We start from the raw sequence: 57,671 nt of genomic DNA, 5'->3' as shown, positions 1-57,671 counted from the left end.
TCCGAAAAAAGCACCTCGACTTGAACGTTTAGCTGTCGAAACGGGAGATCGACTCAAACTCTTATCTCCGCAAGATATTGATTACATCGTCGCTGAAAATGGGAAAACGAAAATCGTAACGGAACATGAAGCGTATCCTTCAAACGAGACCTTACTCGAACTTGAACGAAAGCTTCAAGATCATCGGTTTTTACGGGTTCATCGCTCGTATCTCGTGAACTTATCAGCGATTGACGCGATCGAACCTTGGTTTAACGGGGCTTACAACTTAAAGATTCACCAAATCGATGTGCCGGTCAGTCGGACGTATGTCAAACTATTGAAAAAAGCGCTCGGTATTTGAGCGCTTCTTTTTTGTGATTCAAGGTCCTTTTTCAACCTTTCATCGTACAAAATCGACAACTCATCTAAAAATTGAAGAAAGCGCTTCCACAACTTGTATACTAAATCCATCATAGTTCATTCAAGAGGAGGAATTTTAGATGAGCGCTACTCCCATCGTCATTGCTGTCATCTGTATCTTATTAATCGCGTATCGTCTCTACGGTACATTCATGGCCGCGAAAGTCTTAAAAATCAAAGATGATCGCGAAACGCCTGCTCATAAACTAGCGGACGGAAAAGATTACGTTCCAACGAACAAATGGGTCTCATTTGGACACCATTTCGCGGCAATCGCTGCTGCTGGTCCACTCGTCGGACCTGTCCTTGCTGCTCAGTTCGGCTATCTACCCGGCTTACTGTGGCTCTTGATCGGTGCCGTCATCGGGGGAGCGGTCCATGATATGGTCGTCCTGTTTGCCTCGATGCGCCAAGATGGTCAATCGTTGTCCGAAGTCGCTAAAAAAGAATTAGGTCCCGTCGCTGGTTTTTGTGCCGGTCTTGCGATGCTCTTCATCATCACGATTACGATGGCGGGACTATCGATGGTCGTCTTGCATGCGCTTGAACATAATCCATGGGGCACATTCGCTGTCTTCTCGACGATTCCGATCGCGATGCTCGTTGGGATTTACTTACGTAAAGGTGGTAACCTAGCCCTTGCTTCAACAGTCGGTTTTCTACTCATCTTAGCTGCGATTGGTTTTGGTCCTCAGTTGACGGAAACATTCATTGGCGATTGGTTCGACCTGTCCTCTCGTCAGCTCGCAATCGCTCTACCGATTTATGCATTCTTCGCTGCTGCACTGCCTGTATGGCTCTTGCTCGCACCACGCGACTATCTATCAAGTTTCATGAAGATCGGTGTTTTCCTTGCCTTGATCGTCGGTGTCTTCATCATCAACCCGGACATTCGATTCCCAGCATTCACGAAGTTCGTTGATGGCGGTGGTCCAATCATCGCTGGTCCAGTTTGGCCATTCATCTCGATCACGATTGCCTGTGGTGCAATCTCTGGTTTCCACGCTTTCGTTGGTTCTGGTACGACACCGAAGATGATCAATCGTTGGAGTGACATCAAACCGGTTGCTTTTGGTGCCATGCTTGTCGAATGTCTTGTTGCCGTCATGGCATTGATTGCTGCGACATCTCTTGAAGTCGGTGATTACTTTGCCATCAACTCAACACCAGAAGTATTCGCAACTCTAGGTATGAGCACGGTCTACTTGGATGATTTATCTCGTGAAATCGGACTCGACCTTGCAGGTCGAACAGGTGGTGCCGTTTCACTCGCCGTCGGTATGACGTTCATCTTCCGCGCCATCCCATGGTTCAAAGAAATTGCCGGTTTCTTCTTCCAATTCGTCATTCTGTTCGAAGCGGTCTTCATTTTAACTGCAATCGACGCAGGAACACGTGTCGCCCGTTACTTGATTCAAGATTTCTTCGGTGAATTCTATAAACCACTCAAACGCGTCGACTGGATTCCAGGTGCAATCTTTGCTTCAGCACTCGGGACGTTCTTCTGGGGCTATCTCCTGTTCTCAGGTGACATCGGTTCGATTTGGGCATTATTCGGGGTATCAAATCAGCTGATGGCTTCAATCGGCTTGATCATCGGAACGACGATCATCTTGAAAATCGCCGATAAAAAAGTCTATGCTCTGACGACGTTCATTCCACTCGTCTACCTCCTGATCACAGTAACGTTCGCGGATATCTGGATGGTCGCAAACGTTTATGCAAATCCAGATTCTCCAGGATTTAGCGTCTTGAATACTGTCTTATCCGTAACGATGGGACTGCTCGCGATCGTCATTACGATTTCAGCCGTTAAGAAATGGATTGAACTATTGAATTCACCACGTTGGGAAAATCAAAAACGTTCTGCGTAAGCGGATTAGTTATATGATAAAAGGCAGTGGACGCATCCACTGCCTTTTTCGTATCTCCTGCTTAGAACGGATTATAAAATCGATTGCCATCATGGAAAGTGACGACAAACGAGAAAATCGTCAATAGCACTATGCAACCGATCGCGACATAATCGATGCGTGTCATCGTCTGTTGGTTGTACCACGTCCGCTTTCGTCCCGCACCAAATCCACGGAGATCCATCGCATTGCTGACGGTTTCAATTCGTTCGAGACTCGTAAACAGTAACGGGAGTAAAATCTGGATGCTATGGCGCGCCCGTTGCCAAAGCGAACCATGCGAGACGGCAATTCCCCGCGCTTCCTGAGCGTTCGCAATCGTCCAGTACGGCACCGTCTGCAGTAACCGATAGGACGCTTCCCAAATGTGGAACGGTGGAATATCATGCGTTAAATCAAAAATCCGAATCTCCGGATTGATGCTATGGGCCACCCCATACATCGCGCTCACTGCCCCATCACTCACGCCAAAGTCTGATTGCAATACCAATGCTTCTGCCATCTCGTCATCCTCCTCCTGCGGGAACGTCTCCACAAAAAAAGACACCACGCCCTCATTTCTCAGGACGTGATGTCTAATCACGTGGTACCACCTTCGTTCATGACTCAACTCACGCTCAGCCACCTCTCGGAGTACGAGACTCCATGGAATGCTAACGGTATCCTTCCTACCGGTCGGTTCTACTGATGAACACGGTTCACGTTCTTCCGACTGCTCCGGGACCATCTTCAAGTATCGAAATCGTCTCATTTCCAGCAACAGAGACTCTCTATCGATTTCTGATCACTTTACTCTTCCCATCTACACATGCAAATTAAGTTGTCTGAAAATTTAAATTAATAGTACAACCGTTTTATTCCTGGCGCAAGGTTTTTTACTCAGAAATCTTTAAATTCGTCGTCCGGATCATTCCCCATGGTGACACATCCGCACGGACTTCCAGTGCTTTTGCTTTTTCGTATTGTTTTCCGCTTCCCTGTTCGACATAATACTGCGTCAACTGCGGAATCGATACATATTGATCGTAATAATCGCCGGCGACACTTCCGAAGAATCGTTCATTCGAAATCCGATCGATTTGAGCATAACCGGAAGCATCCGTTTTGAAGCTGACATAGACACGTCCATTTTGAATCCACGGACCAGGTTTTAAATCTGGGTACTGAAGCATCACGTATTCGCCGTAAACGGGATCAAACGGATCAAACGGTTCTGCCCGAAAACGGTACGATGTCCCGAACCAGGAGGTCGCAAAAAAGCTGACGATCAACAGACCGACGGCGCATGTCTGCAATATTGGTATCAGATAACGCTTCATGACGCCACACCTCCTTTACGGCGTAACCACCATAAGACACCGGACAATAGGAAGATGAGGAGCGCACCAATGAGGAAAAATAAGGACATGTTTAAACGATCCCATGCATATATGACATATATCGCAATTTGAACGAGAATGAAATAGAGAAAGGCTGGCCAGACGACTGCATGACGGCGTTCTCGATATAACAGATACAGTAGCGCGGATAATTCAAAGAGAATGGCAAGTAGAATTGCCTGTTCATCAATCCAGAGTACTCCGACGAATCCAAGCGGTACGATGAACAACAATCCACGACGTTTTTGATAGAGAAAGATTCCTAGACCGGTGGAGACGATAGCTAACAGTACCGCTTCTGTCACGGAGGGTAATACGACGTTTGATTCCGCACGAACGGATAAATAGATGATCGAACTGATAGCAGCGACGACCAGATAGACCATCTCGACGATACGGCGATTGGATTCCTCACGAACAAGCCAGAGAACTGGAACAAGCAAAAATAGCGTCCAAATCGGCCAAAGGAATCCGTCATATGATACGAGGAGAAACAAGGATAGACCGCTGAAAAAAAGAAACAGCCAGCTAAATAACAGCGACGGCAGACGTTGGCTGAAGTAAAACCAACTGAACGACAACACGACCATCAGACCGAACGATGTCCAGTCGAGATAACTCGCCTGCTCCTGACCAAAACCACCAAGGCTCGTAAAGATCGTCCATCCGGATAGGAAGGCGACGACACCATATGCTTCATGACGCCAAAGCATATAATGCACTAACGCGGCGACAAACATACACCAACTGAGCAGTGATCCTTCCATCGGCAAGTGAAAACTTTGAACAACTACGAGAATCGAGGCGCCAAACGCTAGGATTCCACCGATTCGAAAGACGACCGGATGAAGAATACGACGACGTTCCGAAAGATCCGCCATGATGTAACAAATCCACATGAGTGCTACGACGAGTCCGATTTTCCAGCCGATCGGCATCGCTTGCCAGTTGGCAGCTAAAAAGCTGAATACAGCCAAGACGACGAAGGTCCCTCCAACAATCAACAAGAGCGGAAGGCGTTGTTTCGTTGAACGTTGCTTTTCATAGTTCATGATTCGTTCAACGGTCGCTTCATCCAAAAGACCTGCATCTTGCCACTCTCTTATTTTACGAAACTGCTTCACCGTACCCACCTCCTTCGAAGTGTTAGATACTAATTAAATTCCCGATTTAACACTGTCTCAAGCCGAGATTCACAGGGATTATAAGCTATTTGTTCCGTTTGTCACCGAATGTTGACAGACAAAAAAACAAGGAAGACGGGCTTCCTTGCCTTTTTTGATTTGATCATTTAAACACGGAAACGGGCAACGAGTACCTGTAGTTCTTCCGCCATATCGGATAATGCTTTAGCGGATTGCGAAATTTCTTCCATCGCACTCAACTGCTCTTCCGTCGTCGCCGCCACTTGTTTCGACGCCGATGAATTCTCTTGCGCGATATGGGCGATTTCGGTTGCAGAGGCAGAAACCTCTTGGACGTTCGCTGCAATTTCTTCGACCGTCGCCGTCACGTCTTCGATCCGTGGCGTCATTTCCTGCGTTCGTTCGAGAATCTTTTGGAAACGCTCTGCTGATGCTTCTGTCGTCGACAAACCGGCTTTCGTCTGTCCTGAGACTTCCTTCATCATCGTGACCGACTGATCCGTCTCCTGTTTAATGTTTTGAATCAGCTGTGCAATCTGTTTCGTTGAATCCTGTGATTGCTCTGCTAGTTTACGCACTTCACTCGCAACGACAGCGAATCCTTTTCCATTTTCGCCTGCGCGTGCTGCTTCGATTGCTGCGTTCAGTGCTAACAAATTGGTTTGCTCAGCGATACCGTTGATGACATCGACGATTTTTCCGATTTCATTCGAACGATGGGCGAGTGAGCTGATGACACCACCGAAGTTTTGAACGGAGGCATCGATTTCTTTCATCTGCTCAACGTTCTTCAGCACAGCAACTGTTCCATTCTCGGCTTCTGTTGCCGTTGAACGTGACAATTCCGAGACATCGGTTGAGCTCTCAGCGATTCGCATGATGCCTGCTGTAATCGATTGGAGCGAAACAGCATTCGCATCGAGTTGACGTTTCGATTGATCCGCCCCTGCTGCGACCTGTTGAATCGATCCCGCGATTTGCTCAGAAGCGGAAGTCGTTTGGGCAGAGTTCGCCATCAATTCCTGAGAAGAGCCAGCTACTTGTGTAATCGACTGATCGAGATTAATGATGATCGAACGGAGTGAGTCAACCATGACGTTAAAGCTTTGGGCGACTTGACCGACCTCATCATTTGATTCAACGATGACGGGCTCCGTCAAATCACCAGATTGAATCCGTTCTGCTCCACGTGTTAAATGACCGAGCGGGCGAAGAATCGAGCGAAGAATGAAGTAGATGAAGATGGCTGCGACGAGCAACATCCCGCCGATGACAGCAAGCGTCGTCCAAAGAATACTAGATGTCGCACCCGTGATTTCATGATCGTACAGTGTTCCAGCAACCTTCCACTTCGTCAGGTCGCTCGTCATGAAGTCCATCTGTTTGCCTTTGTTTTCAAACTCATAGCCAAACTGCCCTGCTGGGTTAGCGTAAAGTGATGACACCCATTTGCCTGTCGCTTTCTCACCTGGTTTTAATGTCGGATGCGTAACGATTTTTTTCGTAGAATCAAGAATCATTACGTATCCTTCTTTTCCGATTTTGATCTTTTTCGCGATTTCCGCGATCCGGTCGACATCGACATCAATCGCCACGACACCTTTTCCGTTACCAGTTGTCTGCGAGAGCGTGACCATCATCTTGTTCGAGGCAGCATCGACGTACGGATCCGTGATGACGACCTTGCCACCTGCTTCTTCTGCCGATTGATACCACGAGCGTTCCCGTGGATCATAATCATCTGGCATGACCTGTTCCGGGAAAATATTCATATCCCCGTCCGTCGTCGCGAAATAGATGTTCGCCGCCTGCGGATGCATGTCGAGATATTCTGTCATTTTTTCCTGTAACGCAGCATTTTGTTTTCCTTTTTGATAAAGCGTTCCGTCAATTCGGTCCGCAAAAAAGGCGACATCGCGCCGCATCGGATCAATGATGTTTTGGATTTCATCATTCATCCGGTCGACTCCACTATGAGCAGATTGAAGAATCTGTTCCGTCATCTTTTGTTTCGCGAGGTCATATGCGACAAAGCCGATTACTAATGCAGGAATCATCAAAAGTAGAATCGATGTCACGATTAATTTTTGTTTGATGCTCATTGTTCGTTTGATCTTTTGTTCCATGTGTCACTCCATTCTCGAGTGCAAGGACTCGCTATTCTACCCTCCCTATCGGAACAATAACGAAAAATGTTCATAGAAAAATCGATAAACGTGTACTAGTTCACATGAAAAAAGACGACTCAGTTCGAGTCGTCTTCCTTAGTAACGCTTACCCTTATGCTTCTTGATCGCCCTTCCAGTTCATCATACCGCCTTCGACGTTGACGATGTCGTATCCATATTGCTCGAGGAAACGACCGACGTTTTCGCTCCGCGCACCCGCTTTACAGATCAAGTAGTAGGTTTCGCCTTCTTGCAATTCCGTATAGCGTTCGCCGATCTCAGACATCGGAAGGAGGCGGACGTTCGGAATATGTCCTGCATCGTATTCATCCTGCTCACGGACGTCGACGACATGCAACGCCTCACCTGCCTCTAATCGCTCTTGTAACTCGTCTACATGAATCGTTTTCATTTCGTATGACCTCCTGTATGGTTCTGCCGTAAGTGTAGCAAATTCATCATCAAAACAAAACGAAACCGTTTGATACGAAGTGATGAAAAAGCGGACCCGTTTGCAGATCCGCCCATCTCATTATTCTCCTGATGCTCGACGCGTCGATTGACGTGTCTCTTTATGCATTCCTCTTGCATAATAGACGGCAATCAAAATCACGTACCAGAGTGGTCCAACGACCAGCGCGATCCGTGTACTTGCGTCAAATGCCATCAAGACGATGACACCGGCAAGCGCCGCGAGCGCGAGGTAGTTGGCGACCGGGAAGAACGGAACACCAAATTCTGCTGAACCGTGTACTTTCCGCGCCCGCATCTGAGCGATCAAAATCATTGCCCATGTCCAAACGGCTCCGAACGTCGCGATACTCGTCACAATCGCAAAAACATCTTCCGGTAAGAAGTAGTTCAAAGCGACACCAATGAGTAAGGCAACACCTGACAAGATCGTTGCAAGTGCTGGAACACCGTTTTTTGAGATTTTTGAGAAACGACGTGGCGCTTCACTGTTCTCGGATAAGTTCATCATCATCCGGGCTGTCGAGAAGATACCGGAATTACATGATGATAGTGCCGCCGTTAAGACAACGAAGTTGATGATGCCGGCTGCTGATGGAATACCAAGTGAATCAAATAATAATACGAACGGACTGCTGTTGTTCGCACCGACTTGATCCCATGGATAAATCGATAAAATGACGAAGAGCGCCCCGATATAAAATACTAAGATTCGAAGGAAGACGTTGTTAACGGCTTTTCGAATCGTTTTCTTCGGGTTCTTCGCTTCCCCTGCTGTGACCCCAATCACTTCAATCCCTAAGAAGGCAAACATGACCATCTGCATGGCAAGAAGTACACCAGTGAAACCGTTTGGCAAGAATCCTCCATGTGACCACAGGTTCGAAATCCCAACCGGTGTGCCGCCGTTTCCAAGACCAATGACGATCGTCAAGGTCCCTAAGATGATCATGGCGACGATCGCGACGATTTTAATCAACGCAAACCAAAATTCGAATTCACCATAAAATTTAACAGCAATGAAGTTGATGCTCGTCATCAAAACAAGTGCTGCTAGTGCCCATACCCACCCCTGAGAATCCGGGAACCATACTTTCATGTAAATACCGACTGCTGTGATTTCCGCCATACACGTAAAAATCCAGAGTAACCAATAATTCCAACCCGTTAAAAAACCAGCTAATGGACTGACATACTTTCGGGCATATTCCGCAAAACTACCAGCGATCGGCTCCCGCACTGCAAGCTCCCCAAGTGCTCGCATGATGATGAAGATAATGATTCCACCAATGAGATAGCCTAGTAAAATTGCTGGACCTGCCAATTGGATCGCTTTCGCTGATCCGAGGAAGAGTCCAACACCGATTGCCGCCCCCAGCGACATGAGTGTAATGTGACGCTCTTCCAGTCCCCGATTCAACTCTGTCTGTTGTTTCATTTTTACGACGTCCTTCCAGTCTCTGTTTGTTTCTTAGCAGTTCCCCGTACCGCTACGTTGTCAGTATAAAGAAGATGTGTCGATTTTGTAAACGTTTTCAATGTATATTTTCATTAAATCCACATACTCGGAATATTCTGATTACGTTAGCAGTATAAAAAAGGAACTACCTGCTACTATGTAGTATACAGGATAGCTCCTTTCGGAAAGTTACAATTGTTATTCAACTTTAGCAAGTGGCACATCTGCTGTTTCGGACTTCCCGGTCAATCGGAAGATCCCGTTCAATAGCAATGCTGTTAGTGAACCAGCGACGATCGGGCTATCCGTCAAAACGCGAATTTTTGACGGGAGACCTGCTACGATTTCAGGATTCATGCTGATTCCTAGACCAATTCCGAGCGCGAGTGCCACCGTGATGACGTGCTCGTTCTTCGAAAAATCGACCCGTGATAAGATACGGATCCCGCTTGCCGCGACCGTTCCGAACATGATCAACATCGCTCCACCAAGAACAGGTTTTGGAATCAATGTCGTAAACGTCGCTACTTTTGGTAAGAAGCCGAGCAAGATCAAAAATCCACCCGCAAATAAAATGACTTTGCGTGTCTTTACGCCAGTCAACTGAACGAGACCGACGTTTTGGCTATAGGTCGTGTAAGGGAAACTATTGAAGATACCGCCAACGATCGTCGCGACACCCTCTGCTCGGTAGCCACGCGCTAGATCCTTATCCGTCAAACGACGGTCCGTGATTTCACCAAGTGTCAAGAACACACCTGTCGATTCAACCATCGAGACGAGACCAACGAGCGTCATTGTCAAGATGGCAGTTGCATTGAATGTCGGTACACCGAAGTAAAACGGTGTCACCATTTGGAACCATGACGCTTCTGCCACCGGACTGAAGTCGATCATTCCCATGCCAAATGCAACGAGTGTACTGATCATCACAGCAATTAAGACAGCTGCCGCTTTTGAGAAGATCGTGCCGTAGCGATTCAAGATTAAAATCAAGACGATCGTTAATCCGGCGAGTCCGAGGTAACGTAAGTCACCAAAGTCTTTCGCTCCCTGTCCGCCTCCGATATCGTTGATCGCAGCCGGAATTAAGGAAATCCCGATGATCGTCACGACGGAACCAAGGACGACCGGTGGGAACAGGACCGCGATCTTACTAAACCAGCCTGAAATGACAAGAATGATCAGCCCACTGGCAATCAAAGCACCGTAAATCGCTGTAATGCCTTGAAGACTTCCAATCGCGATCATTGGACCGACTGCTGTAAAGGTACAACCGAGTACGACGGGAAGACCAACACCTGTGTATTTCGTGACGAGTACTTGTAATAAGGTCGCAACGCCACACATGAAGAGATCAATCGCCACTAAATAAGCAAGTTCTTCTCCTGACAATCCGATCGCACTCCCGACGATCAGTGGAACAACAGCTGCTCCAGTGTACATCGCAAGCACATGCTGAAGTCCGAGACTGGCTGCTTTGAAGTTTGATAGTCTCATACGGTCACCGAGTCGACGAATGTCGCTTTTCCGTCCTTCAATGACTCAACTCGCGCGAGTGACTCGACACGGAATCCAGCTTCGATCAGTTTTTGACGTCCCGGTTGGAACGACTTTTCAATGACGATTCCAAATCCAGCGACTTCTGCCCCTGCCTGTTCAACGAGACGAGCGAGACCAAACGCCGCTTCTCCGTTTGCGAGGAAATCGTCGATGATCAAGACACGTTCACCCGGTTGCAGATATTTTTCTGCGACCGTGATCGTACTTGTCTGTTGTTTCGTAAACGAGAAGACTTCAGCTGAAATCGTTCCTTCGTTCAATGTGACCGATTTCGTCTTACGGGCATAGACCATCGGTACCCCTAAACGGAGCGCCGTCATCATTGCCGGGGCAATACCACCCGCTTCGATCGTCAAAATCCGCGTGATCCCGGCATCTTGGAAACGATCCATGAACTCATAAGCGATTTCCCACATCAAGGTTGGATCGACCTGATGGTTTAAAAAAGCATCCACTTTCAATACTTGCTCCGATAAGACGATTCCCTCTTGATTAATCATATCGTGTAGACGTTTCATACATGCATTCTCCTCTTTAAAAACGAAAAAACGTACAGCCGCTACCCGGGGGCAGCCACTGTACGCCAAAAAAGAGAGCAGTAACTCACCACCCGTAGTCGGACCGTTACGGCGATCCGGTAGAGACTCGTGGGCCAATTCCCACTATTATACGAGCGTTGCTATACGTTTACGTTTCGTGATTTTCGTGATGTGTACCATTGTACGGGGTTTCCCGAAAAAGTAAAGACTTTTTCACACCGTGCTTAGGCTTGGCGTTCTTCGACTGCTTGTGCTGCCGTGATGATCGCGAGCTTGTAGACATCTTCTTCGTTACAACCGCGTGAAAGATCGTTGACCGGTTTTTTCAAACCTTGAAGGATCGGACCGATTGCTTCGAATCCACCAAGACGTTGTGCGATTTTGTAGCCAATGTTTCCAGCTTCAAGACTTGGGAAGATGAAGACGTTCGCTTGACCTGCGACATCTGATTCTGGTGCTTTTGATTTCGCGACGCTTGGAACGAATGCTGCATCGAATTGGAGTTCGCCATCGATTGCAAGCTCTGGTGCACGTTCTTTCGCGATGCGCGTTGCTTCAACGACGCGCTCTGTCTCTGGTGATTTTGCTGAACCTTTTGTCGAGAAGCTGAGCAATGCCACTTTCGGGTCGATCCCGAATGTTTTCGCTGTTTTCGCAGATGCGATTGCGTTCTCTGCTAGATCGTTCGCATCTGGTGCGATGTTGATTGCGCAGTCTGCGAAGACGTATTGCTCATCGTCACGTACCATGATGAAGACGCCTGATGTTTTTTTATAGCCTTCTTGCATTTTAATGATTTGAAGTGCTGGACGCACTGTATCGCCTGTTGCGTGCATCGCACCCGATACAAGACCTTCTGCTTGCCCTGTGTGAACGAGCATCGTACCGAACGTGTTCACATCTTTTAAGATGACAGCACGTGCTTGCTCTTCTGTTGCTTTCCCTTTACGACGCTCAACGAACGATGCGACAAGCTCATCGATTCCAGCGTAAGAAGCAGGATCGATCGTATCAAGTCCCGTGACATCGATGCCGTTCGCTGCTGCTGTTTCTTCGATTTGTACACGTGGTCCGATGACGACCGGTGTGACGAGACCATCTTTTTTCAAACGGACAGCTGCGCCAAGAACACGCGCGTCAATTCCTTCTGGGAAGACGATTTTCGGTTGGTGCGCTTTAATCTTTTGTTCTAACATATCGAATAATTGCATGAGTTTCTCTCCTTTTTAAGTAAACACGACGTCGTCGATTTGATCGATTTTCTTTTCCATCGTTTATTATACACAGTTCTCAATCGTTGTTAAAACAATTTGCAAAAAAGTTATCTAACAAAAGCACTGAAGCCATATTCACAGACTATTACAGTCATTTTCAAGAATGGTACAGAGACTATTTTCAAACAAAGTAATCTCCACTTCCCCTTTTACCCTCTCTCTGCTTTTTTCATGTGTTACGATCTCATGGACAAAGACCTTTTCGGGCGAAGCGTTTCAATAGAATGTGATAAGATAGGATATGGAAAAAAACAATTTATTTCAGACTCAGGAGGTCATCCCATGCAACACCAAACATCTGAACCGACTGCTACGCAACAAGCCGCTGAAACACTCGACGGCTGGTATACATTACATGATTTCCGCCGGATCGATTGGTCACGCTTGAAACAAGTCGACGCGACAGACCGCGCGCGTATGATTGAAGAGTTCCAAGCCTTCCTCGCAGAGCTTTCTGGCGTCGAAGCGACAAAAGACGGCAGCCATGCACTTTACACGATCATCGGTCAAAAAGCGGATCTCGTCTTGATGGTTCTTCGTCCAACGATGGAACAAATCCAAGACGTCGAAGTCAAGATGCAGAAACTTGATCTATACGATTACCTCATTCCTACGTACTCTTACGTCTCTGTCGTTGAACTCGGTACGTATCGTGGTTCAGGAGAAGGAAACCCATACGAGAATCCTTACGTGCGTGATCGTCTCTATCCGATCTTGCCGCAAGCGAAGCACATCTGCTTCTATCCGATGAGCAAGTCACGTCGCGATGGCGATAACTGGTACACGCTTTCAATGGAAAAACGTAAAGAGCTCATGTACCGTCACGGGATGATCGGTCGGAGTTACGCTGGGAAGATTCAGCAAATCATCGGTGGATCAACTGGATTCGACGATTGGGAATGGGGCGTCACACTCTTCTCAGACGACATTCTCCAGTTCAAGAAAATCGTTTATGAAATGCGTTTTGACGAAGTTAGCGCGAAGTACGGTGAGTTTGGTGAGTTCTTCATCGGCAACCGTCTCGAAAGTGAACAATTAAATACTCATTTTGCACTTTAATGTGTTGAATGACGTTTGATTGAAATATCTCATGGGAATATACTCCTTGCGGCTATAAAACAGTAAGTTGAATGACGTAAGGAGGAATTACCATGGGGAATGCTATGAACCGATCGACACGATCGCGTGAATTGCAATTCGCTGTGCTTTCAAAAGAGCTGAAACCGGTTGCAGATCGTGTACTGGATCGCTATGAGCAAGCATTATCGAAGCTAAACAAAACACAAACGACAAAGCGGTGAATCCGTTTTAATACCTACGCCTACTCTATCGTGAGTAGGCGTTTTTCATATGAAAAAGACCGTGTTTCTCCATGAGTGAAGAAACACGGTCCGTTCTCATAATCCTTTATAGGCACCAATTGCGACAAAGATCCACGCCGCGATGAACAAGACGCCACCGATTGGTGTGATGGCACCCAGTTTCGTCACGTTCGTCAATGCCATGACGTACAGACTACCTGAGAAGAAGACGATTCCAGCGAGCATCAGCCATGCAGCCAATGACCATTGTGGGATCGATGCCTTTAATAAGAGTCCTCCGAGTGCTAGGATGCCGAGCGAGTGTACCATCTGGTAAAGTACGCCTGTCTGCCAGTTTGCAAGCATCCGCTCCGTCAACATATCTTTTAAGGCGTGTGCACCGAATGCACCTAGTGCGACCGATAGCATCATCGAGATCGCGCCAATCATAATGAATACTTTCATACTTATTCTCCCCCTAACCGTCGTGCTGGTAAATTCCATTCATAATAATACGATAGCATACGTAAAACCGTGATGAGTCCAAGCAATGTGAACAAATGTAGGGGATTCGTCAATTGGAAGCGATCAATCACGAGTGCAGCCATGACAGCCCACATCGCATAAATCTCTTTATGCAGGACGAGTGGTTTCCGACCTGCGAGCAAATCGCGAATCACACCACCACCAACACCGGTCAGCACAGCAGCCGAAATCGTCGCTGACAGTGGCAGTCCTTTTGCTGTTGCCATCAGGGCGCCTTGAATCGCAAACGCAGACAACCCGAGCGCATCCGCGAGGACACCCCAACGTGTCCAGTGCGGCAAGAACAACTGGGGTAACATGAAAATCAACAACGCAACGAGAATCGCGACTAAAAAGAGACCACCTTGCGACCAGAGAGCAGATACTGGTACACCAATCAATAGATTACGAATGGCACCACCACCAAATGCTGTGATCAAAGCAAGTAACCAAACGCCGAATAAATCATATTTTTCTTCCATCGCGACGATCGCACCACTCATCGCAAAAGCGACCGTGCCGATGATATTCAATAAGTCCCAGGACATGCGCACATTTCACCTTTCTACAAAGAAATTCCAATACTTACTATACTCTCTTTTTAGTTTCCGTAAAGCATTAATTTTCTGTCACCGTTTCGACCGTTTGCGAGTGACGTTTTTAGGTAAAGTAACCTATACTGAAACAAACTGTACAGGAAGCTAGGTGACCGTATGAAACGTTGGGCGCTTTATCGCATCGTCGTCATCGTGACGATGTTCGCACGTTACATCTTTACGATCTATCGATTCACCCGGAAAAACCGGCCAGGTACGAACAATGAAGAGTTTGAGCGCATCATGATCCGAATTGCGCGTGACTATAAGAAAAAAGCATTACGGTTGGAAGGATTACTGATCAAGCTCGGTCAATTCTTATCGATTCGAGCTGATTTGTTCCCCCCATCCGTCTTGATGGAACTGACCGAACTGGTCGATAAAGTGCCTTCAAGTAAACTTGGAGAGTCACGAAAGATCATCGAAGAGGATTGGGGTATGCCGATCGAAGAAATCATCTCGGATATCAGTTCCCGTCCTGTCGCTTCTGCCTCGATTGGTGAGGTGTACAGCGGAACCTTAAAATCAAATGGTAAAAAAGTCGCGATCAAAGTCCAGCGACCGAATATCGAACAAATCATCAAAACCGATTTCCGTGCCATGCGTATCGTCATTGCCATGTTGCGCCGGACGTCGTTAAACAAATCGACTGATTTGCAAAGCTTATATCGCCAAATGGTCTTCGTCATCGGGGATGAATTGAATTACCGGACCGAATTAAAAAACGGTCTCTACTTTAAAAAGATGTATGAAACGAACCCCGTCATCTATATCCCGAGTTATTATGAAGAACATTGCACGAATCGGGTGCTCGTCATGGAATGGATCGAAGGGACACGCATCACGGATCTCGATTATCTAGCGGAACATCAGATTGATCGTGACGAACTAGCACGTAATCTCTTCTTGAACGCTGGGGAACAATTACTGTTCGGCGGGAAATTCCACGCCGATCCGCACCCAGGCAATGTCCTCGTCCAGTCCGACGGCAAAATCGTCTTGCTTGATTTTGGGATGATCGGAGCGACGACGCCCGATGATATGCGCGCGATCCAGCGGATTCTTCAGTCCTTCGTCACATTGGATTACGATGCGATCGTCGATGGTTTAGAAGATCTACGATTCTTATTGCCAAATGCGAATAAGCAAAATATCCGACAAGCAATTGAAAAAGCAGTCACGTTCTATCTCGAAAGTGATATGGAAAACGTGGATACAAAACTGATCGAGAAGGTCTTATCCGATATCGAATTGCTCGTCCGAAATGAACCAATCCAGCTTCCTGCTGAGTTTGCTTTCTTTGGACGTGCCGCATCAACGATTCTTGGAATCCTTCAGATTCTTTCACCGCAAATCAACCTGCTGGAACTCGCTAAACCAATGGTTCGACGCTGGCTCGATGACGAAGGGAAAAATCAAAACCGTTACCTACAGATTGCTGGTTCTTACGGCGCGCGATTGCTCGCCTTCCCGCGTCTTGTTAACGATGCCTTAAGCGAACCGACACGTTGGCGGATCATGGAGCAACAAAAGTTCTCTCGTGTTGCGAACATCGAGTCACTCAAAATCCGACAGTGGACGAGTTCGCTCGTCGGGATCATCAGCCTGCCTTTTAGTTATCTCGGCTATTATTTTACGCAGTACGACGTCATGGGCATTTCCTTGACGATCGCTGTCATCGCTTTATGGAACGGTCGCCGGATTGGACGACAAATCGTCCGGATCGCCGATGAACCATTTCGCTAAATGAAACGACCGTACACGTCCACCTCGGTGGACGTTTTTTATTTCAGAATAATTCATCTTCACACCATAAGGTTTTTCCTAACGCCTTGTGGGGTACAACTTCAAGTAGAGAGATAATAGTAAGGAGAGGTGAAACACTTGATTGATATTCTAATTGCCATCGTTCCCGCATTGATGTGGGGATCGTTACCGCTTGTCGTTTCGAAAATCGGAGGTTCAACGGCGCAACAAATCATCGGTACGACTCTGGGTGCGTTGCTTTTCGCGATCGTCACCTTCTTTTTTGTCAGCCCAGAGCTGTCTACGACCGCTTGGGTTGCCGGATTCTTTTCTGGTGCCTTTTGGGCACTTGGTCAAAAAAATCAATTTGCCGCATTTCGTCAAATGGGTGTTTCAAAGACGATGCCTATCTCAACAGGGATGCAACTCGTCGGAACATCGTTGTTCGGTGTTCTTGCTTTTGGCGAGTGGTCAACGACAACTGCCTTGATTCTCGGAATCAGTGCGCTTGTATTGATCATTGCCGGAGCAGCTCTCACGTCTTATAAGGAAGATAAGAGTAAAGAAGATGAGAATATCGGCAAAGGATTGACGCTCCTCCTCATCTCGACTGTCGGATATGTCGGATACGTCGTCATCGCCCGCTGGTTTGATATTAATGGCTGGGAAGCCGTATTGCCACAAGCGATCGGGATGGTCGTCAGCGCCATTCTTCTTTCTTTACGAGAAGGAGACCTCTTCACGAAGAAAACAGCTGGCAATATAGTTGGTGGACTCATGTGGGCTGTCGGAAACGTCGCTTTACTGTTTGCTACGGCAAAAGTTGGAGTCGCAACAAGCTTCTCCCTTTCTCAAACAGGTGTCGTCATCTCAACGATTGGTGGCGTCCTCTTGCTGAAAGAAACGAAAACGAAGAAAGAGATGACCTTCGTCATTATCGGTTGTATTTTAGTCGTTGCTGGTGGAATCATGATTGGATTTACGAAACAATAAATGAAGGAGTGAAGCATCATGTATGAAAGTTTAAAAGGAAAAGTTGCCGTTGTAACAGGTGGATCAATGGGAATCGGTGAAGCTATCGTTCGTCGTTATGCAGAAGAAGGCATGCGTGTCGTCATCAACTATCGCAGCCACCCGGAAGAAGCGAAAAAAATCGCTGAATCGATTCAAGAAAAAGGTGGGGAAGCCTTTATCGTCCAAGGGGATGTCTCAAAGGAAGATGATATGATCAACCTTTTGAAAGAGACGGTGGCTCACTTTGGTCAGTTGGATGTTTTCGTCAATAACGCGGGAATCGAGATGCCGTCAGCATCCCACGAGATGTCGCTCGAAGATTGGCAAAAAGTCATCGATGTCAACTTAACAGGAGCTTTCCTCGGGGCACGAGAAGCACTGAAGTACTTCGTCGAACATGATGTCAAAGGTAGTATCATCAATATGTCGAGTGTGCATGAAATCATTCCGTGGCCGACATTCGTCCACTACGCTGCGAGTAAAGGTGGCGTCAAATTGATGACACAAACCCTTGCGATGGAGTATGCACCGAAAGGAATCCGGGTTAATGCGATTGGACCTGGTGCGATCAATACGCCGATCAACGCTGAAAAATTCGAAGATCCAGAACAACGCAAGGAAGTCGAGAGCATGATTCCAATGGGCAACATCGGGAAACCAGAAGAGATTTCTGCCGTTGCCGCATGGCTTGCGTCTGACGAAGCAAGTTATGTCACAGGGATCACACTCTTTGCCGACGGTGGCATGACACTTTATCCGTCTTTCCAAGCAGGACGTGGTTAACCTATTTTGAGTAGACAAGGAGAGAACCGCTCATGACCACTTTTTTCTCATTGATCCGTCGCGGAAATAAGTCAGCCCTTGCTGCCGCCATCGTCAATACGATCATTGCCGCGATCAAGTTCGTCGCCTATATCTTAACTGGGAATGTAGCGATGTTCGCTGAAATGATGCATACGATCGGTGACGCAGCGAACCAGTTCTTCGTCTACATCGGTTCTGCTCTCAGTAAAAAAGCACCCACGAAACGGTTTCCGAATGGTTTCGGTCGCCTTGTGAATCTCGTCTTACTTGCTGCGATCATCGTCGTTGCATTGCTTGCTTACGAGACGATTCGGGAAGGCATCTTGCATATCACACACGGTCCTGGCGAAAAGACGAGTGGTTTGTGGATTATCCTGACGGCACTTGGCATTGGTGTTGTCCTCGAAGTCGGAGTGTTCTATAAAGCGATGAAAGAAATCGCGCATGAGACGGGACTCAAATCGAGCGGACTGACACTTGTTGGTCAAAGCTTCGCCCACCTTGGACAAGCCAAACCGGCGACACGTCTCGTCTTCATGGAAGATCTTGTCGCAACTCTTGGTGGCGTCATCGCCATTATCGCTGTCCTGATTTCGCATTATACATCGTTTTATCAAGCAGAAGGCATTGCATCCATCTTGATTGGACTCATGATGTTTTATGTCGTCTATAATGTTTTTATTCAAAATGCTGCCGGTGCGCTCGGTGAGGTTGATGAAGTACTGACGGCTAAAATCGGTGAAATCTTGTTACGTGATGAAGCGGTTCGGGACATCGAAAAACTTGAAGTCATCAAGGAAGGAGATCACTTCCATGTCGAAACGGAGATTGAAGTTGATCCCAACTTGACTATTGCGCAAGCGGACGACATTAAAGATCGACTCGAATTGCAAATTCGCATCCTCAAAGGAATCACCGATGTCACGATTTCCTTTGATGAAGATGATAACGTACAGCAGTATCAACCACCGCCACCACCTGTATGATAGATAAAAGCCATCGCTAGCGATGGCTATTTTTGCGTTTATCAGCGTGTTGCCCGGACGAATCCGGCTTCTCGTGCTTCTTTCTCCGTACAAAACCGTTGCTCCGGCTTCACTTCATTGTAAGACTGACCACCCGGGACATGGTAAATTTTTTTACCTGACCGATTGATATTACCTTTGATATCGCAGGAGTTCGTTTCTGTAATCGCTTGAACATTGAATCCGCGATTCGTGACGTAGCCATCGTGCTTCCAGATTTTCTTCTTTGCCTGCTTGGCTTCCTGTTCGATCTGTTCAAACACATCAACATAACGTGTGTCTGGTTCATAGACGAACGCCACACGCGCAAGACCTTTTCGGAGTAACTCTTGATTCAACATTTTATCGCCATACCAGACATATGCGAGCAGTCGCCCGTATCGGTCAGCCCGGGAATGATCACGCTCCAACCGAATAGCTGTCCCGCTCGGTAATGTCTCTTTTGTAAACGCTGAAGCTTCCGTTCCATAAGGTTGAACCGGCGTATCCGGTTTAACAGTTTCCGGTGTATCGACGAGCAACAAACGAACATCCTCCGTTTTCCCGTCTGCTAGCCTCACTTTTAATGTATCCCCATCGATGACGCGTTGCACCGTCGCTTTCGTAATCTTTTCATCGTCTGGTTGCTTGATGCCAAGCAGATCGGTTTCTTCTGGTGCACAACCGATGAGAACGAATAAAAAAAGTAAACTTATGAATACAGATCGTCTCATTTCTATTTCTCTCCTTTCCATGAAAATACGGATTCGGTTAATGTCCGAACCCGCATACGCTCTCTTGTTCATAAGTTAGTCTGCTGATAGAACCGTCTCTACTTCGTTACGGTTTGTATAAAGTGTATAGAACGCTTCCGCTACGTTTTTCGGATCAAGTGCCGTTCCGCGCTTCACTTCTCCCGCAATCGTGACGGTTCCGACGTAGACACCGTCTTCCTTCAACGTATCATGGAGCATGTGCGTCACTTGACGAACGCCTGCCTTGCCAATCGAAAGCCCTGGTAACGATTTGATTGCTTGCATCGCAGCGCCACCTCCTGTAATCAGGATGGCGCCGTCTTTTCGTTCCTGCATCGAAGGAGCAACGAGTTGTGCGGCATGCAGTGCACCGAGAACATCGATCTCGAACTCTTTCGTAATCTGTTCTGCCGAGACTTCAAGGAGAGATGCTTGATGTAAAATAGAAGCATTATAGACTAAGACATCGATTTGTCCATACTGCTCCTCTGTCCATTCGATGAGTGATGCGATATCGGCTTTTCGAGAAGCATCACATTCTACCCCCACCGCCTCTACCCCTTCTTCTTTTAGTTCCGTGATGACGGCTGCAAGCGTTTCTTGTGTCCGCGCCGCACAAACGACTTGAAACCCTTCTTGCCCAAATCGTTTACTGATTTCATATCCGTTTCCTGGTCCTGCTCCAATGACGATGACTGTTTTCATGACGTATCTCCCTTTCTTATTTTAACTGTGATGGTTATTCCCTGAATTGCGTCATTTCATTCAAAAATCGAGCAATGAAGTGCCTTTTTCTTCTTTTTCCTGCGAAACACCCATGAAACGCGCTAACATCGGATCGACTGCTGGGGTTGCCTGAGGCGTTGACGTAGGAAGCGATATTGTCGAACTTGGCGTCGCCTCGGATTCAAGGAGTAATTCACAATAAGCCTTCATCGCTGCAATCTGTTCTTTTTGCGCAGCTCCTGTTGTTTGGTCAATACGTTGCATCGCTTGGCGCATCTTTTCGATGATGTGTTGCTCGGTAATCATCTTGTATTCCTCCTTATGGTAGATTGAGGGTATGAACTTGAAAAGGATGTGTTTTCTATGATTCGTACCGCATTAGTTGGTTTTGGTCTTGCCGGTGAACATTTGCATGCGCCTTATTTACACGCACCTGATTATCAGTTGGTCGCTGTTCAATCGAGTCGCCCGGAAGCGGTCTCTACGTACGATGCGACGCTCCCTGTCTATCCGACACTTGAAGCATTACTTGAAGCGGAACAAATCGATTTAGTCGTCATCGCGACGGCAAATGATCTGCATTATCCACTCGCGCGTCTCGCCTTGCTCTCGGGCTGTGATGTACTTGTCGAGAAACCGTTCACCGTCACGCTCGAAGAAGCCGAAACGTTGACAGAACTAGCACGGACACACGGTCGGTTATTGACAGTTTATCATAATCGGCGGTACACGAAGGACTTTCGGACGCTGATGACCTTATTGAAATCTGGACGACTCGGTACGCTCCAGACGTTCGAAGCGCATTATGACCGTTACCGTCCCGATGTGCAGGAGCGTTGGCGCGAACAGGACGTTCCTGGTGCCGGACTATTGTACGACCTTGGTTCACACTTGATCGATCAAGCACTCATCGCCTTCGATGAAATTCCAGACCGTGTCTTTTGTGATCAAACGATTCAACGACAAGATGGGATCGTTGATGACTATACACATCTAATTTTAGCCTTTGGCACGCGACGCGCTATTTTGCATATCGGTTCCATCGTTCCAGCTGTTGGTCCCTCCCTGATGGTGCACGGAACACAGGCGAGTTACTTCGTTGATGAAGTCGATACAAAACGGACGACCTATCAATTGGCTGAAGCAAATGGACCTCTGCAAGACTTCCCTTTTGTTTCCGGTCATTTTGGGGATTATTATACGGATCTCGCTCCAGCCATCCGTAAGCGAACCACACCACCTGTCTCTGCGAAACAGGCTGAACTCGTCATGAAAATCATTGATCGTGCTCAAAAGAGTGCAAAAGTGGGTACATGGATAGAAGTAGACTAACTATTCATTTCAGACGAACAGGGGGAAGACAAGATGTTTTCAAGTACGGAACGGACAGCATGGTTAGAAGAGATGGGACAAGAACTTCTAGACGTTCTCGTCATCGGGGGCGGTATCACGGGAGCTGGTATTCTGCTTGACGCACAAAGTCGCGGCATGCGGACAGGCTTGATCGAAATGCAGGACTTCGCCGAAGGGACATCGAGCCGATCGACGAAACTTGTCCATGGTGGATTGCGTTATCTGAAGCAATTCGAGATTAAACTCGTGGCCGAAGTCGGGAAAGAACGTGCCATCGTGTATGAGAACGCACCGCATGTGACGACACCGGAGTGGATGATGCTTCCACTTGTCGAAGGTGGTACATTCGGTAGCTTCTCGACCTCGATCGGCTTACGTGTCTATGACCAACTCGCTGGTGTCAAACGCCATGAACGTCGGACAATGCTTAGCAAAGAAGAAACATTACGTTACGAACCACTGCTCCGCTCGGAACATTTAGTCGGCGGTGGTCGGTATGTCGAATATAAAACGGATGACGCTCGACTAACGGTCGAAGTCTTAAAAGCAGCCATCGGTTACGGCGGACGTGCCGTCAATTATACGAAAGCGGAATCGCTTGTCTACCACAATGGAAAAGTCGTCGGTGTCGAAGTCCGTGACGTCTTGAGTGGTAAAACGTATACGATTCGGGCGAAGAAAATCATTAATGCGACGGGTCCTTGGGTCGATGAACTGCGCGAAAAAGACGGTTCGAAGTCTGGAAAGTCATTACACCTGACAAAAGGGATTCATCTCGTCATCGATCAAGTACATTTCCCGTTGCAACAAGCCGTTTACTTCGATGTTCCAGACGGTCGGATGATCTTTGCGATTCCACGTGAAGGGAAAACGTATGTCGGAACAACGGATACGAACTATAAAGGAGATATTCTTGAGCCTGGTGTCACCGTCGAGGATCAGGATTACATCCTAGAGGCGACGAATCAAATGTTCAACGTCGAGTTAAGACCTGAGCATGTCGAATCAACGTGGTCTGGACTACGTCCACTCATTCATGAAGATGGAAAAGATCCAAGTGAACTGTCCCGAAAAGACGAAATCTTCGTTTCGAAATCCGGTCTGATGTCAATCGCCGGTGGTAAGTTGACTGGGTACCGGAAAATGGCGGAACGAATCATCGATATGGTCGCGGAGCAATTCAAGACAGAAGAAAATCGGATTTATCTCGCTTCCCGTACGCACGATATCTTGCTTGGTGGTGGTCATCCACAAGGAAGTAAAGGATTCACGCGTTACATGAAGGAACAACAACCAAAAGGCGAAGCACTTGGGTTGTCACCGAATGAGACGACATGGCTCATCCAGCGCTACGGTACGAATGTCGAACGTGTCTTCGAATTGATACGGACACGCGGTGACGAAGCCGCTCGTTATCAATTACCGTTACACTGGTTCGGGGCCCTTCTGTATGGTCTAGAAGCAGAGCTCGTCATGCAACCCGGTGACTTCCTGAACCGTCGTGCTTCAGCCGTCTTCTTTGATTTCCCTCACGCTGAACAATACGCAGACGGTGTTCTTGCCCTGATGCGTAGCGAACTCGGCTGGTCGGCAGAAGATGAAGCGAAAGCCAATGAAAGCATTCGTCGTGAATTCGATGCGGTTCGCGTCAAAGATCCTGTTCCACTTTCCTAACATCAGAAGACCCGATTGCCTGAAGGCGACCGGGTCTTCTGATGTGTTTACTCTTCTTCTTTTGAAGCAGCAAGTTCCGCTACCGGCATGTTTCCTGGGTGTAGATTCGAACGCTTACGCGCAAACGTAAAGTAAAGGACTAAACCGATTGCAAGCCAGATTCCGAAAGCAATCCATGTCTCGAGTTTCAAGTTGAACATCAAGAAGAGACATGCAGCGATTGCTGCGATTGGCACATATGGCATACCCGGACATTTGAATGCACGTGGGAGATCCGGCTGTGTCTTACGAAGAATCAAGACAGCGACAGAGATCAAGACGAATGCTGCGAGTGTACCCATGTTGACGAGGTTCGCGATGACATCGAGTGGAACGAATCCAGCGACGAGTGAACTACCAAGTCCGATCATCCAAGTCGCCTTGAATGGTGTTTGGTATTTCGGATGCACTTCGGAGAATACTTTAGGGAACATCCCGTCACGCGAGATCGCAAACGCGAGACGCACCATTCCGTATGTCATGACGAGAATAACCGTTGTGATCCCGAGAATCGCACCGAGATCGATGAAACCAGCGACCCAGTTTTGACCTGCCATTTGAATCGCAAGTGAGACCGGGTGATCGATACCAGCGAATTGTTTGTAAGGGACGATCCCTGTCATGATGGCTGCGACGATGACGTAAAGAATTGTACAGACAGCAAGTGAACCGATGATACCACGTGGTAAGTTCTTTTGTGGATCACGGACTTCTTCCGCCGCTGATGTAACAGCATCAAAACCGATGTACGCGAAGAAGACGATCGCAGCACCCGAGAAGACGCCTCCCCAACCAAATGGAGTGAATGGTGTCCAGTTTGATGGTTCAACGTAGCCGACACCGACGACGATGAACAACACGACGACTGCTAATTTGATGACGACCATGATGTTGTTGACACGTTTCGTTTCCTTGATTCCCATCGACAACAATGCCGTAATGGCAAAGAGGATCAGGAAGGCTGGAAGGTTGAAGTATGTCTTGGCTCCTTCTACTGCTCCTGGAGCTGCTGAGAGAGCTGTCGGCACATGGATATTAAATCCTGCGAGTAAAGACTGGAAGTAACCTGACCAACCGGCTGCTACGGCACTGGAGGCGAGTCCATATTCGAGAATCAAGTTCCAACCGATGATCCAAGCGAAGACCTCTCCCATCGTTGCATACGTATACGTATAGACGGATCCACTGACCGGAATCGTTGATGCAAATTCAGCGTAAGCAAGAGCAGCTAGACCACAGGCGATGGCAGATAGAATGAATGATACGATAAGTCCTGGCCCTGCAGTCAACGCTCCTGTTCCCGTCAAAACGAAGATTCCGGTACCGATGATGGCGCCAATTCCTAAAAACGTTAAATCCATCGCGCCAAGATTTCGAGCAAGTCCACTGTTGCGTTTACTTGCAGCAATCATAGCGGAAACATCTTTTTTCCGCGTCAAACTCATGATGTACTTCCCCCTATATCCGTTGTGATTTGTCTTACGAAGCGAGTCGTTCGTAAGAACTTAATCAAAAATTTACGAATTTTTCAGATAAATTGATATAGGTCATTATACCTATTTGTTTTTTGCGTGACGCTTTCATCTGTTAAAGAATAAAAATCACTTCAAAAATATCGGTATGTAACATCTGTTACATACCGATATTTCTCTCCTTTTTCAGTCCACGTTTTAAGTCGTTTTCCACGTCTTCGTCCATTCTAAAAACACTTGGTAATCCAGCTTTGTTCGCATGACATAAGCTTCTGACCAACGCTCGATCTGCTCCAAAAAAGCAGTGTCTGAGACACCGATAGCTTGAATGATTTCAACATCCGCATGATGGGTTAATATTTTTTCTTGAATTCCCGCATCTTGATCTGCCCGCGCATGGATTTTCGCGGTAATTTGACCTTGAATACATAACACGTTCTCAAGGTCTTCCTGACTTTTTATATGCTTCGCCTTTAGTTTTTTCTTGTACGGTGAGCGCTCGCGTACATAATATTCCTTTTTTTCAATCGTCAGATAACCAAGATATGGATCTTCATGTGCCTGCATCGCCTTTTGCGACGTGATGACCCGTCTCCCTTGATGAACGGTTTCTGCTTCTGGACGATAAACGGGCAGGAATAACGAAGGGACAGACGTTTGCGCTTGTTTCATCTCAAGAATCAAATCTTCTTCTCCCCCTTCGCCCTCAATCAAGATGTAATAGCGCTCGAGACCAATAGATGCTGTTCCGCTGTCTAATTTACGAACGATATCCTTGATCGTATAGAACGATTCCTCACGGCGATCCTCGGTGTCGATCGTCTCGATGTAGGAAGGCCAGGCAGATTCAATTGCTGCTCGTGTCGCGTCATCTACTGCTTCCATATCCGGGAGTGTACAAAATCGTCTCACGCCATCTACCAGTTCTGTTCGCTCCCCCATTAATTCTTCACGTTTTTTTTCTGCTTTCTTGATTAACTTCTTGATTGGTCCTTTTGTATTATCCCGCGTAAAACAGACATCACTCGGATCTTTTCCGAGAGCGTACTTTTTTAAATCGTGTAAGTATTCGAGAACATAATTGCGAATCGCAGGAGTCGGATCATATCCTGCCTCTTCGGCGAACAAGCGGACGGAGACCGCCATGCGAATCAAATCATATAAATACGACCCTAAGTATCCTTCATCAAAATCATTGACGTCGTAGATGATTTCTCCTTTTGCATTGCCATGAACACCGAAGTTCTCAAAGTGGAGATCGCCCTGAATCCACGTTGGTTTATCACGAGGTGTATCAAAACCAAGGGGGATTCGCGTCACGTCATAATAAAACAGGTGCGAACTCCCGCGGAAAAAGCGAAACGGACTCAAACTCATCTTGTCGTACTTTTCCTGACGTGCCTGCTCATCGAGCTGACGGATTTCATGATCGTAGAAATCAAGTACCTTTGCAATCGTCATTTGTCGAATCTCTTCATACACGGACTGAAACATCTGATCCTCTCCCTTCCATTTGAAAAAAGAGCAGTCAAAACGAAATCGTTTGACTGCTCCCTACATGTTACTCGAAATGTTTTTTATATTCCCCGTATCCTGCCGAATCAAGCTCTTCTACCGGAATAAATCGTAACGCTGCTGAGTTGATACAATAGCGTAGACCACCAAGCTCTGTCGGACCATCATCGAAGATATGACCGAGGTGACTATCTGCATTCGCAGAGCGCACTTCCGTCCGCGTCATCCCATGACTCGTGTCGAGTTCGACTTCCATCTTGTCTTCTGAGATCGGTTTAGCGAAGCTCGGCCAACCACAGTTTGACTGGAATTTATCTTTTGATGTGAAGAGTGGTGTACCATCGACGATATCGACATAAAGACCTGGACGTTCCTCATCCCAGTATTCGTTACGAAAAGCAGGTTCCGTCCCGTTCTCTTGTGTGACTTTATACTGAATCGGTGTCAGGCGCTCTTTTAATTCTTTTTCCTTACCGTGATCCTTCCACGCTTCCTTGATGAATTTCGCGCGACCGGAGCCGACACTATACATCTGATAACGGAACGGATTCTTTTTATAATAATCTTGGTGATATTCTTCAGCTGGCCAAAACGGCTTTTCTGGACGAATCTCTACCGCGACTGGTCGCGAGAAGCGTCCTGATGCGTCAAGCGCAGCTTTCGAACGTTCAGCTGCTTCACGCTGTGCTTCATCGACATAAAAGATAGCCGGTTGGTACGATTCGCCACGGTCATTGAATTGACCTCCGCCATCTGTCGGATCGATTTGACGCCAGAAGATATCGAGTAATTCTTCGTACGTAATGACGGACGGATCGTACGTGACTTCAACCGCCTCCAAGTGACCTGTCGTTTCCGAACAGACCTCTTTATAAGTTGGGTTCTCTGTATGACCACCGGTATATCCTGAAATGACCTGCTCTACCCCATCATATTTATGGAATGGCTTGACCATGCACCAGAAACAACCACCTGCAAATATCGCTTTTGCCATCTATCTTCCCCTCCTCTGTATGTCTCTATTTTACCGCGTTCAGAGAATGGACTCGACTTTCCTGCTCATTCAATCCTCTGGGTTCGTTTTTAGGCGACGCATGACGAAGTAGATCGCCGCAAAGACAAGAAGCAGTCCTCCAAGCGAATACCAGATGTTATTCAAGCGATAGATCATTTGATATAAGGCAAGCGTCACAAGCAATAATGCGATCGGTAAGAAGGCACGCTTAAAGTGGTACCAGTAATTCACAAAGATCGCCTCCTGTTTTTCTTTCATCTTACCCGATATGTCATGCCTTCTGCGAGAGGATTATTCAGCTTGACGGTACTCTTCTTCGAGATAGATCCGGTACTTCGTTTCCCAAGCATTTAGCGACACACGCCATAATACAATCGTTGCGATGGCAAGTCCTAACGTAACCGGCCAGAACCACATCGACACGATACCTGCTGTCGAAGCCAGTCCGATCTTTGAGAACAAAACGTACGTCCAAATGATGGATGTACATAATAGGATCGAGACTGGAATCGCGAACTTCCATGGAGTGAGCTCGACAGACTGTCGTCGATTGACCTTTCTTGACTGAGCGTCCGGATAACGATATCCCATGAATACCATGAATAACACTTCTATCACGAGTAAAATACCGTACCCATGAATATAGCTGATGCCATGATCCCAGCCGAACAGTTGTTTAAAACCGAAGACGAATAAGTAATACGCGAACACGTGAAAGACGATGACGATTTTCGCTGCAATCGCCGGAATTCGTTTCATGAAAATCCCCATTAATACGATAACGAGAATCGGAATGTTGAAAAACCCTGTGAATTGCCGGATTAAACTCCATAAGCCGTCCGGCGCGTACATCAAGAATGGTGCGATGACGAAAGAGATTAAGGCAACGATCGTTCCGAACCATTTACTGACACGAATCAAATGTTCATCACTCGCCTCTTTCGCAAACACCGGCTGATAGATATCGAGGACGAAAAGTGTCGCAATACTATTTAGCAACGAGTTAAAGGAACTGAAGACGGCCCCGAGTAAGACAGCCAAGAAAAATCCCATCAGCGAGACCGGCAGTAACTCCGTGATGAGTCGAGGATAGGATAAATCACCGCTCGTCAGTGTATTTCCATACAAGTGATAAGCAATGATTCCAGGAATCAGCATGAAGACTGGAACTAACAACTTCAAAAATCCTGTCATTAAGACTCCTTTTTGACCTTCTTTTAAATCCTTTGCGCCGAGCACACGCTGAATGACATATTGATTTAGTGACCAATAGAATAAATTCGCGAATAAGATTCCCGTAAATATCGAGAAGAACGGAACGGCATCGGTTGAGCTTCCGATTGCGTTCAGCTTCTCCGGTTGTACAGTCGCAATCGTCTTCATCCCTTGAAGGAGATTCCCGTCACCAAGCGCAATAAAGCCAAGCACCGGAACTAGGAATCCAACGAAGACGAGTCCGATCCCATTCAGCGTATCGGAGACAGCCACCGCACGGAGTCCTCCAAAAATCGCATAAATCGCTCCGATGATCCCGACGACCCAAACGACTAACCAGAGGGACTGCGTATAGCTGAGGCCGAACAACTCAGGGACATCGAACAACTGCAAGACAGCAATCCCACCTGAGTACAGCATTGAAGGGATCGTGACGCACATATATCCGAGTAAAAAGAGTAAGACTGTCATCCGGCGAACCGTCTCATCATACCGGTGACTTAAGTATTCCGGTAACGTCGAGATACCAAGCCCGAGAAACTTCGGGAGTAGATAAATCGCCATGATGATGGCAGCAAATCCCGCCGTGACTTCCCACGCCATACTCGACATGTTTCCCATGAAAGATTGTCCATTTAGTCCAATTAACTGTTCTGCCGACAAATTCGTCAGCAGTAGCGAACCGGCAATGAACACACCGCTTAATCCTCGCCCCGCTAAGAAGTATTCATCGACGCCTTGTGTTTTCCCACGCGTCAATCGGTAGGATATGTAGGCAACGAACAACATGAAAAACGCTGCAGAACCTAATGTGAAAAATAATTCAGATGTAGTCATGCGTCTCCCCCTATTCTTTATTCATATTTTCTTTTTATGAATATGTATTCATTGATTCCTTTTTTATATTTTTTCAAAACTATATTTTAGAAAACGTTTTTATTTAAAGGAATAAAAAACCACCTTCATTTATAGAAGGTGGTTCCGATTGCAGAAAAATGGGCTGACTCAAAAATGACTCGTCTTCACGCCCTTTCCTCAGGCGAGACACAAGCCAGTTTTCCCGCTCTATTCGAGCAGGAAAACGGGTCTTGTTTGTCTCTGACAGCGCAAAATTGCGCTTTTTCCTGTAGGAGTGGCGTGTAACGTGTCATTCTTCTTTATACCCGGAAAGAGAATCAGAGAAGCGTTTTGTTCACTCGACATCGCTTCCTAGGGAAAAACAAGCAAGAGCGACCCTGCAGCGAAGCGAAGCGGCGCGATGCTTGTCCCAGGAAAACGATTCGAAACGAACAAAAAAGCGCAATCTTCCTCATCAGACTCATCAGAGAAAAATTGCACTTTGTCTTCAATCTCAATTACCTTCATTTATAGAAGGTGGTTCACACATTATGATTGACGTGGATGTTCTGGGAAGTCCATCTCTTCGTAACGAACAATCGACGTCCGGTTTTTAAATTTGTGTCCTAACCAAAAGGCAAGGAACAACGGAATTCCGACATATGTCGCGGCAATCCCGACCCAATCAATTTGATCAGCAAGGAATGCTGCATAGTTTTGACCAACGATGACAAGGAAACAAAGACCGAATGCAAACAGCGGACCGAACGGGAACGCTGGTGCAACGTAAGGTAAATCTTTCAACGAATGACCTTGTGCAAGGAATCCTTTACGGAAACGATAGTGACTGATCGCAATTCCGAGCCACGCGATGAATCCTGTCATACCTGAAGCATTGAGTAACCACAGATAGACTTGTCCACCAAACATCGATGTTAAGAAACAGAGCGCACCGATTGCTCCTGTTGCAAGCAAGGCGTTACGCGGTACCCCATTTTTCGACACTTTTGCAAAGAACTTTGGTGCATCTCCTTGACGAGCAAGTGTATACAGCATCCGTGTGGAAGCATACATACCTGAGTTACCGGCAGATAGAACAGATGTCAAGATGACGGCGTTCATGAGTGCTGCCGAGAACGCAAGACCTGCTTTTTCAAAGACGAGCGTAAACGGACTAACGGCAATGTCCGTGATGTCATTGGAAACCAAGTTCGGGCTCGTATACGGAATGAGCATCCCGATGACGAAAATCGCAAGGATGTAGAAGAGTAAAATGCGCCAGAAGACTTGTTTGACTGCTTTTGGAACGTTTTTTTTCGGATTTTCCGATTCACCTGCGGCAATCCCGACTAGCTCCGTTCCTTGGAAACTAAATCCAGCAACGAGGATGATTCCGATGACGGCAGGAATACCACCGACGAACGGCGCATCCCCGAGAGCAAAGTTTTTAAAGCCAACTGGTGGCTCCGATGTAAAGACACCGAAAATCATCGCAACACCGACGACTAAGAAGACGATGACAGTGACGACTTTAATCATGGCGAACCAATACTCCGCTTCCCCAAAACCTTTAACGGAGAAGTAGTTCAAGCCGATCATGAGTAAAAGGAATAAGGCACTGAAGTAAAATCCAGGAACGTCCGGGAACCAATACGTCATAACGATTTGTGCTGCAACGAGCTCAACTGCGATCGTGACCGCCCAGTTGTACCAGTAGTTCCAGCCGAGGGCAAAGCCGAATGAGGGATCGACGAATTTTGTCCCGTATGTCGAGAAGGATCCGGCGACAGGCATATAAGCCGCCATTTCGCCAAGACTTGTCATTAGGAAATAGACCATCAGACCAACGATTGCATACGATATAAGTGCACCACCTGGTCCTGCTGCTGCAACGGAAGCACCGGACGCGATGAAAAGTCCTGTTCCGATTGCCCCACCGATGGCGATCATCGACATATGACGGGCTTGTAATCCACGTTTTAATCCTTCGGCTGTCGAATCTGTTGTTTGTTTCACATCTAGTTTGTTCATTTCGTTCGCTTCTCTCTGTTTAGATTTTTTGAGAGGACACTTTTTGAATGAAAAAACAAAAAGCGCCCTCATCTTCCAGATGGAAGATGAGAACGCAACATAATAAAATGAATGCGCCTCATTCTACCGTCGTGAAAGATAGCTCTCCACAAGTGAGTGATACCCGACTTGTGACAGTATTAGACCTATTCGACCTAATCCCAATCGATCATCTTCAAAGCGATGATTGATTTCGGCAATTCTTCCTTTCAGGTCACTTCATTTGTCGCTTGACGACATCCATAACCGTACTCTTAAGAACTGCAACCTCCATCCCACTGGTTGAGTGAGAACTGAATTAAATTAGTTATTACTACGCCATATTACACAAACCGCCACGAAATTGTCAATTGCCTTTTTTGAATCTGGGGTAGTAGATGGTAAAAATCCGATATGTTTAGTACACTAAATGATAGAAGTCCACTGAGAGAAAGGATGCTGCTTGCATGCCACAGGAACGTGATTTGCTGACTTACCGACTCGAGGAACAAATGCGTGTCATTCTTCGTACCCTGCGACGTGAACTTAATCGACTGTTTGAAGGAACAGCAACCCGAAGCGAATTTTTCATCTTACGGAGTCTTTCAGAAAACGGTCCCCAGCGTCCGACACTTCTTGCGGAACAATTTGAGCTGGCGACGAGTCAAGTCACTGCTTTAACGGATAAGCTCTATAAACAAGGATATGTCACACGGACGCGTTCGACGGAAGATCGTCGCTCGATTGTCCTTGCTTTGACGGATGACGGAGAGCGTGCTTTTCGGGAACTCGAGGTCGTCCGAAGAAACTATTTACAAGATCGCTTCGGAACTTTAACAGAAGAAGAACTGGAAACGATGATTCGCGTCTTCGATAAGATTTTACTGACGATGGATGAGGATACGCTCACTTCGTCTTCATAAAAAACGGTAGATTTTCTACCGTTTTTTATGTTTTATCTAAACATTTACCTCTGTCTAACCGTTACCTAGATGAGTATACTGGAGTATATATATGGAAATCTGTTAGCTGGGGAGTTGGGAGGATTTGTTGTCCATCATGAATCAATTCATCATTAACTTTTGTCTACTGTTCACGACGATTACTCTCTTATTCTTACCATTTCGGAATCGACCACGTATTTCGCTGAATTCCAGCTGGAGTACACGCCTCATATTGGGAAGTGTCTGTGGTCTGACTGCAGTTTTGTTGATATTCAATGGCATTCAGATCGATGTCGCCCGTGTGGATTTACGAATCATCCCAGTCGCGATCGCTATGCTATTCGGTGGTTTCCCGAGCGCCATCGTCGCCGGTATAATGATCATCGGGACACGTTACTTTTTGACACCCGTCGATCAAATGGAGGGTTTTTATCTGTCCACACTGATTATCGTCTTAATCATTACGACGATCGGAATCGTACGTCGATTCGTTCATGTCTCGACACGCCATTTTCAATTATTGGTGTCAATTGGTGTTCTCTATTCGTTACCTGCCATCTATATCCTGACAAACAGTTGGTCGACATTCTTTAAAATTTCAATCGCTTATATCTTCTTTAATCTATTAGCTGGCTTTGTTGCTTTTCGACTGCTGACGGAATTACGCCGTCACTTCGAAAACATTCAGTATCAACAAAAACTAGCGATGACGGATGCTTTGACCGGACTTGCCAATCGGCGCCGTCTCGATGATTCACTGTCACTTGTCGGTTCAACGGATCAAGGGTATTCACTTGTCTTGATTGATATCGACTTCTTCAAGCACGTCAATGATACATATGGTCATGACGCCGGAGATGATGTCCTACGTCAACTCGGCATGACACTCGCTTCCTTAACACGACCGGATGACCTCGTCGGACGATACGGTGGTGAAGAGTTTTTGATCATTTTACCAAGCACTACAGCTAAAGAAGCTCAAAAAATCGCAGAGTTGGCTCGGATGACGGTCGCACGCAACCTGTTCCCGACGGCAGACGTACCTGATCTGCAAATCACGATTTCGCTTGGGATTGCACATTCTAGTGGTTCCCATACGTCTTTAGAAGTATTACAACAAGCAGATAAAGCGTTGTATTACTCAAAAGAAAGCGGACGAAACCGAAGTACGATTTATACGAAGGAACTTGCCTTCCGACAAGCTTGAATACGAGACACTTCCTATCGGGAGTGTCTTTTTCTATGACCTTATTCCGTTTCTTTCGGAAAACCGATGCTTTCAACCGTTCCAAAGACGATCATCCGGCTCAATTGCTCCGCCATATATGCGGATGAATATGGCCGACCGTTTCGTAACCAGGAAATCAATAATCCTAACTGTCCACCAATGACATAGTTCAGTAACAAATCCCGATCGACGAAAGTCGCATCCTCTGCGACTTGGGATCGAAAGACGAGGCGATAATTTTCTTTCAATGTATCAAGAAAACGAGAGATGAACGTTTTGATCGGTCCTTGAACGAGCATCGTCTGATAGAATAATTCATTTTCTTCAATGTGAATGAACAAACGAGCAAAATAATGACTGACCTGCTCGACTGTCGGAAATACGGTGCCTGTACCTGTAATCCGAATCGCTTGTTCGAGCGCCATCATCTGTTCCTCAACGATTTGGTCAAGCAAATCATATTTATCTGTGTAGTGCGCATAAAAGGTCGAGCGGTTCACACCCGCCCCATCCGTCAGCATCTTGACGGTGATGCTCGAAAAGCTATTTGTCTTCAGTAAACGAAACAATTCCATCGTAATACGGTCACGTGACCGTTTTGGTCGTGGATCACGGCTCTCTTTCATGTGCATTTCACTCCTTTTCCATCATCTTTTTAAAAATGAATCCGTTATCATTTATTTTTCCAACATTTTGTCGGAAACTGTTGGTTGTTTGTTATCTAACTATCCATATAATTAACTATATTAATTACTCCTCCCCCCAGAGGAGTACTTTTTTTGAATCGATTGTACACAAGAAAGGATGCTAACACACCCATGAGTATGAAAAAATTACTAATCATTAATATCGTTACACTCATCGTTTTGATCGGTGGTGGGGTCGTCGGATACTACTATTACGATCAAGCAACAAGCTATGTCAAAACAGACAATGCGAAAATCGATGGCAAAATGATAACGATTGCTAGCCCAAGCGCTGGTAAATTAACGGACTGGTCTGCTAAAACAGGCGAATCGCTCGACAGCGGTGCAACACTTGGTCACATCATGACTGCGCAAGCTGGACAAAAACCAACAGATCTTTCTGTTTCGATGCCTGCGAAGGCAACGATCGTTCAGTCGATGGCGACAAAGAACGGCTTCGTCGCAGCTGGTACACCACTTGCCTATGGTTTTGACTTAAACGACCTTTGGGTCACAGCGAACATCGAAGAAACAGAAATCGATGAAATCAAAGTCGGACAAACCGTTGACGTGTATGTCGACAGCTATCCTGACACGACACTTTCTGGTGAAGTGGAACAGATCGGAATGACGACAGCTTCGACGTTCTCGATGATGCCTTCTTCAAACGGAAATGCGAACTACACGAAAGTCGCACAAGTCATTCCAGTTAAAGTATCACTCTCGCAAGAAAAATCACTCGACATTCGACCTGGTATGAATGTGACCGTCCGCATTCATAAGGATTAAGGAGGGACGTTCATGTCTACTACCTTCTTGTTCGGATATAGTGCGTTCACGATTCTGATCATCATCGGCGTCAACTGGATCGCCCGCCGGAATCGTCAATCCGACATCGCACTGGCCACTGACGGACCAACACTTGAGGAGTCCCTCGAGACGGAACCGACGATGACCGTGACACCACCAGTCGCAGCACCTTCAAAACAAGTATCGACTGAAAACGTCAGTATTCCGAAAGTACTGACGGTCTTACTGATTGGTATGTTCATTGCTATTTTGAACCAAACGTTGATTAATGTCGCGTTACCGGTTCTAATCAATGACTTCAACGTGTCGACGTCCACTGCCCAGTGGTTGACGACAGGTTTCATGCTCGTCAACGGGATCTTGATTCCGATCAGTGCTTTTTTAATGCGCAGTTATACGTTCCGCCAGTTGTTCCTCGCTTCGATGACACTCTTTTTCTTGGGATCAATCATCTGTTCGATGGCGATGAACTTCCCGGTCATGATGATCGGACGTGTCGTTCAGGCGGCAGGTGCTGGTATCTTAATGCCACTAGGATCAAATGTCTTCATGACATTGTTCCCACCGCATAAGCGTGGCGCTGCCATGGGAATGCTCGGAATCGCGATGATTCTTGCTCCAGCAGTCGGACCAACGATCACGGGATATGTCATCCAAAACTATGATTGGCACGTCATGTTTTATGCGATGTCGTTCTTTGGATTAGTGACATTGCTACTCGGTACGGCCTGGTTCCGCCTGACGCAGCCACTCTCGAAACCTTCTTTCGACGCACTGGGCGTCTTATTCAGTACGATCGGATTCGGGAGTCTCCTTTACGGATTCAGTGAAGCCGGGAATGACGGCTGGGATAGCCCGATCGTCATCAGCACGATCGTCATCGGCTTAATTGGAATTGCTGCTTTTGCAATGCGTGAGCTGTCGATGGAAGATCCGATGTTGAATATTCGTGTGTTAAAGGTTCCGGAATTTTCGTTCACCCTCTTCATCAATGTCATCGTCACGATGGCGTTGTTCGGTGGGATGTTGCTTTTACCGATTTACCTTCAAAGTATTCGCGGTTTTTCACCGGTCGATTCAGGTCTTCTCCTTTTGCCCGGATCACTAATCATGGGAATCACCGGACCGATTGCCGGTCGTTTATTTGACCGCTTCGGTATTCGACCGCTCGCTATCTTCGGTTTGACGTTGATGACGTACGGGACATGGGAATTGACGCAATTAAACATGGATACGTCGTATCACTCGATCATGGGCATCTACATGCTTCGGTCATTCGGAATGGCATTCATCATGATGCCGATCATGACTGCCGGAATGAATGCCTTACCGATGAAGATGATCCCGCACGGAAACGCAACCCAAAACACACTTCGTCAAGTCGCCGGCTCCATCGGAACGGCGATTCTCGTCACCGTCATGACCCGTCAAACGACGGCTCACTTGGCAGACGATGCGAATCAGTTCACGACGCTCGACCCGACGCTTTCGCAACATTTAAACGATCTTGGACAACAGCTGGGTAGCTCACAAGCTGCTTCAACGAGTTGGTTTACGATGCTGACAAAACAAGCAACGATCCAAGGGATCACTGACGCGTTCTGGATTGCGACCGTTTTATCTGCGCTCGCATTGATTCTGTCCTTCTTCTTGCACGGAAAAAAAGAACCAAATCTGGATTGATTCATGAAGGACCAGTTGATGTCATATCAGCTGGTCTTTTGCTATACTTCGTGAAAAGTTCTTCTTTGCACTTCTCTCTTAAAATCGATACACTAGGGACAATGAGTTTCATATCTAAAGGAGATGCTTTATGGTTGCCTTTCTGCAATTTTATGCGTTTATCTTTGCTTGTTGTTTTGCTTGGCAAGTCGGTCGACCATCACCTTGGTCGCAAAAGATTTTTCGCGCCTTTTTAACAAGTGTCAACGGGCTCTTCGTATTCACACGTGCCTCGATTTCAATCTTTTTGTTAGTTGGACCACTATTACTCGTCACATATCTTGTTTTTCCACTGTTAATCACTTTTGAAAATGGTTTAGCAATGGTGATCAGTGTGCTCGTCATCGGACTGGTCGATCGTCTCGTCAGTCTCGTCGTCCTACCACTCATGCGTTCCTTTTTCCTAAAACGTCAACGCGTCATGCCACAATCGGTGGAAATGGTGCTCTATACGATGGCAATGGCTGTCTTGCTCTTCATTCAGCTTCATGCTGTTCCTGGCGTTCAGATTCATGTAGCATTAACGCTTTTCCTTGGATTCACGATTTATTTCGCCCATTATTTATTTGCGTTGTACCGGATTCGTCTCATGAAAAAGAAACTAACGACTGTTGCTCAAGAAGAGGAACGAAAAGCTTCTTAATACAAATTCAACGAAAGATGATTTCCTCTTGGAAATCGTCTTTTTGTTTTCTGACAAATAACATTGACAATGATAATCGTTATCATTTATAGTGAAAAAGTACTCAGTGAGGAGATGAAACGGATGCATGTTCAACAAGTGATTGAAACACGCCGGTCCATCCGGTCCTATACGGAACAACCAGTTCCGGTCGAATTAGTAGAGGTATTACTCGAAACGGCGATGTATGCCCCGAACCATAAGCTACGAGAACCTTGGCGTTTTGTTCTCGCGGTCGAAGAAGGACAAACTCGGTACGTCGATGCTTTGATGGAATTACTGACAGCGCGTGGTCAATTCGAGACGAAAACGTCTGAACAACGTCAACAGGCTGAACAAAAATTACGGGAAGTCCCGGTTTACTTAACGGTACTTTGTCAAGTACAAGGGACACCGGATCAACAGCTAGAGGATACACTCGCAACAGCTGCCATGATTCAAAATCTACAGTTGGTGGCGACAGAGCGCGGCCTTGGTTGTTGCTGGAAGAGCGGAAAACATTGGTTTACACCAGAATATGCTTCAATCGTTCACGCTTCAGAAAATGAACGGGTTCTCGGCGTCATTCAAATCGGCTGGCCAGCCCTCGTTCCACCTGTCAAACCGAGAACGTCCCTGAAGGACAAGTTGACGCACTTTTAAGAGGTGCGCATTCTGCGAGCTACCCCTGCTCGCGCCAATCAAGCCCCAATTCAAAATAAAAACGTTCCGATGACGTCTCTCTCCCCAAATGGAGACGCAATCGGAACGTTTTTCTGTGTTCATACCGGCGTTTTCGTATAGACAGGTGCTTCCGGAATCGTGTCATATAACAAATGATCGACAATTCGTTTGGTTGCTTCCCCGTCTTGATACGTAAAGAACTGATTCGCGAACGTCTCGATCTTCTGCGTATCGAATTGCCCGCGTTTAATCCAAGCGATGACGTCTTCGAACGTCGAGACGATCGGTCCCGGTACGAAGGATTCATACGGGAAATAGAAATCGCGTTCTGCTTTGTACGACTGCAGATCGTTAACAAGGAAAATCATTGGCTTCTGCAACAAGGCAAACTCGAAGATGACAGACGAATAATCCGTAATCAGAATATCCGCAATCTGCATCAGATCATTGATGTCCGGATAGTCTGTCATGTTAATGATTTGATCCGAATACGCGTCTGGTACGATTGGTGGATTAAGAACAAACGGATGCATGCGAAGCAACAGGACTGTATCCGGTCCAAGCTCACGACGAAACTTCTCAAAATCAAGCTCTTGATCGTAATGTGCTGTCGTCTGTCCGTTTCCACGGAACGTCGGAGCGAGTAAAATGATTCGTTTCTTACGCCATTCTGGATATCGGTCATACAACTTTTCTCGCACACGGGCTTGGCGTACTGTATTCAGTAGTTGATCCGTCCGTGGAACCCCTAACGGATAAATCCGTTCCTGCGTCATTCCGAAAGCATCCGCATATGGTGCGACGCAGGCTTCACCGGAAACATAGACCTTGCTATAATTCCGGTGAATCTGGACCATCTTCAAATAATCGTCATCCGGCGAATAGGATTTATCAAGAACACTATAGCCGAACTTTTTAAAGGCACCACATGCATGCCACAGCTGAATAACTTCTGTTCCTTTCCGTAAGGACGAGACGTATACGGGATAATAATAATCATCGATGATGAAATAACGGGCAGTCGCTAATTCATACGTCGCTCGCATCATATGGAAGACGTATTGAATTTGTCCCACCAACGATTGAGGAAATCGTTTCAACAAAAAAACGTATTCATATCCTAAATCGCGTCGCTCTAGTTCATCGTAGACGGCACGAAAGTTATCGACGAGACGATCGGAACGATAGGTCGCAAAAACGACTTTCTTTGATTGGATCGGCAGTCGCTTCGTCAACCAATATGTCATAGCAAGCAAATAATGGACCGTCCGTCGTTGCAATAACCGAATTTTTTGTTTCATAGACGATTCTCCTCTTTTTCAGCGCATATCATCACATGCACCATTCCATGACCGTCTTTCCGAAGCGATTCGTTAAATCGTTTTCAAACGCTTTATGAATATCTTCGATTTGTCGGATTTGGAATATGCCCGAAACCAGATTCGATAGATAGGCTGGAATGTCAGGATAGGTTTGATACAATTCCATCGTCCGTGCGAAATCAGCCGGTGTACTTCGACTTGATCCGTAGACACGCAGTCCTTTTTCAAGAATCATCCGTGTGTTGATCGCAACAGCATCTTCCGATACACCGAGTAACGCCATCGTGCCTTCTGGAATAATGTAATCGATCATCTGATTGATCGCATATTGGCTACCGATTCCACCGACGCATTCAAAACCGTGGTTGAAGGAGACATCAGCTGGAATCTGATCGATGTGATATGTCTCGTCCGCGAACGAGAAGTAGTCGAGTTTCGACTGGGTTTTACCGAAGACGAGTAGTTTTGCTTCCGGATATAATTTACGCAACAAAAGTGCCGTGATGAAACCAAGATTTCCATCTCCCCAGACACCGAACGTCTCACGGCGCGGGTGCGCAATCTTTTCAAAGCGAGTCAAGGCATGGACCGATACACTGACAAGTTCAGTGAATGCCGCGACCTCAGGATCAAGATCGACCGGTACCTCAACAAGGCGATCCGCTTTCAAGAACACATAGTCTTGCATATAGCCGTCATATCCACTCGAACGAAAACGACTCGTGCGCAGATAGTTTTCACCGATGATATCATCATCTTCCGTCGGTGTATTCGGTACCATCGCGACGAGTGTTCCCTTCTTGAATGTACCGCTTGGATCATGGACGACTTTTCCGATTCCCTCATGAATCATCGCCATCGGTAATTTTTTCGCCAATACTTCCGCACTACGACTACCTGTGAAATAGCGTTGATCCGCGTGACAAATCGATAAATATGTTGGACGCACGACGACACGATCGGTATTCAAAGACCGCTCATCATACGTCACTTCGATCTGACGCGGGGCGACGAGTTGATAGACTTGATTAATCATTGATGAATCCGCTCCTTCAAGATAGCATTTGCGATCCGTAGGTCATATGGTGTCGTCACTTTAATGTTGAACAGTTCTCCTGTGACGAGCGCCACATCTTCTCCTTTCAGAAGAAGAATCTTACACGCATCCGTCAAAATCGCCCGTTCTTCCGTTGAAAGCGACTCATAATGCGATTTTAACTTCGTGATTTGGAAGCTTTGTGGCGTTTGTCCTTGGTACATTTGATCCCTTACTGGAATATCCGTAATCGTTTTGCCGTTCGTTGACGCGACGATCGTATCAATTGCAGAAATGACCGTATCACATGAACCGAATTCTTGCGCCGCTTCAATATTTTCCTTGATGATGCGGTGCGTCAGGAACGGACGGACGGCGTCGTGTGTGACGATGATGTCTTCTTCAGATAGACCGTTTTTCTCTTCAATCCAGTTCACCGCTGCCATGATTGATTCATTTCGATCTTGTCCACCCGGTGTAATGACAAGACGTTCATCTTTTCCGATGTATTTTTCCAAAATATCGCGTGTATAGTTAATCCAAGCAGTCGGTGTGACGATGATGATGCGGTCAAAATCTTCATGTAACAAGAATTTTTCTACTGTATGGACGATGATCGGACGTTCTCCGATCGATAAGAATTGTTTCGGGCGATCGACATTCCCCATTCGTGTTCCTTTTCCTCCAGCTAAAATGGCTGCATAAATCATCTTCTGACGCAGTGTCTCGTTACCTATTCCGCACGAGACGACCTGCTTCCCTCCCTTATGAAATAATCGAATTTCGGTTTTCTCTCCCTATCGTTCAGGGTATGTGTAATGATGCAGTCTGTATTGAAGTGTTATTTTACAAAAACACAAAAAAATAAAGAAATCCCTATTAATTTTAATGTCTCACGATATAATGAGTGGTGATTTCTAGTTTCACTATACTATGTTCAACTGTATTTTAAAATTTTATCGTTATTGTGTAAATGTAATGTAATTATTCGAGCGAGGAGAGATGGTTTTGACAGAAGAGACACTTATGCCTATGCCTACTTTACATGCCGAGGTCACCTACTTGGAATTAGCCGGAACGACGTTTCGTTTCGAAGCACGTTTAAGCGGGTTGACTGATTTTTTGCGCGCTGAACAAACATTATTTGAAAATCCTATATCGCATCAAACTGATTCCGAGGAACCGATCGACGACTATATTCAGTCTGAACCTGTTGAAGTATCGGTACCGCTCGAACGTGCCATCGTTTTTCGTAACAAACGAAATAAACGGACATTCATCTGTCGTTTTCCGTTTGAAGGAGACTGGACGGAAGAGTCCTTTACAGGCGAATTAAATTTGAACCATATTACGCCAACGGGTCGACCATTGCCGATGGGTTATTTTGATGCCTTCTTTGCCATCGTGCAAGGAAAGACGATCTTACATGAAGCGCCTTTTGGTGATACACGTTCACTTATCCCTGTCGCTTACCGCGTTGATACGAAACATAGTAACGCGTTGATCTTACTTGAGTACGAACTTGTCGTGCAGTATTCGCAATACAGCAACTCTTTAGGTTTCCATTCCCTGAAAAAAGGCGAAACGAAACGTCTAATTCAAGTCATTAACCGGTATAAAAAATGGAAGAAGAACATGAAAAAGCGGGCGTTCAAGTTCCGTCGTTTTACGTTCAAAGCGATTTATAACGTTACGAAATGGACCCAACCGATCCAAGAGAATAAAGTCATCCTCGCTTCCGACTCACGGAGCGATATTAGTGGTAACTTCGCCTATATCTTGGATGAAGTCGAGCGTCGCAATCTCGATCTCGATGTGAAGACGTTCTTCAAACCGAATCTACAGTCTCGCCGTGATTGGCGTGATAAGTTTGCGCTGCCATATCACTTAGCGACAGCAAAGACGATTCTTGTCGATGATTTCTATCCGATGATCTATCCGTTAAATATTCGTAAAGGCAGTGACCTCGTTCAAGTCTGGCATGCCGTTGGCGCCTTCAAGACGTTCGGTTACAGTCGCCTCGGAAAACCAGGTGGTCCAAGTGCGAACTCGCTCAGTCACCGGAACTACACGAAAGCGATCGTTAGCTCTCATAATGTCGCCCGTCATTACGCAGAAGGTTTTGGTTTACGGGAAGACCAAGTTATCGCGACCGGTATTCCTCGGACGGATATGTTCTTCGATCAACCGTTCATCGAGGAAGCGAAAGCACGTATTTATGAGGAATATCCAATCTTCAAACAAAAGAAAGTCATCATGTTTGCTCCGACATTCCGAGGAAATGGTGCAAAGAGTGCCTATTATGATTTTGATCAGCTGGATCTCGATGCGTTGTATGAAGCACTTCATGAGGAGTATGTCTTTGTCCTAAAACTCCACCCGTTCATCCGTCGTCGGATAGAGATTCCTGAAGTCTATGCCGACTTCTTCCTTGATTTGACGGATCATCGTGAAATCAATGAATTGCTGTTCGTCTCAGACATTTTAATCACGGATTACTCATCGACGTGCTTCGAGTTCTCTCTATTGAATCGACCTATGTTGTTCTTCGCGTACGATCTTGAAGACTATATCTCGAAACGTGATTTTTACTATGATTTTGAGGAATTCGTACCTGGTCCGATCGTCAAGACATCAGAAGAGTTGATTGAGCGAATTAAAAATCAAGATTTCGAAATGCACAACGTCAAAGCATTCGCGGAGTACTTCTTCGAGCATCAGGACGGGAAATCGAGTGCCCGGTTCGTCGATCAAATTTTGCTTGGTGAAAAAAAATGACTACTGCTATCAAACCAGTGACCGCTCCTATGTACGATCATTGGCTTGGAAACTATAAAGTGCTACTCATTTTCACGGTTGTCTTTGGTCACTTGATCGAGACGTTCCGTGACTTACCAGGAAATGATGTCGTCAAGATGGCGTATAACGTCATTTACCTGTTGCATATGCCAGCCTTCATCTTCATGAGTGGCTATTTCTTTAAACAAGCGCGACCACAACGAATCATCGCGTTCGTCGTTCTCTATTTTCTCTGGCAGTCGATTCACGAAATTTATTTATCTTACACGCAGGATGACTCCTTACGGGAAATACTCGATGGATTACTTCATCCACTCGTTCCGAACTGGACGCTTTGGTATTTAATCGGCATTATCATTTGGCAGACCGTCACACCGGCTTTTCTAGCGATGCGTTTTCCGCTGATCGTCAGTGTCTTATTCGCCTTATTGATCAACGCCAATCCAGATTCGATCACGAACTTCCTATCATTACAAAAAGTCGTCAGCTTTTATCCGTTCTTCTTGATGGGGTATCTCGTCAAGGAGCATGGCTGGTTAACTGACGTCGGCTGGCGAAAACAGATGACAGCACCGATCGGGCGGTTGACCGGACTGATCGTCTCACTCTTGATTGCCGTCTTCATGATTCTCTGGACAAAAAACGGGTTTGACACGGTCTGGCTCTTTTACCGCGATACGTATGGTGAATTCGAAGTCCCACTTCTCAAGGGAGTAGCAATCCAACTGTTTCTTTACGCCATCAGCGCCATCATGATCTTCTCCGTTCTCCTGCTCGTACCGCATCGGTCGTTCGGTGAACGGTTTGACCAGATCGGAATTCAGACGCTCGCGATCTATTTGATCCACTCGTTCATCGTTCGTTTGTTCCGAGATTCGGTTCCACCAGCCATTACGGAGTCACCACTGTTATTGATTGGACTTTCTTTCTTACTCGCTACCGGATTCGTCTGGTTGCTGTCGAGTCGACCCATCGTGACGATTTTCCGACCGTTGCTGTCACCGAACGTCAAATGGTTATTCAAAAAAGAGCAATAAGTTTGAATTGGCTCTATCCTTCTTGAAGGATAGAGTCTTTTTCAAATCATCGACTCGTCTACGTTGACAGACGCTTTAGCTTGAATCTAAGATAATGAAAGTGAAACAAATAACCGCTTACAAAAAGCGAGTCGAAAGAAGGGGTCCCCTTGCACGCGGATCAACGAAAAAAATTAACGGTCCTCATGATCAATATGTTTATTGCGGTCGGGAGCTTCGGGATCATCATTCCGATTCTACCCGCTTACTTAGCGTCGATTGGACAAGGTGGGACGGCGGCTGGATTAATGATTGCCATCTTTGCCGGAGCACAGCTCGTCATGTCACCGATTGCCGGAAAATGGGCGGACCAATACGGTCGTCGTAAGATGATCATCTATGGATTGGTCGGCTTGACGCTCTCGATGTTTGTCTTCTATTTCTCAAACTCTGTCACGGTCCTCTACATCTCGCGCGCAATCGGCGGTGCCGGTGCCGCACTCCTGATTCCAGCGATTTTTGCTTACGTTGCGGACATCACGACGATGGATCAACGTGCAAAAGGAAACAGCTACGTCTCAGCTGCGATGTCACTCGGGATCGTCATCGGTCCAGGAATCGGTGGATTCCTTGCCGAGTATGACTTAAAATTGCCATTGCTCATCTCAGCGATCGTCTCGGGTGCAGCCGTCTTATTCAGCGTCTTGTTACTTCAAGAAAGCGAACAACACGATGCAACAGCGATGGCACCAGATGAAGGATCGATGCTTAAGAAACTGGGGACATCGTTTAAAAAACCGTACTTCGTACCGCTCGTCATTACACTCGTCATGAGCTTTGGTCTCATGGCATACGAATCAGTACTTGGTCTATTCGTCGATGATCAATTCGGTGCTTCACCGAAAGACATCGCGATCATGGTGACGTCGACCGGGATCATCAGTGTCATTGCTCAAATCTTCATCGTCGATAAGTTATCTCGTAGTTTCGGAGAAGGAAAGGTCCTGAACCTATTCCTGTTCATCGCAGCGCTCGGCTTCCTATTGTCATTATTGACATCAAGTTACGGTGGATTCTTTGCGATCACTCTCGTCATCTTCCTTGCGACATCGATTTTACGTCCCGTCTTGAATACGATGATTTCAAAACTCGCTGGTAATGAGCAAGGCTTTGCTATGGGAATGAACAACGCCTACATGAGTATCGGGAACGTGCTCGGACCGACGCTTGCCGGTGTACTGTATGACGTCAACATTTTCTATCCATTCGCACTTGGTCTGATCTTCCTTGTCGTGACGTTCATCGGATCATTCATCTGGCAAAAACGTCAAGCACGATTAATTGCCAAGGTCGAACAGAGTTCTTAAATGAATCAAAAATCGCCTCGATTACTCTATCCTATCAGACAGAGTAATCGAGGCTATTTCATTTATCCCTATTCATTCGTCATACGAATTGTTCCTCTGTTACTGACACGAGCAGTTTCGCAACGATTTCTGTTAACAAGAAGACGAAGACGACTCCTGTAAAATCCAGCGTCAACCATGGCATCAGACCGCAGCCGATCAAAAACGTCCCAATCATTAATGGACGATATGACGAAAAGGATGGTCGCTTCGGACGGATACTTAAAAGGATGCTCACAATACCAAGCATGATAAGCCATATCAATGAAATATCATAGAAAAAGTGATCAACTAGTAAAAATAGACCAATCGGATACAGCGGAATCCACCAACGGTTCATCCTCATGCCTCCCGTTTTCTTTTCAGTATCGCATGGTTTGAATCGATTCCCTTTATTTTGAAATGACTTATCCGTACTGCTTTTGATGCGCACGTTTGAGTTCAAGGTATTCTTCGTCCGCCCGGATCAAATCCCATTTTTCTTGGAAGATGGCCGCGGATTTTGCTTTTTCTTGGTCGATTTCGCGTGTGTGTAATTCTTTGGTCTCTTTATCTTTATATTTGCGCCCACCCTTGTAGTTCGCGTAACGTCGCGCGCGCGTATGTCCCATCTGAATGAACTTCCGCGCCATATCCATGCCGACGAAGTCCCCGTCTTCTTTATAAGCTAAATACATCTCATAAATTTTCTCAGACGATTCCTTCGCGATATCCGGCGTCTTAAAACGCCAATGCGGCAAAATCTCACTTTTGTAAGGTTCGACGAGTAAGACCCCTTGCTCCCCGCGTCCAACCCGGTACTTTTCCGGCTCCTTACGAAAATCCGTCGTCTTGAAATCGAGATCGTAATCAAACGCCATCCCGGTCACGCTCCCTTCTACTTTGAAACGTTCCCTTCCTGTCCGTTCATCAATCCTCGATCCGGTAGAGTCCTTGCGTATAAATCGTCGCTAAGACGTGCGCAATCTCTTCGATCGTCGCTGTCGCCTCTTCGCGGACGACTTCGAATAAATACATCTCATTCGCGAAGAACCAACCACGGGCGACGAGTTTCGAGTCGACATCCTGCCGCGCAAGTCCTGTCTCCTGCGCATACTGGATATCCTGACTGATCCGATCAATGAAGCGTTCTCGAATCGCTTTCCATTTCGCACGGACGATGTAAGAGACGCCGATTGCTTGCTCGACGATCCGTAGCATCGCTCGTTCTTCTTCCGCGAGACGTAAGAAATCCGTAGCTTGCGTCACGATACGTTCCTTTGCCTCTAGCGACGTCGTCGGTTCAAATGTTCGTTCCGCGATCGCATGGAAACGACTCATGACATCTTCCATCAGGACGACGAGCAACTCATCTTTCCCTTCAAAATGCACGTAGGCTGTTCCGTAGCCGACGCCAGCTTGTTTGATTACTTGTGAAATCGTTGACGTTTGAAACCCTTGTTCTAAGAAGACGTCACGTGCCGCACTCAACAGTTTTTCGCGTGTCCGCACTGTGCGCAGATGCCGTTTATCGATTTTTTCTGGTTGAGAAGATGACATGTCCTTCACTCCTTTTGTTTTCTCTATTCGATAATATTGACACAATGTCAATTTGTTTGCTACGCTTTTGTCAAAATTGATTGAGTATTCATTTGAGGAGGATGACGTATGACACTGCAAGCAAAACGGACCGATGCCGTTGCTCGGGACGAGCAAGATGTATTGTCCACCTATCGTGATGAGTTTTATCTGCAACCGGGTAGTATCTATATGGACGGAAACTCGCTCGGTTTATTATCGAAGCGTGCCGAGAAGACGTTGCTCGAGTCGCTATCAGACTGGAAAGAGCTCGGGATCGATGGCTGGATGAAAGGACGTCATCCTTGGTTCGAATTATCAGAACGTCTCGCTGTCCTCAACGCTCCGCTTGTCGGCGCACAAGCGGAAGAAGTCATGGTCACCGGTTCGACGACCGTCAATCTACATCAACTCGTCGCGACATTCTTCCAATTAACAGAAGGACGAGATAAGATTTTAGCGGATGCGCTGACGTTCCCGTCGGACATCTATGCTTTACAAAGTCAGCTTCGTTTACGCGGACTGGATCCGGAGACACATCTCGTCCAAGTACCAAGTCATGATGGTCGCTTTTTAGAGGAGGACGATATCATTGCCGCGATGACAGACGATATCGCTTTGATTGTCTTGCCTACCGTGCTGTACCGAAGCGGACAGATTCTCGATATGGAGCGTTTAACGAAAGCGGCACACGACCGCGGCATCTTGATTGGTTTTGATGGCTGTCACTCAGTCGGAGCCGTTCCGCACGCTTTCCATGACTGGGGCGTCGACTTTGCTTATTGGTGTAATTACAAGCACTTGAACGGCGGTCCTGGAACAGTCGGTGGATTATTCGTCCACGAACGTCATTTCGGAACGTTGCCTGGGCTGACGGGCTGGTTCGGTTCGCGCAAGGATAAGCAGTTTGACATGGATCACACGATGACACCGGCCGAGCACGCAGGTGCCTTCCAGATTGGAACACCACACGTCTTAAGTCTCGCTCCACAAATCGGTGCGTTAGAGATGTTTGACGAAGTCGGTATTGAAGCCGTCCGAACGAAGTCACTCGCCCTGACGCAGTACATGATGGACCTTGTCGAGCAGGAACTCATACCGTACGGTTTCGTCATCGGAAATCCAATCGACGATAAACGCCGTGGGGCGCATCTCAGCCTCGAGCACCCTGAAGCGGCGCGGATCTGTAAAGCACTCAAGGAAAATCGGATCATCCCCGATTTCCGGGCACCGAACATCGTCCGTCTAGCACCCGTCGCGCTTTACAACACGTTTACCGATGTCTATGACGTCGTCGCGACACTTAAACGAATCATGGAAGATAAAGAATACGAACGTTTCGCGAATGAACGCGAAGTCGTTGCTTAAGGAGTACACCATGGAACAACCTACTGAATTACGGCGTGAACTCAAGACACGCCAACTCACGATGATTGCAATGGGCTGCGCGATCGGTACCGGTCTCTTCCTCGGAAGTGGGCTTGCAATCGGTCTTGCTGGGCCGAGCGTTTTGATCAGTTACGCAGTCGGCGCCTTCATCGTCCTACTTTTAATGGGCTGTCTGGCTGAAATGACGGTCGCCCATCCGACATCTGGCTCGTTCGGCACGATTGCCGAACGATACATTAGTCCGTACGCGGGTTTTCTCGTCCGCTATTCGTATTGGATCGCAAACGTTCTCGCGATCGGCGTTGAAGTTAGTGCAATCGCCATCTATATGAAATATTGGTTCCCGGACGTTCCCGGGGTTGTCTGGATTCTCGTATTCGCTGCCGCGTTGATTTACATCAATGCTACGACAGTCAATACGTTCGCAACCTTTGAGTACTGGTTCTCGGTCATTAAGATTAGTGCCATCTTACTGTTCATCCTGCTTGGTGCTTACTTGGTCATCGGTAGTCCGAGCCCTGAGATCGGTCCACAAAACTTCACGAATGATGGTGGTTTCATGCCATTCGGCTTCTCGGGTCTCTGGATTGCGATCTTCATCTCCCTGTTCAGTTTCCTCGGAACGGAATTGATTGCTGTCACTGCCGGTGAAGCAAAGGACCCAGACGTTGCCGTACCGAAAGCATTAAAAGCGACGGTTTTCCGTCTCTCGACGTTTTATGTCGTCACGATTGCTTTAATGTTGATGATTGTCCCGTGGCAACAAGCAGGCGGCGTCGATCAAAGTCCGTTCGTCAAAGTAATGGAGATGCTATCGATTCCATATGCAGGCGGTATCATGAACTTCATCATCCTGACAGCAGCGCTGTCTGCGATGAACAGTCAGCTGTATGCTTCGACACGGATGATGTATTCATTATCCAAGGCAACGTATGCGCCAAAAGTATTTGGTCGTTTAAATCGAAAAGGTGTACCGCTCTTTGCACTCGCCTTATCAACACTCGGCATTTTTCTCGCAGCGATCATCAGCAGTCAGTCGAGCGTCTCTTATCCGTTCATGATGGGGATTTCGATGTTCGGGGCGATCTTCACGTGGTTCATGATTTTCATCTCCCATTTGTACTTCCGTAAAGCCTGGGAACGTGAAGGTGGACGGACATTACCGGTTCGGATGATGGGCTATCCGTATCTGACGGCCCTCGGTGCATTGTTGTTATTCGCACTCGTCCTGACGACATGGTTCACAGATTTCCAAATCGTCTTGAAGTTTGGTATACCGTGGTTAGTGTTCTTATCGATCGCCTATTTCTTCTGGAAACGGGCGCATCCAGAACAACTGAAGACCGCTGAAAAACGAAAACTGAATTAACTCGATAAAGGGGATGAATGGGAATGACAAAGACAGATCCTACGTCTATTGAAGCATCGATTCAAACGGATTTTAAGAAAGATATGTCCTACGGGGATTATTTGCAACTGGATCCATTGCTTACAAGTCAACATCGCTTATCGGGGCATCATGACGAGATGCTGTTCATCATCATTCATCAAACGAGCGAGCTCTGGATGAAGCTGATCCTGCATGAGATGCGTGCAGCGACGCAAGCCGTTGCAAACGATGATCTCGAATCATCGTTTAAGATGCTCGCACGGATCTCAAAGATTCAGCACCAGTTGATCCAGTCGTGGAATGTTTTGTCGACCTTGACCCCTGCCGAATATCTGGAATTCCGTGACGCACTTGGTCACTCATCCGGTTTCCAATCGTATCAAAACCGGCAAATCGAATTCGCGCTCGGTTTCAAGAATGAGCAGATGCTAAAAGTGTATGCACATGATGAAACACTCTATTCGATGATGCTCGAAGACTTGAAGACACCAAGCATCTACGATGAAACGATCCGGTCGATGGCGCGCCATGGGCTACCGATCGACGCGTCCGTCCTTGAGCGTGATGTCACGCAAGACTGGACACCGAATACAAGTGTCGAGGCCGCTTGGGCAAGCGTCTATCTTGATGTCGAGCGGTACTGGGATCTGTATGAACTCGGTGAAAAACTACTGGATATCGGGAGCCAGCAACAGATGTGGCGCTTTAACCATATGAGTACCGTCGAACGGATCATCGGACAAAAACCAGGAACGGGTGGTTCGTCTGGTGTCAGTTATCTACGGCGTGTGCTCGACCACCGGTTCTTCCCGGAACTGTGGTCGGTCCGCACGACATTATGAGGAGGATGAAACGATGACACGATGGATTGATGTTTCACAACCACTTGATCGTCACGTCACGACGTGGCCGGGGGATACACCGTTTGAATCCACATTGACATGGAATAAGGCAGACACCGGTTCCGTTAACGTCGGCAAAGTTACGATGAGTCTGCATACCGGTACCCATGTCGACGCGCCGTTTCATTTTGATGATGCTGGACAAAAAATCATCGACCTGGATCCAGACCTCTATATCGGCCACGCGCGTGTCATTTACTTACCAGGGCGTACAGAAATCACAGCCGCTGATTTAGATGGCTTTGAGCTAAATGACGTCCAGCGCTTGATCATCAAAACGGATGGTTGGATCGACAAATCGACTTTCCCAGAGACGATTCCTGTGTTGACACCAAGTCTTGCTGAACGTCTCGGAGAACTCGGGATTTCGCTGATTGGTCTTGACTTACCAAGCGTCGATGCGATTGATAGCAAGGAAATGGCAGCCCATCACGCACTGGCACAGCATGGAATCCATATCCTCGAAGGACTCGTCCTCGATGCGATCACGCCTGGTGATTACCACTTGAATGCCGTCCCGCTCCCGCTCGTCGACGGCGATGGTAGTCCCGTTCGCGCCTTACTTCGTCCATACTAAAAAATCCGTCCAGCAGGCTCTCTGCTGGACGGATTTTTTACTTATGTAGCGGTTCGAATAGACTGGCTTCGATCTGACGAATGACATGTCCGAGAACTGCAAGTGACGAATCGACCTCGAATCCTTGATCCAAGGAATGATTCGCTCCTTCGATGACATCAATCGTCAGTTGTGAGGTGCGACACGTTTCAAGTGCCGCTTCATCATAAAACTTATCGGCCGTGCCAATGACGATCAGTCCAGCTTGCGTCGAGGTGGCGATTTGTTCAACCACTTCATTTAGGACGGGTGTTAAGAAAACGAAGCGCGCTGTCTGTAGACTCGGCTTAGCAAGTAACGCGGCAAGCGGAATCGTGCCTAACGATTTTGCGATAAACTGAACGTTTTCGTATGGATGCTTTGCCAGCACTTCCGAGACGACAGCGTCAACCCGGCGCGTCATGCAGGCATTTGATTCAGCGTCTGACATTGAAAATAGATCTTCTGTCACATAGTGAATGCAGATGACATCGATGCCTCGCGCGAGTAATGCCATTCGACTGTAGTAAAAGTATGGATGGTCGTATACGTACGATGCTCCCGAGATCAAGAAGCAGACCTGTTTGGATCCCATTTGAAAATGATCATATGAGACGGTCGTCTGATCGACGACGATGGATGATTGTTTGATATGCATGAAACCCCTCCACGTTTTTTCTAGACTTTACCATTTCAGAGGTGGACTGTCATGTCTTTTTGACTCTTTCTTATTTGAAGAAGTAGTGCGATGTAAGAAACCATCCGCGTATATCATCCTCTCTTTCCACAGGCGGGAGATAAGCCGCGACAACTCGCATTTCTTGCGATCTGCCGGGTCTTATCTATCCCTGACGAAAGCTACTTTGTTGCTTTCTTTTCCTGTAGGAGTCGAGGATGAATCTGCTTCTTCTCCTATTTAACAAAAAAGGTCGCTTTCCGATTTTTCATTCGGAAAACGACCTTCTGTTCGTCAAACATTTGTTGATTACCCTCTATCTTTTACTACTTATTAGCCAATCGGAGCAAACACCGACTGTTCGACTTGTTTTAACTCATAAAACGCCCCTTGTCGTGTCATCAATTCGGCATACGTTCCGACTTCGATGACTTGTCCTTGATCCATGACGATGATTTGATCCATCGCTTCAAGACCCGCTAAGCGGTGGCTGACGAGGACAAGTGTCGCATCCGTTGCTCGCGCAAACAGTCGCTTGAGAATCATCTGTTCCGTCAAAGCATCAACGGATGACGTCGGTTCGTCAAGCAAGTAAAGTGATGCTTCTCGCAAGAGTACGCGGGCAATCGCTAGCCGCTGTTTTTCTCCTCCGGATAAGTTCTCTCCTTTTTCAAACACACGATCACTCAACTCGAATGTCGTTAATCCGACATCATCGAGTGCTTGTCGCATTGCTTCGTCCGTCGCTGCTTCGTTTGCGAGAAGTAGATTATCACGAAGTGTTCCATAAAAGTAGTGATTTTGTTGCAGGACGACGTTCGCGTGCTGCCAGAGTCCTTCCGGATCAACCGTCTGACTGTCCTGTCCAGCAATCGTTAATCCGTCCGTCGGATACATCCGTAACATCAATTGAAGTAACGTTGATTTCCCGGAACCACTCGCTCCGACGATCGCCGTCTTCTTACCAGCCGGAATCGAAACAGTGACGTCACGTAAGACTGGACGGGGTGCATCAGGAAACGTAAACGTCAGCGCATTCGTTTCAAAGGACGGTACCTGATCGAGGACGAACGGAGCGTACGTCGGCTCCTCTTGCTCAGTCACGACTTCATCGAGTCGTGTCGCAGCATGGCGGCTATCTTCAAAGAAGCCGGGTAAAATCGCCATCGGTGCCGCATTTTCAAAGACGGTCAGCGATGTCATGACGAGTAAAGCGAGGAAAACTCCCTCGAGTTGTCCGCTTGCGACGAGATAGGCACCCACACCGAGGACAAGCCAAGAGATGATCAGCGTTACCATCGTATTTAAGGCCAGGTTCGAGACAGCGTGTAAACCATTACGTTTCTCTTCCTCGACATACCGTTTCGCGACGGCATTCAAGTTCTGTTCCTTTTGGTCGAGCTGTTGGTAAATCTTCAAATCACGATAGCCTTGGAATAACTCTGTCACTTCTGTCGACAAGTCACCACGTCGGACACGGACTGAACGGGCGAAGCGTTGTTCACGGTACGCGAACCATCCCGGAATCAAGAAACCGGTCAAAATTAAACCAAGCAACAGAATCCCGGCAATCGTCCATGAGAAGAAACTGACAAAAAAGATCGTACAGAAGAAAACGAGCAGTAACACGATCGGCGGATAGAGGACACGTAAGAACGTATTTTGCAGACTCTCGACATCCCCGACGATCCGCGCAAGTAAATCCCCACTGCGGTACTTACCAAAAATCCCTGGCGCAAGCGGCTCGAGACGACGGTAAAATGACGTTCGGATGTCACTAAGGATGGTAAACGTCGCCCGGTGCGAATAGTAACGTTCCGCATACCGACTGACGGCGCGCGTCAGACTCGACACTTTTTGCAGGGCGATCAAGACGGCGAGTGTCTGGATCGGTGGCAACAAGGCTGCCTTTGAAATCAGGTACCCACTTGCTGCGAATAAACCGACCGCTGTCACTCCAGCGAGGACACCGAAGAAGATCGACCAGGCGATATCCCGTTTTTGATGCACCATCAACCGAAAGACTCCTAGTAATTCCTTCATCGTGTTTCCTCCCCTCTCTGGACGCTCCGCATCCGCGCATATTCCGAATCACGTCCAAGCAGTTCATCATGGGTGCCGCGATCGACGATTCGTCCGCCGTCGAGAACGACGATTTGATCCGATCGTTCAATCGTATGCAAACGGTGCGCAACAGTGATGACCGTTGCCGATTGTCCGAGTTGCTCAATCGCTTGTTGGAGCAGTCGCTCCGTTTTGACATCAAGTCCAGTCGTCGGTTCATCAAAGACGACGACGTTCGGGCGTTTCAAGAACGCTCGTGCTAACGCAACACGCTGTTTTTCGCCACCCGATAGACCGCGTCCACCCTCTCCGATCACCGTGTCGATCCCTTCAGGCAACGTCGCAATCAACTCCTCGAGCCCTGCCGCCTGTGCCGCTTCGAAAATCTCTTCCGGCGTCGCTTGACGAAGCTCACCAATCGCGATGTTTTCTGCCAGTGTTCCGGCATACAGATATGGATGTTGAGAAATGTAGCTCAACTGACGGAACCAGCTTGTTTCCTCCACCTGACCGCGCTCGGTTCCGTCGAGTAGAATCCGTCCTTCTTGTGGATCCGCGAGTCCGGCAATCAACTGTAAGACAGTCGACTTACCAGCACCACTGCGACCGATCAACGCCACCTTTTGATATGGCTCGATCGCAAGTGTCACGTCTTGTAAGGCAAAACGTCCTTCTTGATACGTAAAATCAACTTCATCCAAGATGATTCGTGGTGGACGATTGGTCGTGAGTTCCGATTGACCGAAGGCAACAGGACGATCGTCTGCTGTTAGTTCGGCTGCGATCTGTTTTGCTGCCGCGACACTACCGCGCCCTGTATGGAAGGCAGCTCCCATCTCTTTTAAGGCAAGATAGTATTCTGGTGCCAACACGAGCATCAGGAATGCCGGGATGAAGGTGATACTTTGAAACAGAATCAAACGCAGACTGACTTCAAGTGCAATCATTCCCATGCTGAGCATCGAGATGAACTCAAGCATCAATGACGACAAGAAGGCGAGCTTCAAGACCGTTAATGTCGCATCTCGGAAATCGAGACTGCTTTTTTCGATGACGTCACGCTGTCGTTTCGCGCGACCGAATAACTTCAAGGTCGTCAGTCCTTGTAACGTATCGAGGAACGTTCCTGAGAATGCCGTCATCTTCTCGAGTTGAGCATCGGCCCGCTTTTGCGTCATGATGCCGATGATGATGTAAAACAACGGAATGAATGGCGCCGTGATCATCATGACAAGACCCGTGATCCAGTCATAGCTGAATGCCGCAATCAAGACCATCAAGGGAACGATCGTCGTCTGGACGACTTTCGGCAAATATTGACTATAGTAGCTGTCCATCTCGTCTACTGCATCGAGCAAGACACTGACCTTCTGTCCCGCTTGCCCTTGTAGCATCATCTCGACTGAGCGACTCGTATATTTCGCAACGAGTGCTTCCCGAAGCGCCTGCTTCATGTGTGCCGATAACGTCGTACCAAGACGACCGTTCCAATACGTCACGGCGACTCGGAGCAACAGCATCCCGAGAACGACGAGCAGTAAAGGAATGACGGCTTCAAACGGTTGTTCTTTTAGGAAAATGCGATCGACCGTCAACACGATGCCATATGACTGACCGACGACCGCGATCCCCATTAGGAAAGCCGCGATGATGAATTGAATGAGAATACTACGTGGAATCTGGACGATTCCTTTTAATGGATTCATATACAAACGTCCTTTCACGAAGTGTGAACGACTTTTAGTGAATATTTTCACATATCGTACATTTAGTATATCGAATCTGGAACGGGGATGCCATGCAGATGCTGTCGAAAAGGTGTGACGGTTTTGTGAGAGCATAAAACTCGACAATCCTTTCGAATGAAACTATTATGGATAGATATTATCCACGTTTAACGAAAGGAGTCTTTCTATGCAAATGAAAACCGGGGTCGAGCAATCCGTTTATGCGATGTTGCTCTTAACCTTCCTGCCGGAGCGCGCCGTTTTGTCCGGTGAGTTCATTAGTCAGCAACTCGGTGCTTCACCGACCTATTTCCAAAAGCTCTTACGAAAACTCGTTCAGGCGGATCTGTTGTATTCCGTACCGGGTGTCAAAGGGGGCTTTCGCTTGCGACGTCCGGCAGAAGAAATTCAAATCTTCGATGTCTATCAAGCCATTGAGGGCAAACAGACATTGTACGCGTCAAGTGGTGTCTTTGAAGATTTGATGGGGATTCAGGAACAGGAGATCGGTCTGCTCTCGAATCTGATGACAGAGGCAGAAGATGCTTGGCAATCGACGTTGAAGCGCGAATCAATCGGCTCGATCCGTCAAGCAATCGATACCTCCTGTCCACCGGAACATTTAGAACGGTTGCATGCGTTAATCACAGATCGGATGATGACACTTTAATGAACAGAAAGAGGTTTTTACTATGGTATTGAATCGTTATTTCGACTTATTCGACGCGTCACGCACGGACGCACAAGCGTTCGAGGATCTCGTTTCCTTGTTTACGACAGACATCACGTTCGTTCTGAACGGACAACCACAACACGGCATCGACGCCTGGAAACAATTCGTCCGTCATGTGTTCACGGCGAATCAGGATATTAAGCACATGTACGCCGGCTGGGAAGAAACAACACCAGGAACGTATGAAACACGCTGGGCAGTTTGCGGAAAACGGGCAGACGGTAGCGTCTTCACGCAAGACGGAAAAGATATCGCACGTCTTAATGAAAACGGACGGATCACTTACCTGGAGAACGTTCCAGATGATCCGACGATGTTCCGTTCATAAGATTGCTTTTAAACAGCGAAAGAGGCTGACTCAAAAAAGAATG

55 protein-coding genes and 2 riboswitches (1 of these 57 running past the window's edge) are annotated in these 57,671 nt (G+C 47.1%); of the genes, 25 read left to right on the top strand and 30 right to left on the bottom strand.

The features are described from left to right. Together B3M90_RS04160 and B3M90_RS04155 are read left to right on the top strand one after the other, a co-directional pair. A protein-coding gene (locus tag B3M90_RS04160; protein ID WP_290782738.1) for a LytR/AlgR family response regulator transcription factor crosses the window boundary here: on the top strand, positions 1-343 show its 3' end. Its footprint begins 353 nt before the window's first position; 343 of the gene's 696 nt are visible here — the last part of the coding sequence; its start codon lies beyond the left edge, outside the window; the stop codon is at positions 341-343. A gap of 139 nt (positions 344-482) precedes the next feature. After that, a complete protein-coding gene (locus tag B3M90_RS04155) occupies positions 483-2,276 on the top strand; it encodes a carbon starvation CstA family protein (RefSeq protein WP_035411402.1) in 1,794 nt (597 codons plus the stop codon). A 61-nt stretch (positions 2,277-2,337) separates the two neighbouring features. Here B3M90_RS04155 and B3M90_RS04150 read toward each other — a convergent pair whose 3' ends face one another. The 9 genes from B3M90_RS04150 to pta all read right to left on the bottom strand — a co-directional run bounded on the left by B3M90_RS04150 (position 2,338) and on the right by pta (position 12,250). After that, on the bottom strand, positions 2,338-2,817 hold the full coding sequence (locus B3M90_RS04150; protein ID WP_290782736.1) for an SAM-dependent chlorinase/fluorinase: 480 nt from the start codon (positions 2,815-2,817) through the stop codon (positions 2,338-2,340). 373 nt (positions 2,818-3,190) lie between these two features. Continuing rightward, complete coding sequence (locus B3M90_RS04145; protein ID WP_214856243.1) at positions 3,191-3,634, bottom strand: GDYXXLXY domain-containing protein; 444 nt, start codon at positions 3,632-3,634, stop codon at positions 3,191-3,193. Further along, entirely contained in the window at positions 3,631-4,818 is a 1,188-nt protein-coding gene (locus B3M90_RS04140; protein WP_214856245.1) for a DUF2157 domain-containing protein, read from the bottom strand. Before B3M90_RS04140 ends, B3M90_RS04145 begins: the two co-directional genes overlap by 4 nt. Positions 4,819-4,985: 167 nt before the next feature. Next, a complete protein-coding gene (locus B3M90_RS04135; RefSeq protein WP_290782734.1) occupies positions 4,986-6,965 on the bottom strand; it encodes a methyl-accepting chemotaxis protein in 1,980 nt (659 codons plus the stop codon). A gap of 154 nt (positions 6,966-7,119) precedes the next feature. Continuing rightward, positions 7,120-7,419, bottom strand: coding sequence for a rhodanese-like domain-containing protein (locus B3M90_RS04130; RefSeq protein ID WP_035411426.1), 300 nt, complete (start codon positions 7,417-7,419; stop codon positions 7,120-7,122). Positions 7,420-7,539: 120 nt separating this feature from the next. Beyond that, positions 7,540-8,916 (bottom strand): amino acid permease, encoded by a 1,377-nt coding sequence (locus B3M90_RS04125; protein ID WP_290782732.1) that lies wholly within the window; start codon positions 8,914-8,916, stop codon positions 7,540-7,542. A 219-nt stretch (positions 8,917-9,135) separates the two neighbouring features. Next, positions 9,136-10,437 (bottom strand): nucleobase:cation symporter-2 family protein, encoded by a 1,302-nt coding sequence (locus tag B3M90_RS04120; RefSeq protein ID WP_290782730.1) that lies wholly within the window; start codon positions 10,435-10,437, stop codon positions 9,136-9,138. After that, complete coding sequence (locus B3M90_RS04115; RefSeq protein WP_290756166.1) at positions 10,434-11,018, bottom strand: xanthine phosphoribosyltransferase; 585 nt, start codon at positions 11,016-11,018, stop codon at positions 10,434-10,436. Before B3M90_RS04115 ends, B3M90_RS04120 begins: the two co-directional genes overlap by 4 nt. A gap of 75 nt (positions 11,019-11,093) precedes the next feature. Beyond that, positions 11,094-11,193, bottom strand: a riboswitch (purine riboswitch). 70 nt (positions 11,194-11,263) lie between these two features. Continuing rightward, complete coding sequence (pta, locus tag B3M90_RS04110; protein ID WP_290782728.1) at positions 11,264-12,250, bottom strand: phosphate acetyltransferase; 987 nt, start codon at positions 12,248-12,250, stop codon at positions 11,264-11,266. A 345-nt stretch (positions 12,251-12,595) separates the two neighbouring features. On the opposite strand from pta, the gene hemQ reads away from it, so the two are divergent. Beyond that, positions 12,596-13,372, top strand: a complete 777-nt coding sequence (gene hemQ / locus B3M90_RS04105; RefSeq protein WP_290782726.1) for a hydrogen peroxide-dependent heme synthase — start codon at positions 12,596-12,598, stop codon at positions 13,370-13,372. Positions 13,373-13,464: 92 nt separating this feature from the next. Continuing rightward, positions 13,465-13,614, top strand: a complete 150-nt coding sequence (locus B3M90_RS04100; protein ID WP_023466754.1) for a hypothetical protein — start codon at positions 13,465-13,467, stop codon at positions 13,612-13,614. Positions 13,615-13,710: 96 nt separating this feature from the next. Here B3M90_RS04100 and B3M90_RS04095 read toward each other — a convergent pair whose 3' ends face one another. Continuing rightward, the gene (locus B3M90_RS04095) at positions 13,711-14,079 is read right to left on the bottom strand and encodes a DUF423 domain-containing protein (protein WP_023466753.1); all 369 of its coding nucleotides are present in this window, start codon (positions 14,077-14,079) and stop codon (positions 13,711-13,713) included. 2 nt (positions 14,080-14,081) lie between these two features. Further along, complete coding sequence (locus B3M90_RS04090; protein WP_023466752.1) at positions 14,082-14,687, bottom strand: trimeric intracellular cation channel family protein; 606 nt, start codon at positions 14,685-14,687, stop codon at positions 14,082-14,084. Between the two features lie 165 nt (positions 14,688-14,852). Between B3M90_RS04090 and B3M90_RS04085 the strand changes: the two genes are divergently transcribed. The 4 genes from B3M90_RS04085 to B3M90_RS04070 all read left to right on the top strand — a co-directional run bounded on the left by B3M90_RS04085 (position 14,853) and on the right by B3M90_RS04070 (position 19,285). Next, on the top strand, positions 14,853-16,481 hold the full coding sequence (locus B3M90_RS04085; RefSeq protein ID WP_214856253.1) for an ABC1 kinase family protein: 1,629 nt from the start codon (positions 14,853-14,855) through the stop codon (positions 16,479-16,481). A 141-nt stretch (positions 16,482-16,622) separates the two neighbouring features. Next, on the top strand, positions 16,623-17,474 hold the full coding sequence (locus B3M90_RS04080; RefSeq protein ID WP_290782753.1) for a GRP family sugar transporter: 852 nt from the start codon (positions 16,623-16,625) through the stop codon (positions 17,472-17,474). 18 nt (positions 17,475-17,492) lie between these two features. Continuing rightward, the gene (locus tag B3M90_RS04075; RefSeq protein ID WP_290782724.1) at positions 17,493-18,278 is read left to right on the top strand and encodes an SDR family oxidoreductase; all 786 of its coding nucleotides are present in this window, start codon (positions 17,493-17,495) and stop codon (positions 18,276-18,278) included. Positions 18,279-18,310: 32 nt separating this feature from the next. Then, positions 18,311-19,285 carry a cation diffusion facilitator family transporter gene (locus tag B3M90_RS04070; RefSeq protein ID WP_214856255.1) on the top strand — a complete coding sequence of 325 codons (975 nt, stop codon included), beginning with the start codon at positions 18,311-18,313 and terminating at the stop codon, positions 19,283-19,285. A 41-nt stretch (positions 19,286-19,326) separates the two neighbouring features. Here B3M90_RS04070 and B3M90_RS04065 read toward each other — a convergent pair whose 3' ends face one another. From B3M90_RS04065 to B3M90_RS04055, 3 genes are all read right to left on the bottom strand, one after another. Beyond that, positions 19,327-20,037, bottom strand: a complete 711-nt coding sequence (locus B3M90_RS04065; protein ID WP_290776352.1) for a thermonuclease family protein — start codon at positions 20,035-20,037, stop codon at positions 19,327-19,329. 75 nt (positions 20,038-20,112) lie between these two features. After that, complete coding sequence (locus B3M90_RS04060) at positions 20,113-20,763, bottom strand: SDR family NAD(P)-dependent oxidoreductase (protein ID WP_290782722.1); 651 nt, start codon at positions 20,761-20,763, stop codon at positions 20,113-20,115. A 60-nt stretch (positions 20,764-20,823) separates the two neighbouring features. After that, on the bottom strand, positions 20,824-21,090 hold the full coding sequence (locus B3M90_RS04055; protein WP_214856262.1) for a DUF5327 family protein: 267 nt from the start codon (positions 21,088-21,090) through the stop codon (positions 20,824-20,826). A 57-nt stretch (positions 21,091-21,147) separates the two neighbouring features. Here B3M90_RS04055 and B3M90_RS04050 point away from each other — a divergent pair, with 57 nt between their 5' ends. Both B3M90_RS04050 and B3M90_RS04045 read left to right on the top strand, forming a co-directional pair. Then, entirely contained in the window at positions 21,148-22,116 is a 969-nt protein-coding gene (locus tag B3M90_RS04050; RefSeq protein ID WP_290782720.1) for a Gfo/Idh/MocA family oxidoreductase, read from the top strand. Positions 22,117-22,149: 33 nt separating this feature from the next. Continuing rightward, positions 22,150-23,811 carry a glycerol-3-phosphate dehydrogenase/oxidase gene (locus B3M90_RS04045; protein ID WP_290782718.1) on the top strand — a complete coding sequence of 554 codons (1,662 nt, stop codon included), beginning with the start codon at positions 22,150-22,152 and terminating at the stop codon, positions 23,809-23,811. Between the two features lie 47 nt (positions 23,812-23,858). Here the strand turns inward: B3M90_RS04045 and B3M90_RS04040 are convergent, their stop codons facing one another. From B3M90_RS04040 to B3M90_RS04015, 6 genes are all read right to left on the bottom strand, one after another. Further along, entirely contained in the window at positions 23,859-25,295 is a 1,437-nt protein-coding gene (locus B3M90_RS04040) for an amino acid permease (protein ID WP_290782716.1), read from the bottom strand. 225 nt (positions 25,296-25,520) lie between these two features. After that, positions 25,521-26,816, bottom strand: a complete 1,296-nt coding sequence (locus B3M90_RS04035; RefSeq protein WP_214856268.1) for a DUF2252 domain-containing protein — start codon at positions 26,814-26,816, stop codon at positions 25,521-25,523. 67 nt (positions 26,817-26,883) lie between these two features. Next, positions 26,884-27,831 carry a peptide-methionine (S)-S-oxide reductase MsrA gene (gene msrA, locus B3M90_RS04030; protein WP_290756184.1) on the bottom strand — a complete coding sequence of 316 codons (948 nt, stop codon included), beginning with the start codon at positions 27,829-27,831 and terminating at the stop codon, positions 26,884-26,886. Positions 27,832-27,900: 69 nt separating this feature from the next. Beyond that, a complete protein-coding gene (locus tag B3M90_RS04025; RefSeq protein WP_035411695.1) occupies positions 27,901-28,083 on the bottom strand; it encodes a hypothetical protein in 183 nt (60 codons plus the stop codon). 60 nt (positions 28,084-28,143) lie between these two features. After that, entirely contained in the window at positions 28,144-29,904 is a 1,761-nt protein-coding gene (locus B3M90_RS04020; RefSeq protein ID WP_290782714.1) for a solute:sodium symporter family transporter, read from the bottom strand. A 549-nt stretch (positions 29,905-30,453) separates the two neighbouring features. Further along, positions 30,454-31,935, bottom strand: coding sequence for an amino acid permease (locus B3M90_RS04015; RefSeq protein ID WP_214856271.1), 1,482 nt, complete (start codon positions 31,933-31,935; stop codon positions 30,454-30,456). A gap of 131 nt (positions 31,936-32,066) precedes the next feature. After that, a riboswitch (Lysine riboswitch) is annotated at positions 32,067-32,255 on the bottom strand. Positions 32,256-32,420: 165 nt separating this feature from the next. Here B3M90_RS04015 and B3M90_RS04010 point away from each other — a divergent pair. Both B3M90_RS04010 and B3M90_RS04005 read left to right on the top strand, forming a co-directional pair. After that, positions 32,421-32,876: a MarR family winged helix-turn-helix transcriptional regulator gene (locus B3M90_RS04010; protein ID WP_290748404.1), complete on the top strand. Its 456-nt coding sequence runs from the start codon at positions 32,421-32,423 to the stop codon at positions 32,874-32,876. Between the two features lie 136 nt (positions 32,877-33,012). After that, positions 33,013-34,104: a diguanylate cyclase gene (locus B3M90_RS04005; RefSeq protein ID WP_290756053.1), complete on the top strand. Its 1,092-nt coding sequence runs from the start codon at positions 33,013-33,015 to the stop codon at positions 34,102-34,104. 41 nt (positions 34,105-34,145) lie between these two features. Here B3M90_RS04005 and B3M90_RS04000 read toward each other — a convergent pair whose 3' ends face one another. Next, on the bottom strand, positions 34,146-34,751 hold the full coding sequence (locus tag B3M90_RS04000; RefSeq protein ID WP_214856276.1) for a TetR/AcrR family transcriptional regulator: 606 nt from the start codon (positions 34,749-34,751) through the stop codon (positions 34,146-34,148). A gap of 192 nt (positions 34,752-34,943) precedes the next feature. Here B3M90_RS04000 and B3M90_RS03995 point away from each other — a divergent pair, with 192 nt between their 5' ends. The 4 genes from B3M90_RS03995 (at position 34,944) to B3M90_RS03980 (ending at position 38,667) form a co-directional block, all read left to right on the top strand. Continuing rightward, positions 34,944-35,600, top strand: a complete 657-nt coding sequence (locus B3M90_RS03995; protein ID WP_056064483.1) for an HlyD family secretion protein — start codon at positions 34,944-34,946, stop codon at positions 35,598-35,600. 12 nt (positions 35,601-35,612) lie between these two features. Next, entirely contained in the window at positions 35,613-37,304 is a 1,692-nt protein-coding gene (locus B3M90_RS03990; protein WP_290782709.1) for a DHA2 family efflux MFS transporter permease subunit, read from the top strand. Positions 37,305-37,434: 130 nt separating this feature from the next. Next, positions 37,435-37,986 (top strand): hypothetical protein, encoded by a 552-nt coding sequence (locus B3M90_RS03985; protein ID WP_290782707.1) that lies wholly within the window; start codon positions 37,435-37,437, stop codon positions 37,984-37,986. Between the two features lie 123 nt (positions 37,987-38,109). Beyond that, entirely contained in the window at positions 38,110-38,667 is a 558-nt protein-coding gene (locus tag B3M90_RS03980) for a nitroreductase family protein (protein ID WP_290782705.1), read from the top strand. A 119-nt stretch (positions 38,668-38,786) separates the two neighbouring features. On the opposite strand, the gene B3M90_RS03975 is transcribed toward B3M90_RS03980, so the two are convergent. Genes B3M90_RS03975 through B3M90_RS03965 form a run of 3 tightly spaced genes read right to left on the bottom strand, consistent with a single transcriptional unit; the run spans position 38,787 to position 41,756 of the window. Next, positions 38,787-39,989, bottom strand: a complete 1,203-nt coding sequence (locus B3M90_RS03975) for a CDP-glycerol glycerophosphotransferase family protein (RefSeq protein WP_056064488.1) — start codon at positions 39,987-39,989, stop codon at positions 38,787-38,789. 31 nt (positions 39,990-40,020) lie between these two features. After that, on the bottom strand, positions 40,021-41,046 hold the full coding sequence (locus B3M90_RS03970; RefSeq protein WP_290782702.1) for a ribitol-5-phosphate dehydrogenase: 1,026 nt from the start codon (positions 41,044-41,046) through the stop codon (positions 40,021-40,023). After that, positions 41,043-41,756: an IspD/TarI family cytidylyltransferase gene (locus B3M90_RS03965; protein WP_056064491.1), complete on the bottom strand. Its 714-nt coding sequence runs from the start codon at positions 41,754-41,756 to the stop codon at positions 41,043-41,045. Before B3M90_RS03965 ends, B3M90_RS03970 begins: the two co-directional genes overlap by 4 nt. A 322-nt stretch (positions 41,757-42,078) precedes the next feature. Between B3M90_RS03965 and B3M90_RS03960 the strand changes: the two genes are divergently transcribed. The 3 genes from B3M90_RS03960 to B3M90_RS03950 all read left to right on the top strand — a co-directional run bounded on the left by B3M90_RS03960 (position 42,079) and on the right by B3M90_RS03950 (position 46,228). Beyond that, complete coding sequence (locus tag B3M90_RS03960; protein WP_290782700.1) at positions 42,079-43,824, top strand: CDP-glycerol glycerophosphotransferase family protein; 1,746 nt, start codon at positions 42,079-42,081, stop codon at positions 43,822-43,824. 29 nt (positions 43,825-43,853) lie between these two features. Further along, a complete protein-coding gene (locus B3M90_RS03955; protein ID WP_290782698.1) occupies positions 43,854-44,882 on the top strand; it encodes an acyltransferase family protein in 1,029 nt (342 codons plus the stop codon). Positions 44,883-45,031: 149 nt separating this feature from the next. Next, on the top strand, positions 45,032-46,228 hold the full coding sequence (locus tag B3M90_RS03950) for an MFS transporter (RefSeq protein ID WP_290782696.1): 1,197 nt from the start codon (positions 45,032-45,034) through the stop codon (positions 46,226-46,228). A 79-nt stretch (positions 46,229-46,307) separates the two neighbouring features. On the opposite strand, the gene B3M90_RS03945 is transcribed toward B3M90_RS03950, so the two are convergent. The 3 genes from B3M90_RS03945 to B3M90_RS03935 all read right to left on the bottom strand — a co-directional run bounded on the left by B3M90_RS03945 (position 46,308) and on the right by B3M90_RS03935 (position 47,806). Further along, entirely contained in the window at positions 46,308-46,607 is a 300-nt protein-coding gene (locus B3M90_RS03945; protein WP_214856289.1) for a hypothetical protein, read from the bottom strand. A 67-nt stretch (positions 46,608-46,674) separates the two neighbouring features. Further along, positions 46,675-47,127, bottom strand: coding sequence for a DUF4385 domain-containing protein (locus tag B3M90_RS03940; protein ID WP_290782694.1), 453 nt, complete (start codon positions 47,125-47,127; stop codon positions 46,675-46,677). Between the two features lie 49 nt (positions 47,128-47,176). Then, a complete protein-coding gene (locus tag B3M90_RS03935; RefSeq protein ID WP_290756060.1) occupies positions 47,177-47,806 on the bottom strand; it encodes a TetR/AcrR family transcriptional regulator in 630 nt (209 codons plus the stop codon). A 108-nt stretch (positions 47,807-47,914) separates the two neighbouring features. Between B3M90_RS03935 and kynU the strand changes: the two genes are divergently transcribed. The 4 genes from kynU to kynB are packed head-to-tail and all read left to right on the top strand — an operon-like array spanning position 47,915 to position 52,082. Continuing rightward, positions 47,915-49,192, top strand: coding sequence for a kynureninase (kynU, locus tag B3M90_RS03930; protein WP_290782692.1), 1,278 nt, complete (start codon positions 47,915-47,917; stop codon positions 49,190-49,192). Positions 49,193-49,202: 10 nt separating this feature from the next. Further along, positions 49,203-50,582 (top strand): amino acid permease, encoded by a 1,380-nt coding sequence (locus B3M90_RS03925; RefSeq protein ID WP_035411537.1) that lies wholly within the window; start codon positions 49,203-49,205, stop codon positions 50,580-50,582. Positions 50,583-50,605: 23 nt separating this feature from the next. Further along, entirely contained in the window at positions 50,606-51,445 is an 840-nt protein-coding gene (kynA, locus tag B3M90_RS03920; RefSeq protein WP_290782690.1) for a tryptophan 2,3-dioxygenase, read from the top strand. Between the two features lie 13 nt (positions 51,446-51,458). Continuing rightward, positions 51,459-52,082 carry an arylformamidase gene (kynB, locus tag B3M90_RS03915; RefSeq protein WP_290782688.1) on the top strand — a complete coding sequence of 208 codons (624 nt, stop codon included), beginning with the start codon at positions 51,459-51,461 and terminating at the stop codon, positions 52,080-52,082. A gap of 37 nt (positions 52,083-52,119) precedes the next feature. Here the strand turns inward: kynB and B3M90_RS03910 are convergent, their stop codons facing one another. The 3 genes from B3M90_RS03910 to cydD all read right to left on the bottom strand — a co-directional run bounded on the left by B3M90_RS03910 (position 52,120) and on the right by cydD (position 56,546). After that, entirely contained in the window at positions 52,120-52,758 is a 639-nt protein-coding gene (locus tag B3M90_RS03910) for a cyclase (protein WP_290782686.1), read from the bottom strand. 351 nt (positions 52,759-53,109) lie between these two features. Continuing rightward, positions 53,110-54,819: a thiol reductant ABC exporter subunit CydC gene (cydC, locus tag B3M90_RS03905; RefSeq protein WP_290782684.1), complete on the bottom strand. Its 1,710-nt coding sequence runs from the start codon at positions 54,817-54,819 to the stop codon at positions 53,110-53,112. Continuing rightward, positions 54,816-56,546 carry a thiol reductant ABC exporter subunit CydD gene (cydD, locus tag B3M90_RS03900; protein WP_290782682.1) on the bottom strand — a complete coding sequence of 577 codons (1,731 nt, stop codon included), beginning with the start codon at positions 56,544-56,546 and terminating at the stop codon, positions 54,816-54,818. Before cydD ends, cydC begins: the two co-directional genes overlap by 4 nt. Positions 56,547-56,754: 208 nt before the next feature. On the opposite strand from cydD, the gene B3M90_RS03895 reads away from it, so the two are divergent. Both B3M90_RS03895 and B3M90_RS03890 read left to right on the top strand, forming a co-directional pair. Beyond that, entirely contained in the window at positions 56,755-57,237 is a 483-nt protein-coding gene (locus tag B3M90_RS03895; protein WP_035411554.1) for an Rrf2 family transcriptional regulator, read from the top strand. Between the two features lie 22 nt (positions 57,238-57,259). Then, positions 57,260-57,628, top strand: a complete 369-nt coding sequence (locus tag B3M90_RS03890) for a nuclear transport factor 2 family protein (RefSeq protein WP_290782680.1) — start codon at positions 57,260-57,262, stop codon at positions 57,626-57,628. The last annotated feature ends 43 nt before the right edge of the window (positions 57,629-57,671 follow it).

The sequence above is a fragment of the Exiguobacterium sp. UBA6309 genome (assembly GCF_002439205.1).
Classification (GTDB): domain Bacteria; phylum Bacillota; class Bacilli; order Exiguobacteriales; family Exiguobacteriaceae; genus Exiguobacterium_A.
Note: the sequence above shows the minus strand (reverse complement) of the source record. Positions and strands in the feature narration are given on the sequence as shown.

What these genes read in the sequence shown, in the direction of transcription:
- B3M90_RS03965 (WP_056064491.1), bottom strand. Translation starts at nt 41,756, where the DNA reads ATGATTTATGCAGCCATTTTAGCTGGAGGAAAAGGAACACGAATGGGG.
- B3M90_RS04015 (WP_214856271.1), bottom strand. Translation starts at nt 31,935, where the DNA reads ATGAACAAACTAGATGTGAAACAAACAACAGATTCGACAGCCGAAGGA.
- pta (WP_290782728.1), bottom strand. Translation starts at nt 12,250, where the DNA reads ATGCAATTATTCGATATGTTAGAACAAAAGATTAAAGCGCACCAACCG.
- B3M90_RS03945 (WP_214856289.1), bottom strand. Translation starts at nt 46,607, where the DNA reads ATGAACCGTTGGTGGATTCCGCTGTATCCGATTGGTCTATTTTTACTA.
- B3M90_RS03925 (WP_035411537.1), top strand. Translation starts at nt 49,203, where the DNA reads ATGGAACAACCTACTGAATTACGGCGTGAACTCAAGACACGCCAACTC.
- B3M90_RS04065 (WP_290776352.1), bottom strand. Translation starts at nt 20,037, where the DNA reads ATGAGACGATCTGTATTCATAAGTTTACTTTTTTTATTCGTTCTCATC.
- B3M90_RS04130 (WP_035411426.1), bottom strand. Translation starts at nt 7,419, where the DNA reads ATGAAAACGATTCATGTAGACGAGTTACAAGAGCGATTAGAGGCAGGT.
- B3M90_RS03895 (WP_035411554.1), top strand. Translation starts at nt 56,755, where the DNA reads ATGCAAATGAAAACCGGGGTCGAGCAATCCGTTTATGCGATGTTGCTC.
- B3M90_RS04060 (WP_290782722.1), bottom strand. Translation starts at nt 20,763, where the DNA reads ATGAAAACAGTCATCGTCATTGGAGCAGGACCAGGAAACGGATATGAA.
- B3M90_RS03975 (WP_056064488.1), bottom strand. Translation starts at nt 39,989, where the DNA reads ATGAAACAAAAAATTCGGTTATTGCAACGACGGACGGTCCATTATTTG.
- msrA (WP_290756184.1), bottom strand. Translation starts at nt 27,831, where the DNA reads ATGGCAAAAGCGATATTTGCAGGTGGTTGTTTCTGGTGCATGGTCAAG.
- B3M90_RS03970 (WP_290782702.1), bottom strand. Translation starts at nt 41,046, where the DNA reads ATGATTAATCAAGTCTATCAACTCGTCGCCCCGCGTCAGATCGAAGTG.
- B3M90_RS04075 (WP_290782724.1), top strand. Translation starts at nt 17,493, where the DNA reads ATGTATGAAAGTTTAAAAGGAAAAGTTGCCGTTGTAACAGGTGGATCA.
- B3M90_RS04005 (WP_290756053.1), top strand. Translation starts at nt 33,013, where the DNA reads ATGAATCAATTCATCATTAACTTTTGTCTACTGTTCACGACGATTACT.
- B3M90_RS04020 (WP_290782714.1), bottom strand. Translation starts at nt 29,904, where the DNA reads ATGACTACATCTGAATTATTTTTCACATTAGGTTCTGCAGCGTTTTTC.
- B3M90_RS04055 (WP_214856262.1), bottom strand. Translation starts at nt 21,090, where the DNA reads ATGATTACCGAGCAACACATCATCGAAAAGATGCGCCAAGCGATGCAA.
- B3M90_RS04150 (WP_290782736.1), bottom strand. Translation starts at nt 2,817, where the DNA reads ATGGCAGAAGCATTGGTATTGCAATCAGACTTTGGCGTGAGTGATGGG.
- B3M90_RS04120 (WP_290782730.1), bottom strand. Translation starts at nt 10,437, where the DNA reads ATGAGACTATCAAACTTCAAAGCAGCCAGTCTCGGACTTCAGCATGTG.
- B3M90_RS03940 (WP_290782694.1), bottom strand. Translation starts at nt 47,127, where the DNA reads ATGGCGTTTGATTACGATCTCGATTTCAAGACGACGGATTTTCGTAAG.
- B3M90_RS03910 (WP_290782686.1), bottom strand. Translation starts at nt 52,758, where the DNA reads ATGCATATCAAACAATCATCCATCGTCGTCGATCAGACGACCGTCTCA.
- B3M90_RS04085 (WP_214856253.1), top strand. Translation starts at nt 14,853, where the DNA reads ATGAAACGTTGGGCGCTTTATCGCATCGTCGTCATCGTGACGATGTTC.
- B3M90_RS03985 (WP_290782707.1), top strand. Translation starts at nt 37,435, where the DNA reads ATGGTTGCCTTTCTGCAATTTTATGCGTTTATCTTTGCTTGTTGTTTT.
- kynB (WP_290782688.1), top strand. Translation starts at nt 51,459, where the DNA reads ATGACACGATGGATTGATGTTTCACAACCACTTGATCGTCACGTCACG.
- B3M90_RS04125 (WP_290782732.1), bottom strand. Translation starts at nt 8,916, where the DNA reads ATGAAACAACAGACAGAGTTGAATCGGGGACTGGAAGAGCGTCACATT.
- B3M90_RS04095 (WP_023466753.1), bottom strand. Translation starts at nt 14,079, where the DNA reads ATGAAAGTATTCATTATGATTGGCGCGATCTCGATGATGCTATCGGTC.
- B3M90_RS04045 (WP_290782718.1), top strand. Translation starts at nt 22,150, where the DNA reads ATGTTTTCAAGTACGGAACGGACAGCATGGTTAGAAGAGATGGGACAA.
- B3M90_RS03955 (WP_290782698.1), top strand. Translation starts at nt 43,854, where the DNA reads ATGTACGATCATTGGCTTGGAAACTATAAAGTGCTACTCATTTTCACG.
- B3M90_RS04100 (WP_023466754.1), top strand. Translation starts at nt 13,465, where the DNA reads ATGGGGAATGCTATGAACCGATCGACACGATCGCGTGAATTGCAATTC.
- B3M90_RS04040 (WP_290782716.1), bottom strand. Translation starts at nt 25,295, where the DNA reads ATGAGTTTGACGCGGAAAAAAGATGTTTCCGCTATGATTGCTGCAAGT.
- B3M90_RS03980 (WP_290782705.1), top strand. Translation starts at nt 38,110, where the DNA reads ATGCATGTTCAACAAGTGATTGAAACACGCCGGTCCATCCGGTCCTAT.
- B3M90_RS04155 (WP_035411402.1), top strand. Translation starts at nt 483, where the DNA reads ATGAGCGCTACTCCCATCGTCATTGCTGTCATCTGTATCTTATTAATC.
- B3M90_RS03935 (WP_290756060.1), bottom strand. Translation starts at nt 47,806, where the DNA reads ATGTCATCTTCTCAACCAGAAAAAATCGATAAACGGCATCTGCGCACA.
- kynU (WP_290782692.1), top strand. Translation starts at nt 47,915, where the DNA reads ATGACACTGCAAGCAAAACGGACCGATGCCGTTGCTCGGGACGAGCAA.
- B3M90_RS04145 (WP_214856243.1), bottom strand. Translation starts at nt 3,634, where the DNA reads ATGAAGCGTTATCTGATACCAATATTGCAGACATGCGCCGTCGGTCTG.
- B3M90_RS04050 (WP_290782720.1), top strand. Translation starts at nt 21,148, where the DNA reads ATGATTCGTACCGCATTAGTTGGTTTTGGTCTTGCCGGTGAACATTTG.
- cydD (WP_290782682.1), bottom strand. Translation starts at nt 56,546, where the DNA reads ATGAATCCATTAAAAGGAATCGTCCAGATTCCACGTAGTATTCTCATT.
- B3M90_RS03890 (WP_290782680.1), top strand. Translation starts at nt 57,260, where the DNA reads ATGGTATTGAATCGTTATTTCGACTTATTCGACGCGTCACGCACGGAC.
- B3M90_RS04010 (WP_290748404.1), top strand. Translation starts at nt 32,421, where the DNA reads ATGCCACAGGAACGTGATTTGCTGACTTACCGACTCGAGGAACAAATG.
- B3M90_RS03995 (WP_056064483.1), top strand. Translation starts at nt 34,944, where the DNA reads ATGAGTATGAAAAAATTACTAATCATTAATATCGTTACACTCATCGTT.
- B3M90_RS04115 (WP_290756166.1), bottom strand. Translation starts at nt 11,018, where the DNA reads ATGAAACGTCTACACGATATGATTAATCAAGAGGGAATCGTCTTATCG.
- B3M90_RS04135 (WP_290782734.1), bottom strand. Translation starts at nt 6,965, where the DNA reads ATGGAACAAAAGATCAAACGAACAATGAGCATCAAACAAAAATTAATC.
- B3M90_RS03960 (WP_290782700.1), top strand. Translation starts at nt 42,079, where the DNA reads ATGCCTACTTTACATGCCGAGGTCACCTACTTGGAATTAGCCGGAACG.
- B3M90_RS04090 (WP_023466752.1), bottom strand. Translation starts at nt 14,687, where the DNA reads ATGTCCTGGGACTTATTGAATATCATCGGCACGGTCGCTTTTGCGATG.
- kynA (WP_290782690.1), top strand. Translation starts at nt 50,606, where the DNA reads ATGACAAAGACAGATCCTACGTCTATTGAAGCATCGATTCAAACGGAT.
- B3M90_RS04035 (WP_214856268.1), bottom strand. Translation starts at nt 26,816, where the DNA reads ATGTTTCAGTCCGTGTATGAAGAGATTCGACAAATGACGATTGCAAAG.
- B3M90_RS03990 (WP_290782709.1), top strand. Translation starts at nt 35,613, where the DNA reads ATGTCTACTACCTTCTTGTTCGGATATAGTGCGTTCACGATTCTGATC.
- B3M90_RS04000 (WP_214856276.1), bottom strand. Translation starts at nt 34,751, where the DNA reads ATGAAAGAGAGCCGTGATCCACGACCAAAACGGTCACGTGACCGTATT.
- B3M90_RS04070 (WP_214856255.1), top strand. Translation starts at nt 18,311, where the DNA reads ATGACCACTTTTTTCTCATTGATCCGTCGCGGAAATAAGTCAGCCCTT.
- cydC (WP_290782684.1), bottom strand. Translation starts at nt 54,819, where the DNA reads ATGAAGGAATTACTAGGAGTCTTTCGGTTGATGGTGCATCAAAAACGG.
- hemQ (WP_290782726.1), top strand. Translation starts at nt 12,596, where the DNA reads ATGCAACACCAAACATCTGAACCGACTGCTACGCAACAAGCCGCTGAA.